The sequence below is a fragment of the Pelagibacterium limicola genome, assembly GCF_015694405.1.
Lineage (GTDB): Bacteria > Pseudomonadota > Alphaproteobacteria > Rhizobiales > Devosiaceae > Pelagibacterium > Pelagibacterium limicola.
Genome location: NZ_JADQDB010000007.1, coordinates 1 through 57,204 on the forward strand (window position 1 = coordinate 1; position 57,204 = coordinate 57,204).

Sequence of the window (57,204 nt, forward strand, 5' to 3'; positions counted from 1 at the left end):
CTCATCAGCATGCTGAAGAATGCGAAGCTTACGCGCGATCTCGCGTTGGTCCTTGTTCATGAACACCTCCTTCGTCCCAGAATTGGGAGCGTATGGGAGATGTCCCGCGAGTACCGACATATCTACACCGCCAATCCCCACACCTACCGGATATACGCTACAGGCTCCGATTCTTCTCCCGGCTTCTGGCGGCGTAGTGCAGTTAATGCCATAACAAAATCCGACTGTCGGTACTTGGTGAAACTGCGTCCTTTGGCCTCCATGAATACGATGGCGCAGGCTTGTGCGCTGGAGCCGAAGGGTTACCCTTCTCTTTAGCCGATTAAACGTTTCCTTCAATTGGGGGCTCTCGGAGGTCTTCGGTATGAAAGACGGCGCCGTCGGCATCGGACAACGACATCGCATCAGCAGACTGAGGCATGTTAAGGGTCCGAGCGAGGAGTTGAGCCTCCCGAATTGCGACCGCTCGACTCTCAGCTTCGATAATTTCGCTACCCACGACGGCGCGAGCGTCGTCACGTTCTCTGACGCGATAAAACAAAACGGTGATCTTCATCGCGACACCTCTTGCACAGCGAACGCGGCCAATTTGGAATTCAATGGGGTTAACCAAAGAAGTCGTAACCACATAACCATTTCATTCCGGATGGATTGTCTGCCAAACAAACGCATCTGTGATTTCGCGATCAATCGGAACCATCTGGTGTGTCGATGCCCCGACTCCGATTGCGGGAAGATGAATATAGGTTGCCGTCCTCAACCAGCCGACCTCAACATTGCCGCCTATCATGACTTCATCATGATCAACGCGATACTCACCGGCAGGCAGCGGAGAGGGAAAACCGGGAAGAGCAAAGGGTACTGAAAAACTGACGATGGTCTGCGTCGTACGGGTGGTCATGTGATCACTTTCGGTAGCGGTGGTACGAAGAGGCTATGCGCCCAACCGGGCGAACGGGCAACGTTTGAGATAGTACGCGAACGACACCATCCGACAGGGGACCGAATGACCGTACCAAGAATAGGGCATACGCGCTGCAGGGCTGTCCCTACGCTATTGCACAACTGCCTCACGGTGGACGATGGTCACGGCCACTCCGGGCTCGGCATCACGTATCTCGATTTCGCCGTTCAGGTTCTTGACCAGGGCCTCTACAATGCCCGACCCTAATCCCGCCTTGGGTGCATTGTGTCCCTTCGGTATTCCAATGCCATCGTCGATAACCGAAAGAGTCCAGTCACTTCCCGATGATTTATAGTCGATCAAGATTGTGCCGGCTCGCTCGTCGGGGAACGCGTGCTTGAGAGCATTGATGACAAGTTCGGTAACGATAAGCCCCAGACTAACCGAAACGCCCGCGTCTACGGCGCTATCATCGGCTGTCACCTGAATCGTGAGCCGGTCGGGATCGGCAATCATCGACGCGCCCAGGCTCTGGGAAAGCTGGGTAAAATAGGGAAGCAGTTCAACGTCGCCATCACCGGAAGTGGAGAGCTGGCGTTGCAGGGCTGCAATCGACATGACACGATGATGAGCGTTGTGGAGATGCCCGCGCGCTTCCTCAGACTGCACCCGGCGCGCGCTTTGCATCAGAACGCTCGCAATGATCTGGAGACTGTTTGCCACCCGGTGCTGGAGTTCTTGCATCAGTACGGCATTATCGTGAACGAGATTGTTTCTCAATCGGGTTTCGGTGCGCGTATCGGTAACATCTGTTATCGCCAGGAGCAGCCGAACGCGAGTCCTGTCGCCATCGTCAAGTATACGGGCGTGGGCGACCAGATTCCGTGTTTCCTGATTTTGTCGTTTGAGGTCGAATTCGTAGGCCTCGATTTCCGAGCTTCCCCCTGCCGTTACCTTTAGAAGCGATGTAAGCCGGGGCATCGACCACTCGCCGTCCCCCAGTTCGCTGAGTTGCTTTCTGGAAACGGTTCTTGGGTCGATCCCGAAAGCCCTGCAGAACGACGCGCTGGCTGCGATAACCTTCTGGTCGCTGGACAAGAGAAGCAACGGCTCAATTGAAGACACCACCACGGCAAGCGTGCTCGCTGCTTCGAAATGGTCGTCTGGTGATTGCGGCATAATGTTGGGCCCTTCTTACGGGCCGGAGACTCGCCACGCGAGTCATAGCTCGGCAACCAAGTAAAACGGTGAGTCCGGTTTGCCTTGATAATAGCTATCGTATCACAGTTGGCACTGCCAAGCGTAACATTTTCTTGCAGGTTGCAAGGCGACGAAATATCAGGTTCGGCACTTGGCTTTAGCTTCTCTGTGGATCAGAGCCCAGGGCATCGGAAAATAATTTTTACAACCTGATCGTTATTGCATCGGTAAATTGTTCGCTCCGATTGTGCTAGGAACAGCTCTGATTATCCTGTATAAGAGGGCGGAATAGAGGAACCGGAGAAAGGATCCTCGAAATGTTCTTTCAGCTTCAAATTGGTATCGTTGCCGGTTTTTTTGTCGGCATCGCCGTTGGTGTCAGTTTCGGCATCGACATGTTTGTCAGCATCGCCATGGGCACGGCAGCCGGGGCCCTGGCCGCCGGCATCGTTTGGCTCGCCCAGAACAAGATCTATAAGTCCTGATTTTTTCAAACGGTATAGTTTTCTTGGGGTTGCCAACCCCTCTCGGGCGCGCCTCAAGAACCGTGCGCTACCGATGATTGCTGCTTCAGAGACAATCGCAAAGGACCGACCAATGGCCAGCCAATACCGGAATATCTATAACTGGACGCCCTGGTTCGTGCTCCTGATCGTGGTGCTCGCGCTCGCCGGTACGGGACTGGCGAATAATTTGGGTTGGTTTCAAGGCACCATTGCGGCCACCGCCCAGTAACTCGCTGCGCGGTACTTTGCCGGCCCCGTTTAGGGCAGCGTCACTGCATTGTTTCTGGCAGGGACGCTCACCATTTGGAAAGAGCCCCGCGACCTTCTGGAACACCCGAAAACGTCGAGGGTCTGGAGAACGATCATGTTCAAATACGATATGGATGCCTCAATACCCAAGATTCTTGCCAGGTCAGAGTTACGCAACGCCTTGATGGATGAATGGCCCAGTCTTGCCTCGACAAACATCAACACCATCGTGACTGAGGCAGAATTGGTGGATGCGATCGCCTCATGCACTGGCCGCACGCCGACCGAGGCACGCGAGGCGGTTCGAAACTGGATGGAGCGCCAAGGCCTGCCTCCAATCGACTCTCGGGCCGATACGTCCCGCAAGCGTGCAACCGAAACCTGGGAGGACGAGGGCGGCGCGGGGCGTTCCGCAGGGACATAGCTGCCACCAACACCAACCGGCCTTTTACCATGAAACGCTTGCGTTCGGCTCGACGCTGAGCCGTGCGAGAACAAAAGAAAGCTGTACCCAAAATGTCCAAAAAAGATCGTCAAGCCTTGCGACTTGCCCACATGAACCCAGGCAACAATTTGCATAAGCAGCAAAAGAACACCAAAGTCGTTCAGACTCGGCGCAAATAGACCAAACTCGGCACCTCAGTCTTATACGACAGTGGCGCTGCCTTGTTGCCGCCTCCAATGAGGACCATCTCTATAGGCGAGAGCGCAGACTTGGAACGCAATATTTACGTTCCTTCAGGGCGCCATGCTCATCCGCTCTCGCGGGAGTTTCTTCCATGTTTGCTTATCAATCCGGCGAGCCTCTGGATGGGTCCAGAGCAAAAACGCTGTTGCGCACAAATGCACGCAAGCAATGGCCTTTCCTGACACCGCTCGACCTCACAATGATCAATTCCGAACAGCAACTCGTCACCATGGTGCGGGACCGAAGCGGAATAACCCATTCCCGGTCACAGTCCGAGGTCCATGCGTGGATGCAAAACCAAGGCGGACAAGTGTCAGATAAAGAATCTGACGCGCTTTCCCCACCTTTCAAGGCATAGGGGTTTTCACATCTGTTCGCGTCGTGACGCGAACGAAAGGACCCAAAAAATGCGTTCTGTCGCCGATCTGGTGTCGAGTATCCTTCATCGGCGATCACTTTGGGACGATCCGTCACCTGTCCGCGAAGAGCTGTTTGGGCTCGAGCGTCTGGAAGAGCATGCCGAGAGCCTGGCTCACGCGCAGACCGTTGCTTCCCGCACAGTCGGCGTACCCTCCCTCCATCGCCGGCTCGACGATAACGCCGCAACCTTACTCACCGCCTATCGCGCGAGCGCACTAGAAGTGGAGGGGGACCGAGGAGTCGTGCCAGCGGCTGAATGGTTGCTGGACAATTACCATCTCGTTGAGGCCCAGATACGCGAAATCCGCGAGGATCTGCCGCCTGGCTATTATCGGCAGCTACCCAAGCTCGCTGTGGGCCCTTTTGCCGGTTATCCGCGCGTCTTGGGCATCGCTTGGGCCTTCATCGCGCATACCGACAGCCATTTCGACCCCGAAACGCTGATACGGTTCGTTGCTGCCTACCAGCGTGTTCAGCCACTGACCATTGGCGAACTCTGGGCGATCGCCATCACGCTGCGGATAGTCCTTGTCGAGAATTTACGTCGGCTTGCCGACCAGATCACCACGGGACGAGCGGCCAGATCCGAAGCCAACGCCCTGGCAGACAGGTTGCTGGAAGCCGGCCCGGAGTCAGAGAAGTCCCTTCCACCCGCGTCCGAGCCTCTCTCGGAACGCTTTGCCGCCCAACTCGCCAAACGGCTGCGCGACTACGATCCCGACATCACACCCGCGCAAAGCTGGCTCGAGCAGCGCCTTGCGGCCCAAGGCACGTCAATCGAACTTGTTGTCCAGCATGCCCAGCAGCGACAGGGCGCATCCAACGTTACCATGCGGAATATAATCACAAGCATGCGGCTGATTTCCGATGTGGACTGGGCGGCCCTATTCGAAACAGTCAGCCATGTCGATGCGCGCCTGTCCTCGACCAGCGGGTTTGCCGAAATGGATTTTGCGACTCGAGACCTGTATCGCGCAGCCATCGAACAACTGGCGCGCGGTGCGCCGGGATCAGAACTCGATATTGCCTGCGAGGCATTGACGGCGGCCTGTGAGGCACGGGCACGAGCGAAGACGCCGACTGAAGCAGAACGCATGGGGGATCCAGGCTTTCATCTGATCGGCGAGGGCCGGAATGAGTTTGAAGCGCGCATCGGCTTTCGCGCTCCGCTGCAACTGCGGATAAGCCGTATCCCGGTCCGTTTGGGGCTCAAGGGCTATATGGCCGCGCTTGTGCTGATAACGACGCTCGTCATGGCGGCGGGTGTGTGGACACTTTTGACCTTGGGAGCGCCAACGCCTGCGCTGACTTTTTTTGCCATCGCCGCTCTTCTCCCTGCGACACAGATCGCCTTTGCTCTGGTCAATCGGGTCATTGCCGGTCACGTCGGCGCATCGGCACTACCCGGACTTGAACTGACCCAAGGCATACCGGCTTCCCATCGCACGCTGGTTGCCGTTCCCACACTTTTGACTACAGAGGCAGAGCTTTTCGAGCAGATTGAACGGCTTGAAGTTCACTACCTCTCTGGCGCGGAGGGTGATGTGTATTTCGCCTTGCTGGCCGATAGCGTGGATGCCCCCAGGGAGGTTATGGAGGGCGATACCACGCTGGCGGAAATCGCAATGGGTGCAATCTCCGCGCTCAATGTGCAGCATGGCCCAGGACCTGCGGGCGACCGCTTCACCTTTTTGCACCGACGACGCAAGTTCAATCCGGGCGAAAAGGTCTGGATGGGCTGGGAGCGCAAGAGGGGCAAGCTGCAAGAACTCAACCGACTGCTGCGCGGTGCTCTCGATACAAGCTTTATTTCAATGGATGGTGTGGGGCCGGGTGTTCCACCTGATGTGCGCTACGTCATAACGCTTGATGCCGATACGATGCTGCCGCGCGAAACCGTCCTGCGGCTCGTAGGCAAAATGTCCCATCCGCTCAACCGCCCCCGGTTCGATGCTGAGCGCGGGCTGGTTGTTGATGGCTACGCAATTCTCCAGCCCCGAATTACAGCGGCGCTGCCAGGTGCTGGAGTCGGATCGCTGTTCCAGCGCATCTTTTCGTCACCAGGCGGCATCGACCCTTACGCGGGCGCCATATCGGATGTCTATCAGGACCTTTTCGGGCAGGGCACGTACGCAGGCAAGGGCATTTATGATGTCGATGCCTTTGAGGCGGCGTTGGCCGGACGCATCCCCGAGAACACCCTTCTCAGCCATGACCTTCTGGAAGGTACTTTCGCCAGGGCGGGCCTGGCGTCCGATGTCGAAGTCGTTGAGGACTTTCCAGCACGTTACGATGTCGCGGCGCGACGCTCCCACCGCTGGACACGCGGCGACTGGCAATTGCTGCCCTGGATATTGAGCAGATCAGGGATCGGGGCGCTGGGACGCTGGAAGCTGATCGACAATCTTCGCCGAGCGCTCATTGCACCCTTTTCCGTTCTGGCGCTCGCTCTGGCATGCCTGCTGCCGCAACCTGCGGCATTCGGAGGGTTTGTGCTGATTGCCTTGGCCATCGCCATCCCTGCCTTTGTGCCCATTGCATCCTCGGTACTTCCCCGGCGCAATGGTCTGCATCTGCCGCATCATTTCATCAGCCTTGCCCAGGAAGCAAAACTTGCTGCCCTCCAATTTGCACTCAAGCTCGCTTTTCTCCCCGATGAAGCCTGGCGGAATCTCGATGCAATTGCGCGTACGCTATATCGGCTCTTGGTTTCACACAGCTTGCTTCTCGAATGGACAACCGCCGCGCAAGCCAGCCAAAGACCCCGCCTCACGGTCTCGGGATTCTACATCGACATGGCAGGCGGTACCTTAAGCGCAACGGCCCTGTTGATGGCTGCGCTCGTCTTCGCTCCAGACAACTGGCCGCTGATCACGCCGCTCGCCATGCTCTGGCTCGCGGCTCCGGCCATCGCACTTCTTGTCAGCCGCCCCGACCTCACCAGTCGGAGCACCCTGACTGCTTCCGAGGAAACAGAACTTCGATTGATTGCCCGTCGCACCTGGCGGTTTTTCGAGACGTTTGTGACAACCCGCGACAACATGCTGCCCCCAGACAACTTTCAGGAAACGCCCCGCCCGGCCATCGCGCACCGGACGTCGCCGACAAATATTGGTCTCTATCTGCTTTCGACCGTCGCCGCCCGCGATTTTGGGTGGTTAGGAACGCTTTCCACGATTGAACGACTCGAGGCCAGCTTTGCCTCTCTGGACAGACTGGCAAAGTTCAATGGGCATTTGTTCAATTGGTACGATACAGAGGACTTGCGCACGCTTGAGCCGGCCTATGTGTCTTCGGTCGATAGCGGGAATCTGGCGGGACATCTCATCGCTCTTGCCAATGCCTGCGAGGAATGGGTCGGCGCACCACTGCCAGATGACCGGACGGGTCTGATCGATACGCTCGCGCTGGCGCGACTGGCGCTGGCCGGTCAACAGGGAGAGGCGGGCGAGGCTCTGGTCCCGACTTTCGATGAAATCGAACTCCTGCTGGTTGGCAACCAGTCGATGCAAAGCGCAGCGCCGCCGCTTGGCCGCCTCGTCGACAAGGCCCTCAAGGTCGCTGGCGACTATGCGAGCGCGGACTCCGAACTGGTCTTCTGGATTAACGCCCTGGGGGAAACACTCGGACAGTTCACGCGGGATGCCGCGATCATCCGGACTGATACCACCCAAATCGATACCCGCCTTCGGGCACTCGCCAAGGCGGCGCGTGACATGGCACAGGGCATGGATTTCGCGTTCCTGCTCGATCCCGATCGCAAGCTGCTCTCGATCGGTTATTCCCTCCTCGACAACGGGCTGGATGCCAGTTGCTATGATCTGCTGGCATCTGAAGCGCGGCTGGCCAGCCTGTTCGCCATTGCCAAGGGCGATGCGCCGACCCGGCACTGGTTTCGGCTCGGGCGCACCGCAACCCCAATAGGTACTGCATCAGCGCTCGTCTCCTGGTCGGGATCCATGTTTGAGTATCTCATGCCCTCGCTGGTGATGCGGGCGCCTGATGGAAGCCTGCTGGAACGCACCAACCGCACTATCGTTGCGCGACAGATGGGGTATGCCGCAGAGCAAGGTGTGCCATGGGGGATTTCAGAGTCCGCATATAACGCCCGTGATCTGGAGTTCACCTATCAGTACTCCAATTTCGGCGTGCCCGGCCTCGGGCTCAAACGCGGGCTATCGGCCAATCTCGTCATCGCCCCCTATGCCACAGGGCTGGCAGCAATGGTCGATCCGCAGGGCGCCAGTGAGAACTACGCGCGCCTCACCGACATGGGCGCACTCGGACCTTACGGATTCTACGAAGCAATTGATTTCACCCCCGCGCGCGTTCCGCCCAAGGAAAAGTTTGCGATCGTTCGCAACGTGATGGCACACCATCAGGGCATGACCATCGTCTCGATTGTCAATTCGTTGCTCGACGGCCGTATGCGCGCCCGCTTCCATCGCGAACCGATGATCCGGGCAACCGAATTGCTTCTGGCCGAGAAACTGCCGCGTGACGTCGCCGTCGCCCATGAGCGCGCCAAAGAACTTGGCGTCCGCAACGAGGCGAACACCCAGGGATTTCCGACAGTACGTCGCCTTTCAAGCGTTGATTTCGACGCACCCGTCACGACCCATATGTTGTCGAACAGCCGCTACGCTGTAATGGTCACCGCGGCGGGCGCAGGGTTCAGCCGCTGGCGCGATATCGCGATCACACGCTGGCGCGAAGATGCCACGAAAGACGATTGGGGTAGTTTCGTCTATCTCAAGGACACGCAGACAGGCACGTCATGGTCGCCTGGCGTCCAGCCATTGGCCGGAAAACCCGATGCCCATAGCGTGGTCTTTGGTGAAGACCACGCTGAGTTTCTCCGCCGCGACGGTACGCTCACCACTGCGATGGAGTTGCTGGTCTCGGGTGAGGATGACGGGGAGGTGCGCCGCGTTTCCCTGACCAATTCCGGCCGCCAGACGCGAGAGATCGAATTGACCTCCTATGCCGAACTGGTACTGGCCAGTGCCGCGTCGGACAGTGCCCATCCGGCCTTTTCCAAGATGTTCGTCATCACCCAATATCTGCCCGAATTCGGCGCACTGGTTGCAACGCGACGCCAGCGCAATCCCCAAGACCCCGAAGTCTGGGCCGGTCACTTCGCCGTGGTCGAGGGCGAGATCATTGGCGAACCCCAATATGAATCCGACAGGGCGCGCTTTGTCGGCCGCGACCGTACAATATCCGATCCCGCCGCGATTGCAGAAGGCGGCACGCTCTCCAATACAGTGGGCACCGTGCTCGATCCCGTATTCTCGTTACGCCACCATGTTCGCATCAAGCCAGGGAAGTCCGTCCGCATCGCATTCTGGACCCTTGTCGCATCGTCGCGCGAAAAGCTTATCGAGTTGATCGACAGTCACAATGATCGCAATGCGTTCGAGCGCGCCAAGACTCTGGCCTGGACCCAGGCTCAGGTGCAGCTCTATCACTTGGGTATAAGTTCCCAGCAGGCAGCCGACTTTCAGCGCCTAGCAGCCCCCATTCTCTATGCCGATTCCTCCTTCCGCATCCCTGCCAAGACCATTGCACAAGCTTTAGGTGCACAATCAAAGCTCTGGGCCTATGGGATTTCGGGCGATCTGCCGCTCGTGGTGCTGCGCATCGAAGATGTCGAGGATATGGGACAGGTGCGCGAACTGCTCCGGGCGCACGAATATTGGCGTATGAAGGGGCTGGCGGTGGATCTGGTCATCGTCAACGAGCGCGCAGCGTCCTATGTCCAGGATCTCCAGAGCGCCATCGAAGTTGCGGTACGCACCAGTCAATCGCGTCCCCGCTTCAGCGAAACGCCAGCGCAAGGGGTCGTGCATGTCCTACGGGCGGACATGATGGCGACTGAGACCCGTGACCTTGTCTATGCTGCCGCGCGAGTCATGTTGCTGGCACGCCATGGCCCGATCGCCGACCAGCTTGCCCGCAATGTCCTGCCCCACGAAAGCCGTACTGCGGCCAGATGGCCACCGCTTGCTTCAGCCGAACCGGAACATGTCGACATGCCGACCGGCCTTGAATTTTTCAACGGATTGGGTGGGTTCGACAAGAACGGGACCGAATATGTAACTGTGCTTGACGCTGGACGATCGACCCCGGCACCCTGGATCAATGTCATCGCCAATTCCGGCTTCGGATTTCAGGTATCAGCAAGCGGCGGCGGCTATAGCTGGGCTGACAACAGCCGCGAAAACCAGCTTACCCCCTGGTCCAACGATCCTGTAGGCGATCCCAACGGCGAGGCCATCTATATCCGTGACGAAGAAAGCGGAGCACTGTGGTGCCCTACCGCCCAGCCCGTCCGCAACAAAGGGCGCTACATTGCCCGTCATGGCTTTGGGTACAGTTCCTTTGCACACCGCGCGCATGGAATTGAAAGCCTGCTCACCCAGTTTGTCCCGCTCGACGATCCGATCAAGGTTTCGCGCCTCAAGCTGACCAACCACTCAAACAAGATCCGCCAGCTTACCGTCACTGCATATACCGAGTGGGTGCTCGGCACCCAGCGCGGGCCCAATGCTCCCTTCATCACCACCGACATCGATGCGGCAACCAGCGCGATCCTGGCACGCGACAGATGGAGTACCCAGTTCCCTGATCGCGTGGCCTTCGCTGATCTGGGTGCGGAGACAACGGATTGGACTACTGACCGCGCCGAATTTCTGGGCCGGCATGGCACCAGAGCGGCGCCGCTTGCGCTGAAAAATACCGCCCGGCTTTCCCGAACGGTGGGTGCGGGCCTTGATCCTTGCGCTGTCCAACAGATGCAGGTCTCGCTCCAACCCGGGCAGTCGTGTGAAATCGTATCGCTCCTGGGCCAGAGCGGAACCGCCGAGGAGGCCAGTTCGCTGGTGGCGCGCTACCGTGATGCCGACACCGAGGCACTGCTGGCGGAAATTTCTGCCTACTGGCGCGAGCTACTGGGCACGATCGAGGTCAAAACCCCCGACCGGGCAATGGATATCATGCTCAATGGCTGGCTGCTCTATCAGACGCTTGCTTGTCGCATCACGGCCCGTTCGGCCTTTTATCAAGCCAGTGGCGCCTACGGCTTTCGTGACCAGCTCCAGGATGGCATGGCGCTGACTTTTGCCCGACCCGAACAGACCCGCCACCACATCCTGCGCGCCGCAGGGCGACAGTTTGTCGAGGGCGACGTCCAGCACTGGTGGTTGCCCCATTCGGGCCAGGGCGTGCGGACGAGAATTTCGGACGATCGCGTATGGCTGGCCTTGGCCACCGCCACCTACATCTCGGTTGCGGACGATCCCGGCATCCTTGATGAAACCGTGCCTTTTCTCGAGGGTCAGCACCTGGCCGAAGGCGAGCACGATGCTTTTTTCATCCCCCAACAGGCCGGAGAAACCGGGTCTCTTTTCGACCATTGCACCCGCGGACTCGATCAGGCCATCGCGCTGATCGGCAAACACGGCCTGCCGCTCATGGGCACCGGCGACTGGAACGACGGCATGAACCGGGTGGGTGAAGGCGGCAAAGGCGAGAGCGTTTGGCTCGGCTGGCTCCTCGTCAGCGCAATCAACAAATTCGTGCCCCTGACTCAAGCCCGCGATCCGCAGAGGGCCGCACGGTGGCAGAACCACGCCAATAAATTACGCAAGGCTCTCGAAACCCACGCCTGGGACGGCCAATGGTATCGTCGGGCCACCTTCGATGACGGCACCTGGCTTGGCTCGGCACAGAACGAGGAATGCCGGATCGATTCCATCGCGCAGACCTGGGCGGTGCTCTCGGGCGCTGCCGATCCCGAGCGGGCCGCCGTCGCAATGGCATCGCTTGAGAAGCACCTGATCCGCAAGGAAGACGGGTTGGCGCTGCTCTTTACACCTCCCTTCGACAAGACCGCCCACGATCCCGGTTACATAAAGGGCTATCCTCCGGGCCTTCGGGAGAACGGCGGGCAGTACAGCCATGCTGCCATGTGGGCAATTCTCGCCTTCGCCAGGCAGGGCGATGGAAAAACCGCCCTTGATCTGTTTGCCATGCTAAATCCGATCAATCACGCTGACACCGCAGAAGCGACAGACCGCTACAAGGTCGAACCCTATGTTGTTGCGGCCGACGTCTATTCGGTGGCCCCTCACATAGGACGGGGCGGTTGGACATGGTATACCGGTTCGGCTGGCTGGATGTATCGCGCAGGAATCGAGGGTATCCTCGGGATAACGCGACGGGGCAATATGCTGATCATCGATCCCGTGCTGCCCCCCGATTGGCCGGGTTTTGAGGCCAGCATAAGACTGGGCGCCAGCGAGTACGACATTTCCGTCACCCAGGTGGACCCGGGCGCAACAAGGCGCGTGAGTCTTGATGGTAAGGATGTGACCGTCGACAGCAAGGACATTCGGGTACCGCTCGATGGCAGCGCACATACGCTTGCAATTGCTTTGCAACCAACAACTGTCTGATCGGTCCCGGACCTTGTTTATTGGGCTGGGAGCGCCCATATAATAGTTACGTTCTCAGCCGATCACCGGCTGTTTCCTGACCGGCCTGCCGGGACGGGACCAACTCTTGATTTTTTGAAGACGTTGCCAATCCGGCCCGCGTGTTGCGGACCGGAAACACGCCCGCACGTCCACCGGACCGGGCAATACAAATGGACACACTCATGATCAATGGTACCGTCAAGTTCTTCAATAGCGCCAAAGGCTTTGGCTTCATCACGCCTTCTGATGGAAACAAAGACGCCTTCGTTCACATTTCGGCGCTGGAAAGCGCTGGCATTTCCACACTCACTGAAGGTCAGGCTGTAACCTACGAGTTGGAAAATGGTCGAGACGGCAAGGTAGCAGCGGTCAGTATTCGCCTTGCTTAACTGTTCAACCGGGATCGCCCACGTGATCTCGGACCCTCCAAAGCCAAAGAAGCCGGTTTGATGACAAATACACCACTTGTCCCGGTTGAAAGCCGGTCAGCGGTCCCGCGCACGCAGGGTATTGATCGACTTGCGGCCATCCGCAAAGGTTTGGGCGATCGCAAACGCCTTTTGAGGGCCACCCAAAGCATCGAGCGGCTTGCCAAGCGGCAGGCCTCCGCCCGCGAATTGGAGCAGCGATCATGATAAATAGCCCCCCAGCATTCGACTATTCCGCCCCGGCCGAACTCTACACAGGCAAACGCTCCAGGCGTTTGGGCAAAGTTCGTTATCAGCGGTTCGAAAGCGCTGCACGGGCGCTTCAATACGCCATCGAAGCGATGCCGCGCGAAACCTTGGCTGATGCAGTTCTCGAAATCGACGAGCAACGTTTCGGGCCTGTCGAAATCGCTGCCCTCTACGAGCACCCGGCCAATCCGCTCGGCTCATCCACAGTCAACCAAAGGATCTAGTCATGCGTCCATACAGCAAGATCATTCCGTTCCCCGTCCGTGTCGTGCCTATAGCCAAATTCAGCTCTGCTGAGTATCCCAAACTGGCTCATGCGCTCGGAACTCACAACGGCGACCATCTATCTCCCGCGCTCGAAACATCATTGGCATGGTCAGACGCCCTGGGGGATACGCCATGGCATTGACCTTTCCAAACCCGAGCCGCGCTTTCCAGGAGGCGCGCAAAGCCGTTGGTTTTACCGGTTATGACGGCATGTTTGAGATACAGTTCTTCGTCGAGGTCGACGCGTTGGCCAGTCTTGGAGCCGTGCAGCACACCCCTACAACACCTGAATCCCGTTGGCTTGCCGCATTTGACGCGATGCGTGCTTCAATTCTCGACGTTGCGCGCGAAGCTCACGCCAATTCTCGTCGGACCTACTACACCTTGACCGCCTCCGACTTTCGTTGACAACCGCGGATGCAGAAGTAACTTTTTGCTTGCCCTCTCTGCCCCACCCCATAGCCTACGGTGCCTAGAGACTAGCGAGACATCCTCTTGGGAAGCTCTCGGGAATATAATATCCCGGCCTAGAAGGAGCCGGTAAGCAATCGGAAAGACCTCTTGGTCAAGCGACGAACAGGGGTTTCGTCGGTTCAAAGCGCGGGCCTATATTGCCTTGTTTCATATTGGTCGCTGCCCGGGCACTCTTGTCGCATATAGGTTGTGTTGGCCTCCCTGATTAAGCTGGGAGAAGTCGAAACTGGCAAAGGCGGACTATCTAAATGTCAGCACCTACCGCTCAGGGGATCAGCTTCGTTGCCATGCTTGTCATCGTAACGGCAACCTTCGTCTGGCTGATGGTACCGTTCCATGGCGCCGTATTGTGGGCTGTCATTCTGGCGATCCTCTTCAATCCGCTTCACCGCAAGCTTGTCCAGCGTCTGGGAGCGCGGAGGAATTTGGCGGCGGCAATCACTACCTTTGCTTGCATCTGCATCGTCCTCATACCGGGATCAATGGTCTTGGCAGCCCTCACCCGGGAAGCGAACAATCTGTACACTCGCGTCAGCGATCCGGATTTTGATGCCGTCTCCATCTTCGAGCGGTTTCATGCCGGAATGCCTTCTTTCCTCGTTGAGGCCTTGTCGGCTTTCAATCTAAGCGAATTCCACGAAATCCAATCGCGCCTGACGGCGTTTCTGGGAGAGGCGGCGCAGACCATCGCGACCAGCGCTTTGACCATCGGGCAGAGCATGGCTCATTTGCTCGTCAGCCTGGGCGTGATGCTCTACGTGCTCTTCTTCATGTTCAGGGATGGCTCCCGACTGGCGATCGTAATCCGCAAAGCCAGCCCGCTCAGCGACTATCAGACAGAGCACGTATTGCGTAAGTTCACTACCGTGGTGAAATACACTGTCCGGGGCAACGTCATCATCGCTGTGATACAGGGGGGTATCGGAGGGGTGACTTTTTGGCTGCTCGGTATCGAAGCGGCAATCCTGTGGGGCGTCCTGATGGCCGCTCTCTCGCTCCTTCCCGCGGTTGGAGCCTTGCTGGTCTGGGCGCCGACTTCGGCCTACCTGCTCCTTTCGGGGCAAGTTAGTCAAGGTATCATCCTGCTGGCGGTCGGTGTTTTGATCCTGAGCACGATCGACAATCTCCTGCGGCCGCCGCTGGTGGGCCAGGGAACGAAACTGCCCGACTACATGGTGCTCGTGTCCACGCTGGGCGGTCTGTCGTTGTTCGGCATCAACGGGTTCGTCATCGGGCCTCTGATTGCGGCCCTGTTTGTGGCTTTTTGGTCGCTGTACACGGATGAGCACTCAGGCTCGGTCGACGGACAGCTCATGGTGGATTCCAGTGTCGATCAGGTTGCGAATACGCGCGCCTCCACGAGGAGATCTTCCCGATCCAGCAAAACTCGGCGTGTTCGGAAATGACCGAGATTCCATCTCATTAGACTGACTCCATACAATCTCCGTAAGAGAGCCGAACGCGCAATGCAGAGGCAGCATTGCCGCCGCAAAGGCACCATGCGGTTTCGCTGCGCCTTTCGCCACCGGCAAGCTGCGTTTACCCTGGTGTCGGACCCCTGATATATGGCGCAGGAGCATGAGGGCGGCGAATTCCGAGCTGCCCCCCTTCGCCGGACTGCCCATCCATTTGTGCGACGCAGCAACGATCGCGCTGCAGGTGCGTTATTCCATATCGTCGGCCATTTCGGCCCCGTCCCAGAGGACTTCGCATGAACGGTCTATACCGCAGGTTTGCGTTGGCGGCTGCCTTCCGGCGGCACGGATGAGGCTGGCGATCCACCATGGGACGACCTACCGCTACGTGCGTCCTGTTGTGCTCCGGCCGCACCGCATGATGCTGCGCCCGCGCGGCAGCCATGACATCGCCCTGTTGTCGAGTGCGCTGTTCTGTTCGCCCTTTGCAGAACTTGAGTGGACGCAGGACATCTTCGGAAACCTGATCGCCACCGGCATTTTCTCCGAGCCGACCGCTGAACTTGTCATCACGAGCGAATTCACGGTGGAGCAGTCGGCGGCGACGTGGCCGGTGTTCCGGATTGCGCCCGACGCGCACTCCTTCCCGTTCGCCTATTCTTCCGACGAGTTGGCCGATCTGGGCGCCTTGCGCATTCCAGAGCAAGGCGACCCCAAGGGACGGATGAAGGCATGGGCGCGCGCCTTCGTTCGCGGTGCGTCGACGGACACGCTTTCGCTGCTGAAAGACCTAAATGCCGGCATCCTCGACTCGGTGGCATATCGGGTGCGCGACGAAGAAGGGACGCAGACGTCGCTGGAAACGCTGGCGCTGGCGAGCGGCTCATGCAGGGACATCGCCGCGCTGTTCATTGACGCGCTCCGTCATCTCGGCTTCGGTGCCCGCGCCGTCTCGGGTTATCTGTTCGACGCGCAGCAAAGCGCCGACGATCCGGGCTCGACCCATGCCTGGGCGGAGGTCTATCTTCCTGGCGCGGGATGGATCGCATTCGACCCGACGCATCGGCGTCTCGGCGGAGCCAACCTCATCCCGGTAGCCGTCGCCCGCAGCAATCGCCAGATCATGCCGATCGTCGGCGGCTATGTCGGGGCGTCAGCGGATTTCCTCAGCATGGATGTCGCCGTCAGGGTAAGGCCAGCATCATAGCGATTGCACTGCGGCTCGTAACGGAGGCAGGCTTGTGGAACCCCGGCGTCCGCGTCTGCCAGCACCTCCGGCGCGCTCATCAGAGGTTCCAGAGCAGGCAGCCGTGAGACCCGGATCTATGCTTCGGCCTGGTCAGGAAGGACCGCTGAGCGCGTATCGCTTCGTCCGTCGCGTAGGGAAAGCTCGAAAGTGTTGCGCTCGGCGTGATCACGCCGATGCCTTGTCGAGTGCATGCTCGATCGGTCATCATCCCGAAGCCCGAGCCGCAGATCGCCTCGAGGTCATTGTAAAGGTCGCTGGCCGCTTTCTGGCGATGGCGCGCAGGGTCGGCTGGCTGGCCAGAGCGTGATGGCCGCACTCACAGTCGCTCTTGCTGTCCTTATGGTCGACTCGGCACGTGAAACAAATGAACGATTTTTAATGGTCGTGACCGAAATTCGACATGGCCGCATGAGTCGGACAGCAATATGGTAGCGCTTCGTATTGAACTCCCGCACAAGAATTCCGCTTCAAATTCAGTTAGTTGACGCTAAAGAGTCTCTTTGAAAAGCCAACAGCAATGAACAAAATAGAAATTTTCCTAAAGAAATCAAATCTGTAGAAGAAATAATTGGTAGCGGAGGAGGGACTTGAACCCCCGACACGCGGATTATGATTCCGCTGCTCTAACCAGCTGAGCTACTCCGCCCCAGGAAGTCATCCGCCCCGAGATAGGGGCGGCAGAGGCATGGCGCTTATTATGGAGCGCGGCGGGGTCTGTCAAGCGCATCGCGCACTGCATCGCGTGCCTTCACGGGGCACATCCGGACCGGTCCCGTTCACCCAAACCGAATGATCAATTCGATTTGCCGCAGTGTTGAAGCGCGCAAGGACTATCTATGTTATGCGGGAAATGAACATCAAGGATGGGAGGCCGCAATGGCACTCGATCTCACCGGATTGCATCACCTCACGGCCGTCACGGCAGATGCCCGGGAAAACCTCCGCTTTTATACGCAGGTTCTCGGCCTGCGGCTGGTCAAGCGCACCGTCAACCAGGACGATACTACCGCCTACCACCTCTTTTATGGTGATGGTAAAGCATCCCCAGGCTCCGATATCACCTTTTTCGATTGGCCCACCGCCCCCGAGCAGCGCGGCACCCATTCGATCGTTCGCACCGCCTTCCGCGTCGAGGGCGAGGCTGCACTCGCATGGTGGAAGTCCCACCTCGAGGCCAACGGCGTTACAACTTCAGAAATCGCCGAGCGTGCCGGGCATATGTCCCTCGATTTCGAGGACTCCGAAGGTCAGCGCCTGCGGCTGGTCAACGATACGCGCGCCGGCGGCGCCCACCCATGGACCAAAAGCCCCGTGCCGAAAGAGCGCCAGATCAAGGGCCTCGGCCCCATCACCATGAGCGTACCCGATCTGCGCCGCACCGAACCGGTGCTGACCACGGTGATGAACATGCGCAAGGTGCGCACGCACGCCGCGAGTGCAGAGCAAGGGGAGGTGCACGTCTTTGCGATGGGCGACGGCGGCGCCTCGGCCGAGTTGCACGTCGCGGTCGAGCCCGACCTGCCGTTCGCCCGCCCCGGCGCGGGGGGCGTCCATCACGTCGCCTTCCGTACCCCGGACAAAAAGCAGTTCGACCAGTGGGTCGCGCGCGCGCAGCAGGCGGGGCTCAGGTCGTCAGGCGAAGTCGAGCGCTATTATTTCACCTCCCTCTATTTCAGGGAGCCGAACGGCATCCTTTTCGAGATTGCCACTGATGGCCCAGGCTTCGATGTCGACGAACCGCTCGAAACTCTGGGCGAAAACCTCGCGCTCCCGCCCTTCCTCGAACCCAAGAGGGGGCAGATCGAAGCGGGGCTAAAGCCCATCGATTAAAAAAAGGCCCGGGATCGCTCCCGGGCCACGTTCTTTCCAGGCGATGAAAGTCAATCGAGGCTTGCCGCAATATCGACCAGCCGGAGGAACTCGCTGCGCCGCCCCGAAGCGTCCTCGCCACGGGCAAATAAGGCCAGCGCCCGGATGTCGTCCCAGCTCATTGCCGCCAGATGGCCGGATCCGCGTAGCTTCTGGCCAAATGCCGCCACCGCGGTTGCAAACCGCATGTCTTGTGGAGCGTCAGCAATAGCCCGATATTGCCCGGCAACCGGGATCGGCGCTTCGATCAACTGGCTCACCTCGGAATCGGGCGCCTTGTAACGGATTTTCAGGAACCCGAATTCATCGTCCTCACCCAATGCCGGCGCAGCCGCGTTCTCGCCGTACCGCAGCGGATCGACCGACCCGCGAGCACCCGCAGGCACGATCTCGTAGATCGCGGTCACCGAGTGCCCCGCACCCACATCGCCCGCGTCCACCGCATCGTTGTTGAAATCCTCGCGGTTGAGCGCGCGGGTCTCGTACCCGATCAGCCGGTATTCCGAGACCGCTGCGGGATTGAACTCGACCTGCACCTTGACGTCTTTCGCGACCATCAGCAGCGTCCCGCCCAGCTCCTCGACCAAAACCTTGCGGGCTTCCGAAAAGCTGTCGATATAGGCCGCTGTCCCGTTCCCTGCCTGGGCCAGCGACTGCATGGTAGCGTCGTTGTAATTGCCCATCCCGAACCCCAGCACGGAAAGAAAGATCCCCTTGCGGCGCTCGCCCTCGATCAACCGCTCGAGACCATCGGGATCGGATATCCCCACATTGAAATCCCCGTCGGTCGCCAGCAGCACGCGGTTGGTCCCGCCCTCGATCATTGCGTCCTGCGCCAGCCGGTAGGCCGCCTCGATGCCCTGCGCACCCGCAGTCGAGCCCCCCGGCTGTAGATTTTCGAGTGCGGCAAGTATTTTGCGCTTTTCAGCCCCGCTGGTCGGTTCGAGCACCACCCCGGCCGCCCCGGCGTAGGTGACAATCGAAACCGTGTCGTCTGCGCTCAACTCGTTGACGAGCAGCGCAAAGGCCCGCTTCAAGAGCGGCAGCCGGTCCGGCTCATCCATAGAACCCGAAGTATCGATGAGGAAGACGAGATTGGCCGGCGGCACCTCGCTGATATCGACGTCCTGGGCCCTAATCCCGATATGGACCAGCCGGCTCTCGGCGTTCCACGGTGAGGGGTGCACTGCAATCGTCGGCAGGAAGGGCGCGCCCCCCGCTTCAGGTGCCGGATAGTCATAGGAGAAATAGTTGATGAGCTCCTCGACCCGGATCGCATCGGCGGGCGGGATCTGCCCCATCTCCAGCACGCGCCGCATATAAGCATAGGAGGTGGTATCGACATCGATCGAGAAGGTTGAAACCGGCTCATTGGCGGTGAGTTTCACCCCGCCCTCGTCGAACGCGGTGAACCGGTCACCATCGCCTGCCTTGGTTTCATACAACCCCGTCCGCGCAAAACCGCCCGCCGGCATGGGCGCGCTCGAAAAAGTCGGGCTCGCCGCCGTCTGCTCCATAGCCACATTGCCAAGGCTCTCAGCCACCGGCGCGGGAATAGCCGCGGGTGCGGTTGGGAATTCCTGGGCCTGCCGTGTTTGCACATTCGCTACTTCCATTTCCCCTGCCCCATCCGCACTCGTGATCGGCGGCAGAGAGGGCATCGAAAGCTCGACGGGCGTCAGCGCCGTCTGGTTGAGGAAATACCAGCCCATCGGAACGACAAGCAGGGCAGCGACGGTGGCGCCAAGGGGAACGCGAATATCCATGGTCCAATTCCTTTTCCATCTGGACGTAATGGACCTGAGACGCGCGGCCGTCCCGCCGCCTTGGGCGGATTCCGAATTTTTTTTCTGATTCTTTTCGCTTTCCTCGGCCTGTGCGGCATCGAAAGCCGCCATCGCCGCATCGAGTGCCCGCGTACGCGCTGCTCCTGAAGGCTCCGGAGCCTCGATATTTTTCAGCGATTTCAGGAACTCGTCGTTCATCGGGCTACACCATATCCCTGAGGGCCTTCCTGGCCTCGTGCACATACCAGGAGACCGTTGCCTCCTTGACCCCCATGATCCCTGCCGCTTCCGCATGCGAGCGGTCTTCGGCATAAACGAGAAGCATCGCGTCGCGCTGCTTTTCCGGTAGCCGTCGCACCGCCGCCCACATCTGGTTTTCGGTCACCGCGCTTTCCTGATCCGGCGCCGCCTCACCGGCCGTGACCTTGCTCAGCGCATCGGCCTGTCTTGCCCGCCGCGCGCCCTGCCGCTGGCGGTCGCGGACCGTGTTAAGCACGATCCGGTAGAGCCAGCTCGTAAAGGCCGACCGCCCGTCGAACCCCTTGAGCGCACCCGCCAGCTTGACACACACATCTTGGGCCACGTCCTCGGCATCGGCCCGGTTTCCGCACCATTTGTAGGCGGTGCGGTAGAGGAAGTCGTAGTGATCGTTAACGAGCGCGGCAAATGCCGCCCGGTCACCCCCCGCGGCGCGGCTCACCAGATCTGGAGTAGACAAGGGAAGGTTCACGCTTGCTCGCTTCGCCAGGGCCTTTAGCGCTTGGACGCGCCGCGTGGCAATTTCCTTGGAAATTGCTCTATAAAAATTCTATCACGATTTGAACGTCGCACATCCACGCGAGGAGATCACCTTATGGCAGAGCAGCAAAAGCCCGATATGGGCAACCGCATCGTCCTCATTGTCCTCGGCGTCGTCGCGCTCCTCACCATCGGTGGTGCAATCATCGCCACCACTACCGAATGGAACACCGGCGCCCACCAGCAGGCAGCCGAAACCGGCGAAGCGACTGAGGAAGAAATCCTGCCCTCGGCTGGTTACTGAACTAGGCCACCATCGCTGCCGGCACCGCTTCCGCGATGAAACCGCCACCGAGCACCTGCGCGCCCTCGCCGTCATCGGAATAAAGGACACAAGCCTGTCCGGGCGCGATGCCCGCCTCCCCGGCGACCAGCGTCACGTAAACCTCCCCGTCCCGTATCTGGATCACCGCCTCTTGTGGCGCGCGGGTCGAGCGCACCTTGGCCTCAAGAGCATAGCCGTTTCCCGCCGCCATCTCGATGAGCGGGCGCGGGCCGAGCCAGTTGACGTCGCGCAGCCTCACAGTATGCGTCGCGAGCGCCGACTTCGGTCCCACGACCACCCGCTGCGTTTTCGCATCGAGCCTGATCACATAGAGCGGCTCGCCCGAAGCGATCCCCAGCCCTCGCCGCTGGCCGACGGTATAGTGGATGATCCCCTTGTGCTGGCCCAGCACCCTCCCATTGAGATCAACGATCTCACCGGGCACTTCGGCTTCGGGCATCAGCTTCTTGATGACGTCCGAATAAGAGCCTCTTGGCACGAAACAGATGTCCTGGCTGTCCGACTTGTCGGCAATCGTCAGCCCCATGTCGCGGGCCAGCGCGCGCGTCTCGTCCTTGGTCATGTTGCCGAGCGGAAAGCGTAGATAGTCGAGCTGTCCGCCGGTCGTGGCGAACAAGAAATATGTCTGGTCCTTATCCTTGTCGAGCGGGCGTAACAGCACCCGCTTCCCGTCGACGACCTTGGACCGCACATAGTGGCCAGTTGCGAGACAATCGGCGCCAAGATCCTTGGCGACGGCCATTAGATCCACGAACTTTATCGACTGGTTGCACGCAACGCATGGGATTGGCGTTTCACCGCGCGCATAGCTTTCGGCGAACGGGTCGATCACCGCCTTCTTGAAGCGCTCTTCATAGTCCAGCACGTAGTGCGGAATCCCCAGCGCCGCTGACACGCGGCGCGCATCGTGTATATCCTGCCCCGCGCAACATGACCCCTTGCGGAACGTCGCCTCGCCATGATCGTAAAGCTGGAGGGTAATGCCGATCACTTCATAGCCCTCGCGGGCGAGCAATCCGGCAACCACCGAAGAATCGACACCGCCAGACATCGCGACCACGACGCGGGTGTCGGCCGGCGCACGGTCGAAACCTAAGGAGTTCATCATCTCTTTCTCATCCGGTTGGGGTCAAGGGCCAGCGGACGCGCTTATGTATGCCTTTTCTGGAGAACCCGCAACAGCGCGGCAGTTTTTGCCGCCGGCGGGAGATTATTGCCGCTGCATGAGGCGCCCGAGCTCGGCACGTTCCGATCTAAATCACGGAAGATAAAGAGTTTTCTTCAGGGCTTCGACTTGGCAAGCCACTTGCATCTGCAAAGCTGAAGACGTCCGTTCAGTATCGAGTGGCTACTAAAGTGACAAACCCCATCGCCGTCGGCGCCAATTTCGTCAATCCGGGTCAGGCCTTCAAGCCTGGGAACACCGGTGCCCCCGGCGCCTCGGGCTTTGCGCTCCTGCTCAATGGGGCCATCGAGCAAGGCAAGGAAACGCCGATCAATGTTCTTGGCACGCGCTTTCCCGGCGTGGTCCCCGAAACCCCGGAAGCAGGCAATGAAGGGCTCGGCGATGCATTCGGCGAGACGCTCGGCCAGGTGCTTTCCCTCCTCGGCGGGCTCGAACAAGGTCTGAAAGACGACCTCCCCTTCGATACCGAAGCACTTGAGACACTCGCCGCCTTGCTCGAAATGGTCTCGGACCTGTTTGAGACCGGCGCAATCATCGATCCCGATTCCCCGCTTCTTGTCCAACTCCGTGAAGTCGCTCAGGCCCTTGGCCTCGACACCGGTGACAGCAATAGCGGCCCCCAGAGCATTCTCGAAACCCTTTCCGCGCTGGCAACGCGGATTGGTGCGGAACTGCGCGAGACCGATGCCCAACTCGCGGCTGCACTGACGGGCCTCGCCCGCGACCTCGATATCCAGATCGCCGCCATCCAGACCGCGCTCGCCAATGCCGATCCCGACGCCGCCCAGCGACTCAAGTTGATCGAGAGCGAGACGCGCCCCAATGTCGCCGCCGTCATCGCGCAGGCCGATCCGGAAAAACCCGCCGCCAACTCCCCGCCGGTGACCGGGAAACCCGGGAGCGAATCCGATCAGCCCCAACCCGGCAAGTCAGCAAAAACGGAAGAGTCTGGCCGCAGCCTCACGGCGCCCGATGCGGACACGGGAGAAAAACCGGCCGCAGCAAGCCGGCCCAGCCAGCAGTCCAACGCCGCTACGGCGTCAGCCGCCGCCACCGCGAGTGCCGCCGCTTCGTCCGATAGCCAACCTGACAAGCCGGACGGCCTCACTCTCCCAGCTGGACAATCCCAGGCAACCAACGCAGCGCCCGGCGCCATCCGCCCCGAGGCCGCCGCATACTCAAGGCCCGAGCCGCGCATCAACATGCCCTTTATCGCAGTCGAAATCGCCCGTTCGATCCAGAACGGTATTTCGCGCTTCGAAATCAGGCTCAATCCGCCCGAACTGGGCCGTGTCGATGTGCGCCTCGAAATGGACAAGTCCGGCAATGTCATCGCCCGGTTGGCAGTGGAACGGAGCGAAACCCTCGATCTGCTCCAGCGCGATCAGCGCGCACTCGAACGCGCGCTCGCCGATGCCGGGCTCGACGGCAACAAGACCGAGCTCGAATTCTCTCTCCGGCAGGACAGCGATGGCAACGAGCAGCCCGGCGACCGGCCCACATGGAAAGCCTCCATTGCCGCCGATCCTGAAGCCGTCGAGCTTTCCGCCCCACCGCCCGGCGTCGCGCGGGGTTATGCCCGGCTCGATGCCGTCAATCTCTGGGTTTAGGAGGACACGATGTCCAACATATCGGGAATTTCCGGAACGGGCTCGAACCTCGACACCCAGCGCCGCACGATTGCGGACAATTTCGATACGTTCCTGCAGCTGCTCATTACGCAGCTCAAGAACCAGAACCCGCTTGAACCAATGGACACCAACCAGTTCACCCAGCAGCTGGTACAGTTCACCTCGGTCGAACAGCAACTGAAAACCAACGAGTACCTGCAGGCCATGCTGGCCTCCACGCAGAACACCACCAACACCCAGGCTGTCGCCTATGTCGGAAAGACCGTGACCGCCTCCGGTACAACGACGGAACTGCGCAACGGTCAAGCGGCCTGGGTCTTCAAACTCGATAAGCCCGCCGAAAACACGATGGTCACTATCAAGGACCAGAAGGGCAACGTCGTCTATACTCAGGAGATGTCGCTCAAGGCAGGCACCGATGACATCATCTGGGACGGCACGACGAGTACCGGTGCCAAGCTCACCGAAGGACGGTTTACGATCACGATCGACGCCCGCGATTCCAACGGCGCCTACGTGCCTGTCACGACGCAGTTGATGGGCGTTGTCGAAGCGGTCGATTTCTCGGGCAACGAGCCGATGGCGATCATCGGCGGTTTGCGCGTGCCTCTGTCCTCGATCACCTCCGTCGCCGCCACCATGCCTCCTGCAGGAGACAAGGACGCCTAATCAGCCTGAGCGCTGAACGAAGTCGTCTATATGGCCAGTTCGGTCACGCGTGTGGCCGCCCTTCCCACTCCCCGAAAAGAGAAATCCGCGGACGTTAGCCCGACGCGTAAGCGAAGGGCCAAAGCAGCTCAGGGACGGGTAAAGCAACGCGCCCGGATGCGCATGCAATGGGCCTCCCGCACCGAGTCCCGTTTTGTCATTTTGCAACGAGTACTTAACCACCTGTAAGTTTCCCCTTAGCCAAATTTTAAGCCCAATACGCTAGTCTTGGTTCTGGTTATGGTCAGGTTGAGTAGAGAGTAAAATGACCGTCCAAATGCGTCCGCGCGTGAAATACGTGATCGGTCCCGATGGCAGTCCGCTGACCATCGCGGACCTGCCACCCAAGAATACCAAGCGCTGGGTCATCCGACGCAAGGCTGAAGTCGTCGCTGCTGTGCGAGGGGGTCTGCTGAGCCTTGAGGAAGCTTGTGAACGCTATACGTTGAGCGTCGATGAGTTTCTCAATTGGCAGGCCGCCATCGACAAGCACGGCTTGGCCGGGCTGCGTACGACCTGGATCCAGCACTATCGAGAAGGCTGATCTTGATCGGATTGTAGGAAACGCGCATTCCATTCAAAGCCCGCTGTGGACCCCACAGCGGGCTTTGTGATTCAGGGATAGTCCAGAAGCCCGTGCCGGGAAATCTCAGTCTCGCGCTTGAGCCTTTCGAAGTACCCCGCAACATTGCCGAAGTCCCTCTTGTGAAACGGGGCAGCGTACCATCGCTGCACCGACAGCCCCATGGCAATATCGGCGGCCGAGAATGCGGTTCCGGCAACATAGGCACCGGTGCGTTCGAGTTGAGCATCGAGGATCGCCATCTTCTCGGTCCAGCCGGCAATTGAATTCTCGATATCCGCCGGACTGTCATAGCCGGTTTTCTTGCGAATCAACGCCTGCACGGCATAGCTCCACGATGAATTGAGCTCGGTGGCCTGCCAGCCCAACCATTGGTCGATCAGCGCTTGGTCTTCGAGTGCGCCGCCGAGCAGCCTCCCGCCTCCATGTTTCCGTGCCAGATAGCGCACGATTGCGCTGGACTCCCACAGCACGAACCCTTGGTCTTCTATGACCGGTACGAGCGCGTTCGGGTTCAGCGCCAGGAAGTCCGGCGATTGGGGATCGCGGAACCCAACCCCCCAATCCTCGCGTTCGTGATCGAGGCGGAGTTCGGCACACATCCACACCACCTTGCGCACATTGATTGAACTCAGCCGGCCCAAAACCCTTAGCATTTCATCCATTCCTTAAAGCCAACGGCAACGCAGATCGGCAGAAAGTGCCTGAAATTGCAAACTGACAGAGATAGTTAACATCTTGTTTACCATCCGCTAGGCATATTTTGCCCACTGACGTCGGGTGCTTCGTCATCCGCGTCGGAATCGGGTTTATCGGGGTGCCGCGTGAACGATTTGGGGGAACTGCTGCAGAAACTGGGCATCGCACGCATTGCTGCGATGGCGGTGGTTGCGGTCATGCTGGTCGGCTTTTTCGCTTTCATCATCATCCGGGCGACGACTCCCCAGTTCGCCCCGCTCTATACCAACCTCGAGTTCGAGGATTCCGCCGCCATCATCGCCGAACTGAACGCCACCGGTACGCCGCATGATATCCGCGCCGAAGGCGGGACAATCCTGGTGCCTCGGGACCAGATCACCTCGATCCGCATGAACCTCGCCCAGAACGGCCTGCCTCGGCGCGGACAGGTGGGATACGAGATCTTCGACCAGCAAAATACCCTGGGCGCCACGAGCTTCGTTCAGAACATCAACCATATCCGTGCCCTCGAAGGCGAATTGGCCCGTACGATTTCCTCAATCTCGCGCGTCCAGAGCGCCAGGGTCCACTTGGTCTTGCCCGAGCGCGAATTGTTCCGCCGCGACGTCAAGGAGCCCTCCGCCTCGATCGTTCTGACTGTGCGCGGTCAGCTTTCCACCGGCGAGATCCGGGCTATCCAGCATCTCGTCGCTTCGGCCATCGAAGGGCTCAATCCCAACGCCGTGTCTATCGTCGACAGTGCAGGCACGCTTCTCGCCTCGGGCACGGGATCGGACGAAACCAGTATCGCCGCCCAGGCAATCGAGGAGCGCACCCTCGGCATCGAAAACCGGCTGCGCACCCGCATCGAGGAACTTCTGGCGAGCGTGGTCGGCGCAGGCCGGGCCCGCGTGCAGGTTTCCGCGGAACTCGACCTCAACCGGGCCACCCGCACCGCGGAAGTCTTTGATCCCGAAAGCCAGGTCGTACGCTCCGCCCAGACTCGGGAAACCGGAGATCAATCGCAAGGGCCGGGCAATCTCGGTGAGGTCACGGTTGCCAACGAACTTCCCGGTGCATCCGAGAACGGCACTGCCGGTGCCGGCGGCACCTCGCACACCTCGACCACGCTAGAGGAAACCTTCAACTACGAGATCTCCCGCACGACAGAAACGACGGTCACCGAAGCGGGGGCGATCAAGCGGCTTTCGGTGGCAGTCGTTGTCGACGGCATCTACACCTACGATGCGGCCGGCAATTCCGATTATGCGCCGCGCAGCCAGGCCGAAATCGACCAGATCAATGCCCTGGTCCGCTCCGCGATGGGCTACAATGCCGATCGCGGCGACCAGGTAGAAGTGGTCAACATGCAATTCGCCGACCGCCCCGATATCACCGCCGGCAGCGAGGCTCCGGGCCTGTTCGATTTCACCCGCGAAGACCTGATGCGGTTTGTCGAAATGGCCGTCACCCTGCTCATCGGTCTTGCGCTGATCCTCTTTGTGATGCGGCCGCTGGTCAAGAAAGTCCTGGCCCCCGAGAAGCAGCCTCTGGCCCTCCCGCCTGCCGCTGCCGTCCCCGCCGCCGAGGTTCAGGCGGAACTGCCCGATCCGCATGCTGCCGCCCGCGCACGGGAGGCCATTACGGAAGCTTGGCTCGAGCAGGCCAAGTCGCTCGGCGAATCGCAGGTCAAGACGCTCAAGATGGTTGGCGAGCTGGTCGAGGATAACCCCAAGCAGGCGTCCCTGATCGTACGTGACTGGCTGAGTGAGGCCGCATAACGACTATGTCACTTCCCGCACCCACTGAAGGCGATACGCTCTCGAAAGGTCTCCAGATCGGAGACGAAACCAATCAGCGCATCATGACCGGCGACGAGAAGGCCGCCGCACTCCTGCTCGCGCTCGGCCCCGATTTCGGCCGCCCCATCCTTGAAGAACTCGACGAGATCGAAATCCGCCAACTCTCGCGGGCGATGGTCCGGCTGGGTCCCATCACCCAGGACATGCTCGACCAGCTTCTGGCCGATTTCGTCTTGCACGTATCCTCCACGGGCGCGATGGCGGGCAACACCGACACCACGGAACGACTGCTGCTTTCCTTCCTCCCCCCGGACAGGGTGGATCTGATCATGGAGGAAATCCGCGGTCCAGCCGGACGCAATATCTGGGAAAAGCTCTCCAACGTTTCCGAAGATATCCTCGCAAGCTACCTCAAGAACGAATACCCCCAGACCATCGCGGTCGTTCTGACCAAGATTTCCCCCGATCATGCCTCGCGCGTGCTGATGGTTCTGCCTGAGGAACTGGCGATGGACGTGGTCCAGCGGATGCTGTCGATCGATCCGGTGCAAAAGGAAATTCTCGAAAAGATCGAATCGACTCTGCGCACCGAATTCATGTCGACGCTCTCCCACACCCAGCGGCGCGACAGCCACGAACAAATGGCGGATATCTTCAACGCCTTCGATCGCCAGACCGAGGCGCGCTTCATGACCGCGCTCGAGGAAATCAACCGTGAAAGCGCCGAGCGCATCAAGAATCTGATGTTCACGTTCGACGATCTGACACGCCTCGAATCCGCGGCCATCCAGACGCTCCTTCAAAACTTCGACAAGAAGGAGCTTGCTCTGGCCATGAAGGGCGCGTCGGACAGCGCCAAGGAATTCTTCTTTGCCAACATGTCCGCCCGCGCGGCCAACATGATGCGCGACGACATGGATTCGATGGGCGCCGTCCGGCTCAAGGATGTCGACGAGGCGCAGGGCCGTCTTGTCAACACCGCCAAGGATCTTGCGGCCCGCGGCGAAATCGTCATCAACAAGGGCAAGGCCGACGAGGAGATGGTTCAGTGACACCCGCTCCCGCCCGCTTCAAATTCGATCTCGATCTGGCCGCCCCCCTGCACAAGACGCGCATGGTGCCCGAGGACCACCTGGACGTTGCGCGCGCCCAGGCACGTCAGGAAGGCTATGAGGAAGGCTATGCGCAGGCCCAGGCCAGCGTCGAGGCCCGGAGCGCGGAAGCTCTGGTCAAGGCGGCCGACAAGCTGGCCGCCCAGGCCGCAACCGCGATCAAGATGGTCGAGGAGATGCAGAAGGAGCATTTGCGCGAAGCGGTTTCCCTCGCCGCGACCATCGCCCGCAAGCTCGCCGTTCACCTCATCGCCCGGCACCCGCAGGCCGAACTCGCCGCACTCATAGAGGAAAGTCTTGCCTCGCTCGAACACGCACCGCACCTCGTCGTTCGCTGCCATCCGGATCTCTGCGACGCCATGCAGGCCGCTGCCACGGAGCGCATGAAAGCCTCCGGATTTTCCGGTCGTCTCGTCGTCATGGGGGACCCGGACATCCGGTTGGGCGACGGGCGCATCGAATGGGCCGACGGTGGGCTGGTGCGAGACATCAACGCAATTTCGGGTGAGATCGACAAACGAATCTCGACCTATCTCACGGCGCGTGGCGCCGACACGAACAATGGAGGCTGACTGTGGCCGATCCTGAAAACGACATTGAAGCAGGCGGCGGAAACATCTCATTCGAGGAGATGCTCGCAGGCGAAAAACAGGAAGAATTTGTCGGGGGCGAACGCACGGCTGGCGACCTCGAGGCCGTGTTCGACGTGCCAGTGCGCCTCTCGGTTGTGCTCGGCCGCACGAAGATGCCGGTCTCCCAGCTTCTGAAGATGGACGTCGGCACCGTCGTCGAACTCGACAGACAGGTGGGCGAGGCCATCGACATCTATGTCAACGACCGCCTCGTGGCGCGCGGGGAAATCGTGCTGGTGGAAGGACGCCTCGGCGTCACCATGACCGAAATAGTGAAGGCGGCCTGACAAGGCCCCGGGAGAAGAGACGATGCGCTTGCTGATTATCGGGTCCCTTGAAGGCCAGTTGAGCCAGGCGACCAAGATGGCGATGGACGGCGGGGCCAAAGTCGCCCACGCCGCCAGCATCGACATTGCGCTGGCAGAGCTTCGTTCGGGCAAGGGCGCCGACCTGCTGCTGGTCGACGTGATGGTGGACATCCCCGCGCTGATCGCGGCGCTCGAAGCCGAGCGCATTCACATTCCTGTTGTCGCCTGTGGCACCGAGACCAACGCCGCCGCCGCTGTCAACGCCATCCGGGCCGGCGCCAAGGAATATATCCCGCTTCCCCCTGACGCCGAACTGATTGCCGCCGTCATAGCTGCCGTCGCCCGCGAGTCCTCGGACTTCCTCTACCGCGATCCGGCGATGGCAAAAGTCGTCAAGCTCGCCGACCAGATCGCCTCGTCCGACGCCTCGGTGCTCATCACCGGTGAGAGCGGTACGGGCAAGGAAGTCATGGCCAAATATCTTCACGCCCGCTCGCGTCGAGCCAATCGTCCCTTCATCTCGATCAACTGCGCGGCGATCCCCGAACACCTGCTCGAATCCGAGCTTTTCGGCCACGAGAAGGGCGCGTTCACCGGCGCCATTGCCCGCCGCATCGGCAAGTTCGAGGAAGCCAATGGCGGCACGCTGCTGCTCGATGAAATCTCGGAGATGGATTTCCGCCTGCAGGCCAAGCTCCTGCGCGCTATTCAGGAGCGCGTAATTGACCGTGTGGGCGGCACCAAGCCGGTCCCCGTCGATATCCGCATCCTCGCCACCTCCAACCGCGACCTTTCCTCGGAAGTCCGCGAGGGACGTTTCCGCGAGGATCTTCTTTTCCGCCTGAACGTCGTCAACTTGAAGCTCCCGCCCCTGCGCGAGCGCCCTGGCGATATCATCGCCCTGGCCGAGCATTTCGTCGCCCGCTATTCCGCCGCCAACGGCCTGAGCCAGCGGGTTTTGTCCCAATCGGCGCGCGACGAACTGGTCAGGGCTCCCTGGCAGGGCAATGTTCGCGAGCTCGAAAATACACTTCACCGCGCCGTGCTGCTCTCGTCGGGCAACGTCATCGAGCCCGACGCCATAAGGATGCCCGACGGCACCGAATTGACCGAGGCTGCCCGCAACGGCTCGCTCGCTGCCCAAGCCGCCCGTGCTGCTGATGCTGTATCCCGCGCGATGGTCGGGCGCACCGTCGCCGATGTCGAGCGAGAGCTGATCCTCGACACGCTCGATCATTGCCTGGGCAACCGCACCCACGCGGCCAATATCCTCGGCATCTCGATCCGGACGCTGCGGAACAAGCTCAATCAATATGCCGATGAGGGAGTACCCGTCCCTCCCCCCGGCGAGCAACGCTCTAGCGCCGCATGACCATCGCGGCGCCCCTCACGCCCCCACCGCCCGCGACGCCGGGTTCGCGGGGTGTGAGCGCGAGCGCCACAATTAGACCGCCTACGCCTCTTGGAACGACACCCAATACAATGAGCGACACGACGACTAGCGCTACCGGGACAGGCGGCCTCAACCGGGTTTCCGAGTTCATCGAAATCATCCGCCAGTCCAACGCCGGGCTTGCGGTCGGCGTGGTCATCATCCTCTCGGTGCTGATCCTGCCCATGCCGCCGGTGTTGCTCGACATCCTGCTGGCATTCTCGATCGTCTTTTCGGTCATGATCCTCATGACCGCGCTCTTTATCCAGACCCCGCTCGAGTTTTCCGCCTTCCCGACGGTACTGCTCGTCTCTGCCATGTTCCGGCTGGCGCTGAACCTTGCCTCGACGCGCCTGATCCTCGCCGATGGTCACACGGGGACCGCCGCGGCCGGCAACGTCATCGAAGCTTTCGGCAATTTCGTCACCCGCGGCAATTTCGTCATCGGGATCATCGTCTTTGCGATCCTCCTGATCGTCAACTTCATCGTCATCACCAAGGGTTCGGGCCGTATCGCGGAGGTCGCCGCGCGTTTCACACTTGATGCCATGCCCGGCAAGCAGATGGCCATCGACGCCGACCTGTCGGCAGGCCTTATCGATGAAAACGAAGCGCGCAGCCGCCGGCAAAAACTCGAGGACGAAAGCTCGTTCTTCGGCGCCATGGACGGCGCATCCAAATTCGTGCGCGGCGACGCCATCGCCGGCCTGCTGATCACCTTCATCAACGTCATCGCGGGCATTATCATCGGCACCGCCCAGATGGGGCTGGCGCTCGATCAGGCCGCCGGCAATTACACCCTTCTGACGATTGGCGACGGACTGGTCAGCCAGATTCCAGCGTTGATCGTTTCAACTGCCGCCGGCATTCTCGTTTCCAAAGCCGGTGTCGCGGGATCGGCCAACAAGGCTCTGACCACCCAGTTCACGGGCTACCCCGTAGCGCTCGGCATGAGTTCGGGCGTCATGTTCCTGATGGCGCTCGTGCCGGGCATGCCGCTCATGCCTTTCGTCCTTCTCGGCTCGGCGGTCGGATATGTAGCCTGGTCCGTCTCGCGCAAAAAACGCGCCGCGCAACAGCAGGTCCATGAAGCTGAGGCCATCGAGCAGGCGACGGTTGCCGCCGCTCCCGCCGAACCGCCGATCACGGACAGCCTCAAGATGGACGAACTCAAGCTCGAACTTGGTTACGGCCTCCTGAGCCTCGTCAAGGAGGACGATACCGGAACCGATCGGCTGACCGAACAGATCAAGGCACTGCGCCGCCAGCTGGCTGGCGAGCTTGGCTTCGTCATGCCCGCCGTCCGCATTCTCGACAACATGCAGCTTGAGCCCAACGTCTACAAGATCAAGATCAAGGAAGTCGAAGCCGGCATCGGCGAGGTATACGCCAACCAGTTGATGGTCATGGACCCGATGGGCAACCGGATCACGCTGCCCGGTCACAACACGGTTGAACCCACCTTCGGCCTGCCCGCCACGTGGATCGATTCCGCGCTGCGCGACGAGGCGGAAGTTCAGGGCCTGACCATCGTCGATCCCTCAACCGTTATTTCGACCCATCTGACCGAAGTTCTCAAGGCCAACACCGCAGAACTTTTGAGCTATGCCAACGTCCAGTCTCTTCTGGCCGGCCTTTCCAAGGAGCAGCAGAAACTCGTCGAGGATATCGTTCCCTCGCTTATCACCGTGTCGGGCGTCCAGCGTGTTCTGCAGGGCCTGTTGGCCGAGCGCGTCTCGATCCGGGACCTCCCCACTATCCTCGAGGGCATCGCAGAGGTGGCTGGGGCCGTGCGCCACACCGGCCAGATCATCGAGCATGTCCGTGCGCGGCTCGCCCGCCAGATCTGCGCCGCCAATCTGGCTGCCGACGGCACGCTGCCCTTGCTGACGCTGTCACCGAACTGGGAGCGCGAATTCGCAGAAGCCATGCTGGGTGAAGGCGAGGAACGGCATCTGGCGATGGCGCCATCCAAACTCCAGCAGTTCATCGTCGGCATTCAGGGTGCCTACGAAAGCGCCGCACAGATGGGCGAAATCCCGGTGCTCATCACCTCTCCCCAGATCCGCCCGAACGTCCGCTCGATCATCGAACGCTTCCGCCCCCAGACAGTGGTCATGAGCCAGAACGAGGTTCACCCCCGCATACGTCTGCGTACCGTTGGGAGTGTTTAGGGAGCGAGTTACCGCGGGACGAGACTGATGTGCCGGTCGATCACCGCCCCCGCAAGTCCCGCAGGGCCGCCATGCGTTCGCTCACCGGCCCAGGTCCGGCGGAAGCCATTTCCGGCTCGGGGGCGTCGAAGCTTTCCCCGGCAAATTTGCGGACCCTGTCGAAAAGGCTCTCGCCAACATCCTCGCCCGCGTCCGAATCCTCCGCATAGACGACTTCGGAAACGTCCGATGCGATGGCTTCGAGCCGCGCCCGCAGGCTTTCCTTGCTCCGGCCCCCGTTTTTCCAGTCGCGGATCGCGGCATCCTCGAGCGCCAGGACATTGGTCTTGAGCGCTGCAAGCTGGTCTTGATCGGAAAGGGTATCCGCAAGCAGCCGCTGAGCCTCCGGCGCCTCGTCCTCGCGTGCACCCTGATCGGTATCGGCGAGAAGCGCGCTTAGCCGGCTTTCGGCGCCGGCGATGCGCGCTTCGGCCTTTCTCAGCGCAACCCGCGCTTCGCTGTCGGGATCTTCATTGGCGGAAAGCGTATCGCGCAGCATGGCGATCGCGTCATCCCTGAGCCCGCGCTTTTTCTTTTCTATTCGACCGAGGAGCAGCCGCGTTTGCTCTTCGAGATAGGAATTGCGCTGCCGCTCGATATTGAGGGCGGTCAGAAGGTCCTCGACATCGGCGCGATAATCGCCCGAAAGCGTATCGGCCCCGACGGGATCGGGGCGTTCGGGAATGAGCGTGTCATCGATACCGGACAGATCGACATCGGCCTGCCGCAGACGCGCCGCCAGTGCCGCCCCGTCGCGTTCGAGATCGCGGATGCGAACAATCAGTTCCTGCTCGCGGACCTTATAGGATTCGATTGCTGCAAATTGTTCGTCACGTTCGGTCCGAAGCGCCCGCAATTCGGTCGCCGCGGTATCGAGCGCTACAATCTGCTGGGCCATGCGCTCGCGCAGCGCGGCCACCCTCATTTCGAGGCGTCGGACCGCGATAGCGTGCTCGGCGCGCAGCTTGTCCTTATCGGCGCGGAATTCGCTGAGGGATACAGGAGTCGCGGCCTCTATCCGCCGGCGGGTGAGCCGGACCGCACGGTTCCATATGGCGGGGCCGATCGCGAGCGCAATGAGCCCAGCAACCAGAAACCCCAATGCGAAAAACATGACGTATTCGATAACCATAAGACCCGTATCCGCGCGTCAACGCGGGGCTTTCGACAACAGTTCCCGGGCCGGCCGCAACCGGGCCGGTCCATATTACTCTAAAGGAAAGGGCACACGTCGTCACGTGTGCCTTGCGCCGAGGGTGCCGCTGGCCCGAATTAACCTTAAAACGGGTTCCAGGTCGGTTCACGGGTGAAGTTGAGATACCCCACCGAAACGCCCGCCCGGATGCCCACGCCCGAGCTGATGGGGACGATGTAGACGTCTCCACGCCGAAGCGCCGTCATGCCGAGCCCACCAACCACATAGAGCGATCCGTCAACGCCCGGATAGCGATCGAACACCGCTTCGATGCTCGAGAGATTGTAGACCAGCATCATCACCCTGCTGCCGTCGGCGCCCACGTCGAGCCCAAGGCTTGGACCCTGCCAGAAGACGTTATGGGTGCCGGCGTTGCGGGTATACATTGTTCCGTCGCCGTAGCGCGCGCCGATGAACAGCGCCCCGCCGCCCTCCTGTCCCAGAATATAGGCATTGGGTTGGCCGTACTGGTTGAAGGCGCGCTCGATCAGCGAAGCGAGCCCTTGAGCGACCGAGCCGAAAAACTGATGCCCGGCCGAAAGAATTTCGTCGGACGTGTAGGTGTCCGACAGCGAGCCCTGCTGGGCCTGCGAGGGGGATGATAGCCCGAGACTTAAAAGGGCGATCATTATTGCCATCAAGAGGCGATTGAACATGTTTACCTGCTGCTCCCAAGACGCACGCTTTGCATTGCCCCCGCAAAAGTGTTCCCGGTTAACCAAGATCACACGGCCTTGCGCTAACCTGGAGCGTGTCCGGAAAAGTGAAGCCACTTCTCGGCCCGGACACGCGACCACTCAACGATTAACCGTCCGCCCGAAAACGCATATCGGTTCATCACGGCTATCATGCGGCAAATAGGTAAACAAATCTTAACCCTTACAAACCGTTACGCGGTTTTGTTGTGCTTGGTTCTAAGTTTCTGCTGCATGTACCCCGCAGCGGCGCAAACCCAGAAGACCGTGACCAATTTCCTGACCGGCGTTGCTCTATCGGGCTACGATCCCGTGTCCTATTTCACTGAACCCGAGCCCACCTTGGGATCGCCCCTCTACGAATATGAGTGGAACGGGGTGCCCTGGTATTTCGCCTCGGAAGCCAATCGCGACATCTTCATCAACGCTCCGGCGGTCTACGCGCCGCTGTTCGGTGGCCATTGCGCCATGTCGATGGCCCGCGGCTTCCTTTCGGATGGAAATCCCCAGATCTACCGCATTGTCGAGGACCGGCTCGTCCTTTTTTATTCAGTGGGAAATCGGGAGGCGTTCGAACTCTCGCGCTCCACCTCGTTCCCGCGCGCCGTCGAAAACTGGCTCGCCCTACCCGGTGATCCCGCCTTGCGCTCGGAATAAAATTGTCCGTCAAACCCTGTGGCTTGCATGCGCGGGCCGTTGTGCACGTCCCGACGGGATGTAAAGTGCCATAATTGATTCGGTAAAAGGCCGGGCTGGAGAATTGGGATCATGAGCACCATAATTGAATTGCAAGCCGCCGACCTTGCCGCCCTGCTGTGTTCGCGCGTCTGTCACGATCTCATCAATCCCGTGGGCGCCATCGGCAACGGGCTTGAGGTTCTCGCCGACCCGACGCAGACCGACATGCAGACCTTCGCCAAAGAATTGATCGAGAATTCGACGAGGCAGGCCCGCGCCAAGCTCGAATTCGCGCGTCTCGCCTTCGGCGCGTCCTCGACTGCTGGCACCGATATCGACACCCGTGAGGCCGAGCGGGTTGCAAGGCTCTATATGGATGCCGTCGAAAAAGCGGATCTCGACTGGAAGATCCCTCCCATGTTTCTACCCAAGAACAAGGCCAAGCTCCTGCTCAACATGCTGCTGATCGTGACCGGCGGCGTGCCGCGTGGCGGCACCGTGACCGTCGAGGCGGAAGGCGAACCCGGCAGCGAACGCCTGACCATTTCCGCGACGGGGCCCAAGGTCTTGATTCCCTCAGGCGTCCCGGCGCTGGTTGCGGGCACACCCGAGGATGGCAATGTCGATGCGCGGGCCATTCAGCCTTTTTATACCGGCCTTCTGGCCCGCCTGTCCCACATGGGCGTCAATGTTGCTATCGACGGCGACTACCTGCGTTTCACCGCCGATCCCCTGCCGACCGATATCGACTAAGGCGGTCGCCGCTAAACGTTCGCTAACCAATCCCCGCTAGGCTTTCCCGAGCACCGTATCACCCCGGGGAGCAAATCGATGAAGTCGTGCCTGATCGTTGATGACTCGAGCGTCATCCGCAAGGTCGCGCGCCGCATCCTCGAGGACATGGATTTTATTGTCGATGAGGCCGAGGACGGTCAGGAAGCCTACGACAAATGCACGCGCGAAATGCCCGACGTGATCCTGCTCGATTGGCAGATGCCGATCATGAGCGGCCTGGAGTTCCTCAAGGCCCTGCGCGGTTATAATGGTGGAGACCGTCCCAAAGTGGTCTACTGTATGACCGAACGCGACATCGGCCAGATAGCAATGGCCCGCAAGGCCGGCGCCAACGACCACATGTTCAAGCCGTTCGACCAGGCCATGCTCGAGGAAAAATTCCAGCCCTATGTCTGAGCCGGGCGCGGAACCTCGATATCCTTGAGGTTGGCCAGCATCCGCCACACGATGAGCTTGTGGAACGGATAGACCGCGAAAAGATAGAACCGACCCCAGACATTGTGCGGATGGACCCAGGTGCTCATCGCAGCATGCCCGGAGGGCGAGCGCGTCTTCATCACCGACACCCTGAAATCGACATGACTGTCATCGGTGCCGAAGGTGATTTCCTCTTCGGAAAGGAAATCGATCGCAAAAACGCCTCTGTATTTCCCCGAGACGAGATCCTCGCGTGTCGGCGGCGCATAGTCTGTCTCACTATCTGTCTTGAGCCCGAAGGGGCGCACCAGAGCGTTGCGTAGCCAGAGCAGCACCAGCACCCACCTGGGCATCGTGAAAAACGTCAGAATCGCAATATCGGCGGCCTGCAAGGAAGGGTCGGCAACCGGCGCGATCTGGCTGTCGAGAAAGTCACCTTCCCGGTAATGGCGCATCAGGGCGCCGGTTTGCGGATACACAAAACGCTGTGCCAAATTCGTGGCCTCATCGCTGCTGAACATGGCCGATCCTACCGGCCATGCGCGCAGCGGACATCTGTCCCGATGTCGCAGGCACCGAGAGCAAGCCCTGTAAACCATTGAGAAGACGCCGCATTCCCGTGCATTGTGCGAAATCGTCGCAACCGGACCGCCTGAGCCACACTCCGCAATTGTGCGTGAAAAACGCGCATTGGCGCATTGAACGTGCTATAATCCGAGTGCGAACACGAGATCGCGGGAAGCGCGGTCGCCCTTGCGCCTTTTTGACTGCAGCCGCTTGGGCCTCTGCGCCGCAGACAATGCGGGGAGGCGAGCATGGCAATCAGCGACAATATCGATATGACCAACCCTATCGACAGGGTGCGACCAATCACCTTTGCGGATCTGTGGGACGCGCTACGCAAGGGCGCGGCCGACTTTTGGGAGCGACCGTCCCACTACGTCTTCCTCGTCGTCATCTATCCGGTCGCCGGTATCCTCCTTGCCGTCTGGACGGCAGGGGGAAATCTTTTTTCCCTCCTCTATCCGATAGCCGCCGGCTTTGCCCTGATTGGCCCGGTGGCTGCGCTCGGCCTTTACGAAATCAGCCGAAGGCGCGAGCAGGGACTGGACGACCATCCCGCTTATGCGTTCATGGTACTTAAGTCTCCCGCGCTGGGCTCAATTGCCGTGCTGGGCCTCATGCTTGCGGTCTGCTTTGCGGTCTGGCTGATGGCTGCCGACGCGCTTTATCTCTACTTTTTCCGCCATAATCCCCCTGAAACGCTCTCCGCCCTGATCTGGGCGACCCTCACCACACCCTACGGCTGGGGCTTGCTGATGTGGGGCAATCTGATCGGGTTCTGTTTCGCCCTGTTTGTCCTCACGACCACAGTCATTGCCTTCCCACTGCTGCTTGATCGCGGCGGCGATGCGCTGCGGGCTATCAACACCTCCGTGCGCGCGGTGATGGCCAGCCCCTTCCAGTTCCTTACCTGGGGGGCAATCGTCGCCGTGCTGCTGTTTATCGGCTCGCTGCCGCTCTTTGTCGGCCTCGCCATCGTCCTGCCCATCCTCGGGCACGCAACCTGGCACCTTTACCGCAAGGCCGTCGTCTAAACTCGAGACACAAAAAACCCCGCGCGGGAGGAACGCGCGGGGTTCTTCCGGAACAGGCTGAAAGCGTCAGGCGCTTTCGGCCATTTCGGTCTCGTCGGGCTCGCGCAGCACATAGCCGCGGCCCCAGACGGTTTCGATGTAATTCTTGCCAGCGGTCGCCACGGAAAGCTTCTTGCGGAGCTTGCAGATGAAGACGTCGATGATCTTGAGTTCGGGCTCGTCCATACCGCCATAAAGGTGGTTGAGGAACATCTCCTTGGTGAGCGTAGTGCCCTTGCGCAGCGAAAGCAGCTCGAGCATCTGGTATTCCTTGCCCGTCAGGTGCACGCGCTGACCGCCCACTTCCACCGTCTTGGTGTCGAGGTTGACGGTAAGATCGCCGGTTGTGATGACCGATTGGGCATGGCCCTTGGAGCGCCGCACTATGGCGTGGATACGGGCGACCAACTCATCCTTGTGGAAAGGCTTGGTCATATAGTCGTCGGCACCGAACCCGAGGCCGCGAACCTTGTCTTCGATCCCTGCTAGACCTGAAAGAATGAGGATCGGGGTCTGAACCTTCGCAACGCGGAGCGTGCGCAGGACTTCATAGCCGCTCATGTCCGGCAGATTGAGATCAAGCAGAATGATATCGTAATCATAGAGCTTGCCGAGATCGACACCTTCCTCACCGAGGTCTGTGGTGTATACATTGAAACTCTCGGATTTGAGCATCAGCTCGATGCTCTGCGCTGTCGCGCTGTCGTCCTCAATCAAGAGCACACGCATGCCAATCCCCTTAACCTTAGGTTCCTACTGGAACTGGGTGCCGCCACCGGGCTCACCCTTAACCAAACCCTACTGGGCACGATTCGAACCTACCGCCAATTAGTTAACAGAATCTGATTCAGGCGGGCAATATGCAACATGCATTAACATTAAAATGTCATAAGCTACTGAAATCTAAAGAAAAATGCTGCAAATTTTTCTTAATGCATAACCTTAAGAAATCCCTCCAACCGACTCGTGGGACTCATGGATACATGGGTAATGGAGGGAAAAGCGGCAGCGCCGGGCCAACCGGAAATAATTTGCTCAACGAATCCCAATATCGCGCCACGCTTAAGAATGAGTTACCAAGGTGACGCTCGTGGGGCGCGAATCGTCCCATTCTTGGAGAATCAGCGGTGCGGTCGCTCATCACCGACATCGATGCCATAGATGAAGTCGAGGTCTTCGGCCGCGTCAAAACGGTCCAGGGGCTTTTGATCGAAGTTGTGGGTCCGGTGCGGGAATTGCGCGTGGGCGGGCGGGTGTTCATCGAAAGCCAGAGTGGGGCGACGCTCACCTGCGAGATCATCGGCTTTCGCGAAGGCTTGGCGCTTTGTCTGCCCTTCGGCCCCGTCGAGGGCATTCGGCTTGGCTGCAAGGCCGTGTTTGCGGGCCATGACGGCGCCGTCTATCCCGATGAGAGCTGGCTCGGGCGCGTCATCAATGCCGAGGCAAAGCCGATAGACGGCGGGGGCCCGCTTAGGCGCGGGGCCGATGCCTATGGGCTACGCAATAGTCCACTGCCAGCACACGAACGGGCCAGGGTCGGCGACCCGGTGGATCTGGGCGTGCGGTGCCTCAATACCTTCACCACCTGCTGCGAAGGCCAGCGCATGGGGATTTTCGCGGGATCGGGCGTCGGCAAGTCGGTTCTGATGAGCATGCTCACTCGCAATACAGACGTTGACATCGCCATTGTCGGGCTGATCGGGGAGCGCGGTCGCGAGGTGCAGGAATTCGTTACCGAATATCTTGGCGAGGCGGGTATCAAGCGTGCCATCGTCATCGTCGCCACCTCCGATGAATCCGCGCTCATGCGCCGACAGGCGGCCTATCTGACGCTGACGCTGTCCGAATATTTTAGGGACCGCGGCAAGCGCGTCCTGTGTATGATGGACAGCCTCACCCGCTTCGCCCAGGCCCAGCGCGAGATCGGACTGGCCATCGGGGAACCGCCAACGGCCAAAGGCTACCCCCCAACCGTCTTCACCGAACTGCCGCGTTTGCTTGAACGTGCCGGGCCTGGCCTCGTCAATTCAGGCTCCGTTACCGGTCTGTTTACCGTTTTGGTGGAAGGTGACGATCACAATGAGCCGATTGCGGATGCCGTACGGGGTATTCTTGATGGACACATTGTCATGGAACGGGCCATTGCCGAACGGGGGCGCTATCCCGCGGTGAACGTGCTGCGCTCTGTCTCGCGGACCATGCCGGGCTGCGTGCCGGAAGATTTTCGGCCGACGCTCACCAAGGCCCGCGAACTGATGTCGGTTTATGCCGACATGGAGGAGCTGATCCGGCTGGGGGCATACCGGAAAGGATCGGATCCCAAGGTTGACCGCGCCATCGCGCTCAACCCGGTCCTGGAGGCGTTTTTGAGCCAGGATGGGGGCGAGCGCACCTCTATAGCCGACGGCTACAATCTGCTGGCGGCGATATTGGAGACCGGTGGAGCGGGAGACTCGGCTTGATGGGTAAGGAGTACAAGTCATGAAGTCGAAAAGCGCGAGCCTGATCCGCCTCAAGAAATTCCAGGTGGACGAGAAGCGTCGCCAGGTCATGCAGATCGAAATGATGATTGCCGATTTCGAGCGGATGGCTGCCGAACTCGACCAGCAGATCGAAATCGAACAACAGAAGACCGGGATTTCCGACGTCGCGCACTTCGCCTATTCCACTTTCGCCAAGGCCGCGATTACGCGCCGCGACAACCTCATTAATTCTGCAAACGACATGCGAGGCAAGCTCGAGGCCGCCCAGGACGAGCTCGCCGAAGCGATCGAAGACCTCAAGAAGGTAGAACTTCTCGACGCCCGCGAACATGCGCGTGAGGAAGCCGAACAGCTCAAGAAAGAGCAGGCCGAATACGACGAGATCGGCCGCCTGAGATATCGGCGCTGATCCCGGACTTCATCCTATCTGGCGGAACATCGCATGACGTTCGATGAAATCCGTGAGATCGCTCTGGCATATCCCGGCGTATCCGATCACGTCACCTACGGGACCCCCTCGCTCAAGGTCGGTGGTAAATTTCTGCTGCGCGAGCGCGAACCCGGTCTCCTCGTTCTCCAGCGCCCCTCCCGCGACGAGCGCGATCTTCTGCTCGAGGCCGAGCCTGAGCTCTTTTTCATAACCGATCACTATCGGGACTATCCCTATGTCCTCGTTCGCATGGAGCGGCTTGAGCCGGAGCGTTTCCGCACCCTGTTCGAGACGATCTGGCGGGACAAGGCACTCAAAAAACACCTCGCCGCGTTTGGCCTCCACGAAACCTGATTGACTGCACTCCAATCGCGGATGTGTATGCAGGCGGTCGAAATGTTGTACCTTGGCAGTCGGCGAAACGCTGGCGGGGGGAGTTGGACGAGAGCATGTTCGTATCGGTTTTCGACGTCTTCAAGATAAGCGTAGGCCCATCCTCGTCCCACACCATGGGTCCAATGCTCGCCGCCGCGTACTTTCTCGATCGCCTACGCGATACCGACGCCCGCCCCGGTACGCGCCTCAAGATCACGCTCTATGGTTCGCTCGCCTATACCGGCGCCGGGCACGGAACTCTCGATGCCATTCTGGCCGGCTGCCTGGGCTTTGCCCCGCGAGACTACGACAAGCAAGCTGCCGAAACCGCGATTTCGGACCTCCGTACCCGCAAGGCGATCGCTCCCGGCAATGGCTGGCGCATCGCGCTCGATCCCGAAACCGATCTCGAACTCGACAGGAAGACCCGGCTTGAAGCCCATCCTAACGGCATGCGCTTTGCGCTCCTTGGCCCGGATGGTGAGACACTAGTCGAAGAAACCTACTTCTCGGTCGGCGGCGGCTTCGTGAGCACTGCCGCCGAGATGGCCCAGCGCGAGGGCCCGGCCACCGCAACCGATGATGTCCCCTACCCTTTCGCCAACGCCGCCGAAATGCTGCGCATGGGCGCCGAGTCGAGCCTTACCATTGCGGAGATGAAGCACGCCAATGAGTGCGCGAGGCTCGACGGGCAGGAATTCAGCGGCCGACTTCTCAACATCTGGGAGGTGATGAACCGCTGCATCGATCGCGGCCTCGAGGCTCAGGGCGAGCTACCCGGCGGTTTGCATGTCAAACGCCGCGCCCGGGCCCTCTTCACCAATCTCACCAGTCCCACAGGCCGCAACGACGTACCGCTCCATTCCGCCATTGATTGGCTCTCGGCCTATGCGATGGCCGTCAATGAGGAAAATGCCGCCGGCGGGCAGGTGGTCACCGCGCCCACCAACGGCGCGGCGGGCGTCATCCCGGCGGTGATCCGCTACTATATCGACCATGTCCCCGGCGCATCGCCCGGCAAGATCCCCGACATGCTGCTGACCGCCGCGGCTATTGGCGGGCTCATCAAGTACAATGCCTCGATCTCGGGTGCTGAAGTCGGGTGCCAGGGCGAAGTCGGCTCTGCCTCTGCCATGGCCGCCGCCGCGCTCTGCGCTGCGCTCGGCGGCACCAATGCCCAGATCGAAAACGCCGCTGAAATCGCCCTCGAACATCACCTGGGGATGACGTGCGACCCGATCCGGGGCCTCGTTCAGGTCCCCTGCATCGAGCGCAACGGCATGGGTGCGGTCAAGGCTGTTGCCGCCGCCTCGCTCGCCATGCAGGGCGACGGCACCCACATCGTTCCCCTCGACGCCTGCATCGAAACCATGCGCCAGACCGGCAAGGATATGGACGAACGCTACAAGGAAACCTCGCTCGGCGGCCTGAGCGTCGCCGTGCCCGACTGCTAGTCGGCGACCACGGCGATTTCCCGCACAACCTCCCCGCTGCTCCCGTCATAAAGGCGTACCAACGTCGCGCCATCGAGCCGGTAGGTCACAACCACAAACCCTTCCTGCACCGCAGCCGAAACAACCTCTGCGCCCGCCGGGATGCTGACGCTTTCGAGCCCGTAGGCTGCGCCCGGTTCCGGGCTCATGGTCCAGAGCCGATAGACAACCACCCCGGCAACCGCCATAAAGCCCAGCAAAAGAACGAGCATCGAAATTGCCGCGCGGCGGCGGGCCTTGTTGATGATGGCGAGCGCTTCGCCCTCAAGCGGGGTTTCGGTCTCGTCGGAAGTTCGGGTATCGGTCATGACCAGCGGTCCAGTCGAAAATGATGAGCACGTCGCAACGGTTTCCGAGGGGGAGGCCGGCACGAGGCTCGATGCGTTTCTGGCCGCCCGCTTCCCCGTCTTCTCGCGCAACCGGATCAAGGATCTGATCCTCGAAGGTGCCGTCAGCGTCAACGGGACGCCCAATGTAACGCCGAAATATCGGGTCAAGCCCGCGGAGTCCATCGCCTTTGCCACGCCCGAGCCGGTCGATGCCGATCCAGAGGGTCAGGACATCCCGCTCGATATCCTTTTCGAGGACGAATATCTGATCGTTCTCAACAAGCCTGCCGGCCTCGTAGCCCACCCCGCCCCGGGGAATGAGGACGGCACGCTGGTCAACGCTCTGATCCACCATTGCGGCGACTCCCTGCGCGGTATCGGTGGTGTCAAACGTCCTGGCATCGTCCACCGGCTCGACAAGGACACCACGGGTGTAATGGTCGCCGCCAAGACCGAAGCCGCCCATAATGGCCTTGCTGCCCAGTTCGCCGATCACGGTCGCACAGGACCGCTGGAACGCGAATATACCGCCCTTGTCTGGGGCGTTCCCAATCCGCTCAAAGGCGTCGTTGACACCAGGCTCGGCCGCGATCCCTCCAACCGTCTCAAGCAGGCGGTCCTTAAGTCCGGCGGACGCCAGGCGATCACCCACTATCGCGTGGTCCGGCATTGGGGCGCCGACAGCGCCGCTGTCGCCGAGGTCGCTTGCACGCTCGAAACCGGCCGCACGCACCAGATCCGCGTGCACATGGCCCATCTCGGCCACCCCCTGCTCGGCGACGCGCTCTACGGCGCCGGCTTTGCCACAAAGATCAACACGCTCCTGCCCGCCGCGCAGGCCGCACTCCGGGCGCTCAGCCGCCAGGCCCTCCACGCCGCCGTTCTCGGATTTGAGCACCCGGTGACGGGCGAAGTGCTCCGCTTCGAGGCGCCGTTGCCCGATGATCTGACGCTACTGCGTCAAAAGCTCGAGGCCGGAGTCTGAGGCTGTTTCGCCGGCATACGCCTCGAAAAGTTCAATCTACTCCACGCGATCGCACGCAACCTATCGCGGCGCCCCTCATTTACCTTCGGATGGAATGAAACGTGTCCCTCGCAACAAAATTTGAAGCGGGGGATGAAAAGGTCAGATTCCAGCCTATATATTTCCTCGAAATTATGCTCGCCGCATGCCGGGCAACAGGATGTGGCGGGCTTGGGGTGTGCCGGGATCAACCGGGCACCAAGTCATTGAGGGGGTGCTGAATGGCCCAGTCCAATCTACCGGTTCTATCGTCCGAAAGTGGCCTCAACCGCTATCTTCAGGAAATTCGTAAGTTTCCGATGTTGCACGCGGATGAGGAATTCATGCTCGCCAAGCGTTATCGCGAGCATGAGGACCCGGCGGCGGCGCAAAAGCTCATCACCTCCCACCTGCGGCTCGTCGCCAAGATCGCCATGGGCTATCGCGGCTATGGCCTGCCCATCTCGGAAGTCATTTCCGAGGGTAATGTGGGGTTGATGCAGGCCGTCAAGCGCTTCGAGCCCGACAAGGGGTTCCGGCTGGCCACCTACGCCATGTGGTGGATCAGGGCTTCGATCCAGGAATATGTCCTGCGCTCGTGGTCGCTGGTCAAGATCGGCACGACGGCCGCGCAAAAGCGCCTGTTCTTCAATCTGCGCCGCATCAAGGGCCAGATTGCCGCGCTCGACGACGGCAATCTCCACCCCGACCAGATCAAGCAGATCGCAACTACCCTCAACGTCACCGAAGACGACGTGGTCTCGATGAATCAGCGCCTAACGGGTGACGCCTCGCTCAACGCGCCCATGCGCGCCGACGAAGGCGCGAGCCAGTGGCAGGACTGGTTGATCGACGATACGCCCGACCAGGAAGAAGTGCTGGGGGAGAGCCAGGAGTTTGATGAGCGCATGTCCTTGCTCGAAGGCGCAATGGACGTTCTCAACGACCGCGAGCGCGCCATCTTCAAGGCCCGTCGCCTTCAGGAGAACCCCACGACGCTCGAAGAGCTGGCACAGGAATACGATGTCAGCCGCGAACGCATCCGCCAGATCGAGGTTCGCGCCTTCGAAAAGGTGCAGGACGCCGTCAAGGAAGCCGCCCGCGCGCAGGCGGCGCATTGAGCGGTCATTCTTGCGCGGCCTGTTGCATGTCGCCTCGATAAGTTGGCCGACAGCCGCTCGCTAAGTCCCTGAACTTGCCGCGGTGGATACACAAAGGCCGGAAGCATGAGCTTCCGGCCTTCGAGTTTGGGGCAGTTACTTCTGTCTGCCGGGAGCACAAATGGCTTCCTAGAGAAGTTCACCCTCGTCTGGCGCATCCTCGGATGCCGTGCTCTGGCTCGACTGACCACCTTGGCCGCCGCCCTGGCCGCCACCTTGGCCGCCGCCCTGGCCACCACCTTGGCCACCACCCTGGCCGCCACCTTGGCCACCACCCTGGCCGCCACCTTGGCCGCCACCCTGGCCACCACCCTGGCCGCCACCTTGGCCGCCGCCCTGGCCGCCACCTTGGCCACCCTGGCCGGCCGGCGTGTTGTTGCTGTTGCCTGGGCCGTCACCCGTAGCAGGGGGCGTGCCCGGAGCCGCATTGTCAGAGCCGGCCGTGTTTTGTGTATTGCCGGGGCCACCAGTCTGAGGATTCGGATCCGTGGGATCAGTCGGATCCGTGGGATCAGTCGGATCCGTGGGATCAGTCGGATCAGTCGGATCAGTCGGATCGGTCGGATCAGTCGGATCAGTGGGATCGGTCGGATCGGTCGGATCAGTGGGATCGGTCGGATCGGTCGGATCAGTGGGATCGGTCGGATCGGTCGGATCCCCACCGCCACCACCGCCGCCACCGCCGCCGCCGCCACCACCGCCGCCGCCGCCGCCACCACCGCCGCCATTGTCGTCGCCGCCATCGCCGTCTCCGTCATCAGCGGCGGCAGGACCGATTGCCGCCACCGCGAGCTGATTCACGCACATCGATGCAGCAAGATCGAGCAGTGGCTGACGGGAACTGACGTCGCTCATGGCAAGGGCGAGCGTTTCCACCGCATCGGCCGCATCGAGACAGATCGGCATAGGCACGAGGGCGGAGTTGCCAGCCTCGGCAATCTGTAGCGCCAGTTCGAGAATTTCGGCATCCCGCGCCGCCCCAGGCGCACGCGTTGCAAGGAACGCGGTCACGACCGGGCCGCACTGACCGAGGTCCGCTCCCGCAGGGGCCGGGCAGAGATTGGCGGCCTGGGCAACGGTGAGTGTTTGTTGTGCCCAAGCCGGTGTCCCGGCGAACACGGCACCAGCGACCAGCGCGGTGCTGGCCAGATACGTAAATTTGCGTTTCATGTTAAGAACTCCTCAAGGTTAACCGATAGTTAACCGGAAGCGCCAATATGCTGGTAAACAGTTGAAAAATCAAGTAAAATGTTCTGTGAAATGTTACTTCGCGAGTTTACGGTAAACGCGGAATACTCAGAGGGATGGCGGCAATGTCTTACCACCGCCATATCAATAATTCAGAGTAGATTATGAAATAACGGCAGAACGACTTGGCCGATTTCAACCCGAAATGGCCCGATGCATCCGCCATGCAGCGAGGTCTATTAGCCGTTTGCTTGCCAGCGAAATTGAGAATCTACAGGAGGGCGCCGAGCTTATTGCGGTCGAGAATCAGCAGCCAAGGGCTCTGTTCGCCGATGTCAACCCTGATATCGACCTCGTCGGCCACCGCAACGTTCGACGTCCCGATTTTCCGCCCCTGCTCCATGACAAGTCCATCGAGCGGATAAAGCAGCCCGGTTGAGCGCGCGAATGCCGTCCGGCCGAGCGGGTAGATGGAAACCCGCGTACCTGCTCCAACATCGAGCCGGATCGAACCGTGGACCCCAAGCGCCAGATCGTGCTCCTCCACGAGGATAATCCGGCGTTCCGCTGCCCTGCGCGCAACCGCGTGAAGCGCAGCAAGCGTGTGGTCGAACCGCCCGCCAGTCATCCCCAACGCGATGGTTGTCGGCGCTTGGGTCGAATAGAGCGCCTTTTCAAAGTCGGTCGTGTCCTGTTCGGCGATCCGCACCACCTGCGTGCCGGCGGGAATAGAGGAAAACCCTTTGAACGAGTCCATATCGCCAATCACCGCATCGGGGACGAGCCCGATTTGCAGGATCCGGTCTGCGCCGCCATCCGCTCCCACGAGCCCTGAACTGATCGCCGCGATCTCGCGCAACACGCCGGGCTCCACCGTGCCACCGCCGACAATTGTCAGCGGTCCGGCGAAGACTAACGGCAAATCGGGAGGTGCTGAGGCTACTTGCGCCTTGGGATGGGGAACTATAGTGTCGCCTCGTCTCGCTGGGGTGTTCCGGAAATCGGAGCTGAGAAAAACCCATTGAACCTGAACCAGGTCATGCTGGCGGAGGAAGTTCGAGATGGCAAGGGCGCGCTTGTGCCCCTATCGCCATTTGACGCTTTTCCCTTGATCCAGACTGGCCGCAATGACTGGCTGGCCCGGCCCGCGCTTGCGGATCGGGGCCGATCTATGAAAAGGGACGACCGATATGGTCCGCTTTATCACGACGAGCCTTGTTGCGGTTGCGCTGGGGGCGTTTGCCCTCCCTGCGCACGCGCAGCAATCGCCCACGCTTACCGTTTATACCTATGATGCCTTTGCCGCGTCCTGGGGCCCCGGCCCAGCACTTAAGGAGGGCTTTGAAGCCCAATGCGGTTGCACCATCGATTTCGTTGCCGCCGACTCCTCGATCGGAGCCCTGCGCCGCGCGCAGCTTGAGGGCGAAACGACGTCGGCCGACATCATCCTCGGCCTTGACACCGCCACCATCGGCGAAGGCATGGCCACTGGCCTGTTCACCGAACATGGATTGAAATTCGACGGTCTTGACATCCCCCTCGATTGGGCGGACCCCGTCTTCGCTCCGGTCGATTACGGCTATTTTGCTTTCGTCTACAATACCGAGGACTTGCGCGATCCCCCCTCGAGCTTCGAGGAACTCGCAGGAATGCCCGCCGATTTCAAGATCGTCATCCAGGATCCACGCGCTTCAACGCCGGGGCTCGGTCTCGTCCTCTGGATCAAGGCCGCTTATGGCGACCGAGCCATCGAAATTTGGCAAGGCCTCGCTCCCAACGTTCTGACCGTCACCAACAGCTGGTCCGAATCCTACGATCTGTTCCTGTCCGGCGAAGCCGACATGGTGCTCTCCTACACCACCTCCCCGGCCTACCACATCATCGCCGAAGACGATCACCGCTTCGCTGCGGCAAAGTTCGAGGAAGGCCACTACACCCAGATCGAGGTTGCAGGCGTTCTCGCCTCCAGCCCCAATCAGGACCTGGCACGCGATTTCCTCGCCTGGCTGGCGTCCCCCGAGGCGCAGGCCGTCATCCCTACCACGAACTGGATGTATCCGGTGGTCGAGCCTGAAGGCGGGATCGAACCCGGCTTCGAGGAGATGATCGACCCATCCCCGGCCCTTCTGCTCGACGCAGAGCTCGTGACGGCCAATACGCGCGCCTGGATCGACGAAGCCTTTTCCGCATTGCGCTGAAACACCCGTAAGGACTTATTGCACCCTCCCCTGTTATGGGGGAGGGTGATGGCTTCAGGACGCGGGAGCACCGATGGCCGCAGGCGAACCATATGCGCGCGCACGTCCCTGGCGGCCAGGAAGGCGCATTGCGGGACGAACCATTGCGCTCGCGGTCGCCCTCCTTATTGCCGCGCTTCTGGCTGCACTGGCCGTCGCTGGTCAGCGTTTCCCCACCACCGGTTCGGCAGCCCTCGATATCGCCCATCTGCTGCGCATGTCCGCCCTTCAGGCCGGACTCTCGACCATTCTGTCATTGATCGCCGGAATGCTCCTCGCCTGGTCGCTCGACCGCCTGCGCTTTTCGGGTCGAGGCTTCGTGGTCGGCCTGCTCTCCACCGCGCTCGTCCTGCCCTCTCTGGTTGTCATTTCCGGCCTCATCGCCATATGGGGGCGCAATGGCTGGGTCAATTTCATCTTCACACCGCTGGGCCTGTCATCCGGGTCGATGATCTTCGGGCTCGGCGGCATTCTGGCTGCACACGTCCTGCTCAACGGCGCCCTCGCCGCCCGCGTCTTCCTAGATAGGCTCGAAGCCATTCCTCCAGAAAAACTCAAGCTCGGGCGCAGCCTCGGGCTTTCCCCCTTGCGTCGCCTGGCGATCATCGACCTGCCGGCGCTGGCCAGTTCCGTTCCCGGCGTCGGCGCGACGATTTTCCTGTTGTGCTTTACGAGCTTTCCCATCGTTCTGGTTCTTGGCGGCGGCCCGGCCAACCAGACGCTCGAAGTTGCGATCTACGAATCCGTTCGACTCGATTTCGATCTTGGCAGGGCGGTGGTCCTTGCCCTAGTCCAGCTTCTCGCCTGCGCCGCCATCATCATCCCGGCAACGCGCTTTGCCCCCATATCCACCCTCTTTGGTCGACGCAGTCTCCTCCACTGGCCCGATCGCGGGTTCACCGCCACCCTGCAGTGGATCGTGCTTGTCATCCTGCTTGCCCTCTTCATCTTCCCGCTCCTCGCCGTTCTGGCACGCGGTCTCGGGCCTGCAATGGTCTCGGTTCTCCAGCGCGACGCCTTCTGGCAGGCGACCGCGACCAGCCTGACCCTAGGATCGTTGAGCGCCTTTCTGGCCGTCGCACTGGCGGTTGGGCTCGGCATGTCCCGCGCGCTCGAACCGGCCAATGCGCCCGCAAGGGCGCTTCTCGGCTTGCCGGTCTTTGCCTATCTCGCCGTGCCCGCCGTCGTCCTGGCGCTTGGATTTTTCCTCCTGGCGCGCCTGCTTTTCATTCCCACCGGCATTGCCGCGCCGATTGTCTTGGTCATTGCCAACGCCCTCCTCGCCCTGCCCTTCGCGTTTGCGATTTTGAGCCCGCCTCTCGAAGCACTTGCCAAGCGCAACGAAAAGCTCATCCGCTCGCTCGGCCTTTCGGGACGCGATCAGTGGACGAGGATCGAGTGGCCCTTGCTCGGACGCCCGGCTGGTTATGCGTTGGCGGTATCGTTCGTCTTCTCGCTCGGCGATCTGGGCGTCATTTCGCTCTTCGGTACGGCCGATTTTTCCACCCTGCCATGGCTGATGTACCGCGCCTTCGGCGCCTATCGCACGCAGGACGCCGAGGCGATCGCTGCGCTCCTGCTGATCCTCAGCCTTGCCGCCTTCCTTGCCATTCCCAAGCTTCTCGAAGTCCTCACCAATGCTCGAAATCGATAGCATCAACTTCCGCTACCCCGGCGGCGACACCAGTTTCCATTTCGACATGAGCATCCGCCCCGGCGAGATCGTGGGGCTGACCGGCGCCTCGGGATCGGGTAAATCCACCCTGCTCGATCTCGTGGCCGGCTTTCTCGCGCCCTCGACAGGAGATATCCAACTCGCGGGACGCTCGATCCTTGATCTACCGCCCGAATCCCGGCCCGTCTCGATCCTTTTCCAGAACGACAATCTCTTCGATCACATCTCGGCCGGTGCCAATGTGGCATTGGGGTTGGGAAAGGGCGTACGCGCCGATGCGCCCCAAATCGTTGACGGACTGGAACAAATGGGATTGGAGGGCTTTGCGCACCGTCGCGCCTCGACCCTTTCGGGCGGCCAGAAGCAGCGCGTCGCGCTCGCCCGCACGCTGTTGCGAAACCGCCCGGTTCTGCTGCTGGACGAGCCTTTTACAGGGCTAGACGAGGAAACCGCCGGCCCGATCCGCACCATGCTCGCCGAGCTGGTACGAGCCCAGCAGTGGCACACCATCCTCGTCTCGCACCAGCGCGAGGAAATGGAAGCCCTCGCCGACCGCACCTACACTATCACCGATGGAAGAACTCGGCCGCTTTAGCCAGGTCGACGCCTATCCGGCATCTGCCGGTGCGGTCGCCGCGTCGAGTTCGGCCCAGGCCTCCATGACAGCCTGGAAGATTTCCGCGCCGTCCTCGCCCTTTTCCAGCGTCAGGATAGCACGGCGGCCCGTGCCGTAGACCATCGCCAGATCGAGCCATCCCCGATCGCGCAGCAGCACCTCGTTGGCGGCAACATCGCGCTCTGACGCGCTCGAAAGCGCAAAGAGGAACGAGTTGCCTACAATCCGCGCCGAAGCACCGGTCAAAGGCTGACCCTGCACGAGCTCTTCGTCCTTGAGGAGCACGCCGGGGAGGTTGGCGATGGAGCCACCCACAAAGCTTTCGGCGAGAACGAAATTGATCTCTATAAGATGGCTCGCCGGGAGATTGCGATCGGCGTTGCGGCGGATGAGCATCCGCATCTCGAGATTGCGCGCCGGAATAGTGGCCTGCGCCACGATGGTCGGGTGTCCCAACTCATCGCTCCCGCGCGACCACTCGACCGATCCCGAATAGGGGATCGCACCGGCCGTACCGCTCGCCTGTTCTTCAAGCAGAAGCGATTGCGGACCGCTGGCCGCCGCTGCGATTGCCTCCTGGGTGATCGGCTCGTCAGTACCTTCTAGGCTTTCTCCGGCTTCCGCAGGCAAGCGATCCTCAAAGGACGCTTCGGGCTCGACTGAAGCGGGAGACGGCGTTTCGGTCTCGACGAACGGCAGTTCCTCACCTGGCATCGCTTCGCCGTTTACGCCCGGCGTGGTGGGTACGTCCGGTGTCGTGTTCCCGGAGACTTCAGGCGCGAGTTCGAGAGCGGGATCCTGGGTCTCGGCGACTTCGGTCGCCGGAGGGGTCGGATCCGCCTGCGCGAAGATCGTGTTGAGATTGATATAGCCTTCACGCCAAGCCCAGAAGCCCGCCGCGCCGCCTCCGCCCAGAAGCAGAACCGCCAGCAGCAGGAAAACGGTCAATGCACCGATGCCGCCGGACCGTCCGCCGTCGCTTCCCGCCGATGGCTGCAGCGTATCGTCCGCCGGTGGCTCGTTTTCCGGGGTATCACCCCCCTCGTTTTCGGCGGTCTCTCCGCGCGCCTCTCGGTCGAGTGCGGCGATCGCCCGGTCAATGGCAACCTGCGCGTCCGAAATCCCGGTATCGAGCTGCGTCCGCGGCTCGAGATCGACTTCCCGCACGCTCGACATCGCCGCTTCGGGCCGTGCAAAGGAACCAGGTTCGGACTTCGTGAGCGGTTGGCCGTGCAGATCGACCAACGGCACGCCCGTGCGAGGTTCGGCGTCGTGTGGAGACGCAATGAAATGGCGCTCGGGCTCCGGAACAGGCTCGGAAATCTCTTCGATCAGGGGTTCGATGGCGAGGCTGCCGCGTACTGGCGGCGCGTCGTCGAGCGCGGCTGCTGGCTCGTCCGCGATGCCAATGGCTGTCGACCCGGGCTTGTCGTTTGCTGCAGCTTCCGCAGCCGCAATGATGTCCTCGATGGACGATGAGGCGGCAGCACCGGCAACCGCAAAAGCCTGCGCGGGCTCGGTCGCTGGACGAAGGACCGGCTCCTCGAACCGGTCGCTGGGATCGTCGAAGGACGCGCCCGCTTCTTGCTCGGCCACGTCATCGGAATCGGCGACTTCTGGCTCTGGGGGCCCATCCTGATCGGGCTCTTCAGCCGTTTGGGGCTCTGCGTAGGCGGGTGTAGCGAAGACCGGTTCGACGAAGTCGTCCTCGACCGGGACGGCAACAGGTTCGGGATCCGGGTCGGGTTCGGGTTCTTCCACCTGTGGTTCGGACGGAATTTCTTCGACTACGGGCTCCGGTGCAGCCTCCTGAAAGGGAGGCACGGCGGTCGCATTCTCGACCTCCCGGAACCGACCAAGCAGCTTGTCGGTCGCTTCCTGTTCGACCTGACGAATACAGTCTTCGAGGTTGAGACGGTGCGTCGTGATCTCGCGCGCCGGCAAAGGCGGCTCGATTGCCCGCAATTGCGCGACCAACGCGCTGCGCGCCTTTTCGTATACAGCACGGCGATTGGCGCCGGTATTTTCCGGCAGGGCGTCGATCGCCCTGCGCAGGAGCTCGCGATAATCGGCCATTATCTACTCAACATTGGCATTTTGCCGAAGGTTCTAACAAAAATATTTCACGCAAGGAAACTCAATCTTGGAAGGGGTCCTGAACAAGAATTGTATCTTCGCGTTCAGGACTTGTGGAAAGAAGCGCCACCGGAGCCCCAATAAGTTCTTCCACGTGACGTACATATTTCACGGCTTGCGCAGGCAACTGGGCCCAGCTTCGTGCGCCTGCGGTCGTTTCCTTCCATCCCTCGAGCGTCTCGTAGATCGGCTTGACTCGACTTTGTGCTCCCATTGAGGCAGGCAGATAGTCGATGCGCTCGCCGTCGAGTTCATATGCGACGCAAATCTTGATTTCATCGAGCCCGTCGAGCACGTCGAGTTTGGTGAGTGCGATCCCGTGGATGCCCGAGGTCCTGACCGTCTGGCGCACGATCACCGCATCGAACCAGCCACACCGCCGCTTGCGCCCGGTAACGACGCCGAACTCACGGCCCTTCTCGCCCAGGAACTGCCCGATTTCGTTTTCCTGTTCGGTGGGGAACGGACCTTCCCCGACGCGCGTCGTATAGGCTTTGGTGATCCCCAGCACATAGTCGATGGCTGCGGGCCCCAGCCCCGAGCCCGGCGCGGCCTGCCCGGCCACCGTGTTCGAGGAGGTGACGAATGGATAGGTGCCGTGGTCGTTGTCGAGCAGTGCCCCTTGAGCGCCTTCAAAGAGAATGCGTTCCCCCCGGCGGCGGCGCTCGTCGAGAAGCTCCCACACGCGGTCCATGAACGGCAGGATCTTGCCGGCCACCGCCGTGAGTTCGTCATGGATCGCCTGCGCATCGACTTCGGCAGCCCCCATGCCACGCCGCAGCGCATTGTGGTGCGCGAGAAGACGCTCGATCTTGGCCATCAGCGTATCGGGTTCAGCAAGGTCGCACAGCCGGATGGCGCGCCGCCCTACCTTGTCCTCATAGGCCGGTCCGATGCCGCGCCGCGTCGTGCCGATCTTGAGCCCGGAATTGGAATCCTCGCGCAGCGCATCGAGCTCGCGATGCAGCGAAAGGATAAGCGGCGCATTTTCGGCAATGCGCAGGATTTCGGGTGTCACCGAAACCCCCTGTCCGGCAATCTTGTCCACCTCGGCGACGAAATGGTGCGGATCGACGACCACGCCGTTCCCGATGACCGAAAATTTGCCCCGCACGAGTCCCGAGGGCAGCAGCGACAGCTTGTAGCTCACCCCATCGATGACAAGAGTATGGCCCGCATTGTGTCCCCCCTGGTAGCGCACCACGACATCCGCGCGTTCGGAAAGCCAGTCGACGATCTTGCCCTTGCCTTCGTCGCCCCACTGCGAGCCGACCACCACCACATTCGCCATTTGCGAGCTCTATCCCTTAGGTTCGTGCTGAACACCCCAATTAATCAATTTTGTTCGGGGCCAAACGCTGATAAGTCCGGGTTCTATAAATCACAAGACCCACCATGACAAAACCCAGTCCCACCCCGGCATCCCCCGCCAATCCGTTGGCCGCGATCATGTCGCAGCCCTATCTGCTCCTGGCCCTCTCTTCCCTCTTCTGGGGCGGCAATGTTATTGCGGGCAAGTTCGCCATCGGTGAAATCGATCCCTTCGGGCTTTCGACAATGCGCTGGGTGGTCGCGTTCATCCTCATCCTGCCCTTCGCATGGAAATCAGTGGTCGCGGAATGGGCGGAAATCAGACGCGGGGTCCTCTGGCTGGCTTTTTACGGCGCCATCGGCTTCACGACGTTCAATGCGCTTCTCTATTCCTCGGTGCTCTACACCTCGGCTGTCAGCGTCGCGATGATCCAATCTGCCATCCCGGTCCTCGTCATGGTCGGTAATTTTGTGATCTTCAGGGTGCGCGCCTCGCTCGTGCACATCGTTGGCGTTGCGCTCACGATTTACGGCGTTACCCATGTCGCAACCCAGGGCCTGCCGTTGCGGCTCCTGGGGCTGGACGTCAATATCGGGGACGGTCTGATCTTTGCGGCATGTGTGCTTTACGCACTTCATTCGCTTCTGCTGCGTTACAAGCCAAGGATCGGCTGGATGAGCTTTATCGCTGTGACGAGCTTTTTTGCCGCGCTCGCCGCTATCGTCTACCAGATGGTCTTCGCTTCCGGGATACCGGGTCTCGTTGCCGAGGTTGCGACCATGGGCACCACAGGCTGGCTCATCGTCGTCTACGTTGCACTGCTGCCCTCGATCGTCGCCCAGGCGACCTATGCGCGCGGTGTCGAACTGATCGGTCCCAACCGTGCCAGCCTCTTCATCAATCTGATCCCCGTGGTCGGCGCCCTGCTCGCCGTAGCGCTCTTGGGGGAACGGCTCGAACTGTTCCACGCCGTTGCGGCGGTATTCATCGTAGCCGGAATCGCCCTGGTCGAATTCGCCGCCCGCCGCGGCCGGCCGGCGGTATTGCCGCCCGGATAACGCCTTTCAGGCTCCGTCTCCATCATCGAAGACCGCTTCGATCGGTACACCGAATATCCGGGCGATCCGGAATGCCAACGGCAGCGACGGGTCGTAGCGCCCGGTCTCAATGGCATTGACCGACTGGCGTGAGACGTCAAGCTTTTCGGCCAGAACTGCCTGGGACCAGCCGCGTTCACCGCGCAATTGCTTGATCTTGTTTTTCAAGTTGCGGCACGATCACGAGGGGTGAACCATAAGACGGCGACACTATACGCGATCCAGTAGATCGGATTGAGCCAGAAGATCGAAAGCCGCGGTGCGTCGGCGTAAAACTCCAGCCACCCCCATCCGGAGGCGATTGTCATCACGATGATCAAACCCGTGAACGCCCCCTTGACCTGGATGAAGCGCAGGAACTCATCGATTTCGGTCATATAGCGCCAATGCGCCCAGAACATGCTGAGCATTATCCCGACCGGGACGATGGACACTGCATAGAGTGCCGGCGGCGGCAACATGGCGGCATTGTCAGCGGTCTTGAGGGCGAAGCTCGCCCCAACAAACAGGATGGTCGCTGGAATTATGAAGCCTAGATAGCGCCGGGTTGCTTTCTCGTTGGTCATTTCGACCTCCATTTCTGTAAAGCAACCTTTACATATATCCTTGCAGCGTAATGTCAAGCGTCCTTGACAACATCGAACAAAAAGAAGCCGAGGCAACCATGCCTCGGCCCTGTCACGCAAAAATTTTCGATCA

Annotated in this window: 53 protein-coding genes, 1 tRNA gene and 1 riboswitch (1 of these 55 only partly in view); of the genes, 35 read left to right on the forward strand and 19 right to left on the reverse strand. The window is 60.7% G+C overall.

The window, feature by feature from the left end:
- Positions 1-637: 637 nt before the first annotated feature.
- Both I2G20_RS14420 and I2G20_RS14425 read right to left on the reverse strand, forming a co-directional pair.
- A complete protein-coding gene (locus I2G20_RS14420) occupies positions 638-901 on the reverse strand; it encodes a hypothetical protein (protein WP_196260447.1) in 264 nt (87 codons plus the stop codon).
- A 153-nt stretch (positions 902-1,054) separates the two neighbouring features.
- Positions 1,055-2,083 (reverse strand): sensor histidine kinase, encoded by a 1,029-nt coding sequence (locus I2G20_RS14425; protein WP_196260448.1) that lies wholly within the window; start codon positions 2,081-2,083, stop codon positions 1,055-1,057.
- A 338-nt stretch (positions 2,084-2,421) separates the two neighbouring features.
- On the opposite strand from I2G20_RS14425, the gene I2G20_RS14430 reads away from it, so the two are divergent.
- The 10 genes from I2G20_RS14430 (at position 2,422) to I2G20_RS14475 (ending at position 16,487) form a co-directional block, all read left to right on the forward strand.
- Positions 2,422-2,589, forward strand: a complete 168-nt coding sequence (locus I2G20_RS14430) for a hypothetical protein (protein WP_196260449.1) — start codon at positions 2,422-2,424, stop codon at positions 2,587-2,589.
- A 112-nt stretch (positions 2,590-2,701) separates the two neighbouring features.
- Positions 2,702-2,839, forward strand: a complete 138-nt coding sequence (locus I2G20_RS14435) for a Sec-independent protein translocase family protein (protein ID WP_196260450.1) — start codon at positions 2,702-2,704, stop codon at positions 2,837-2,839.
- 135 nt (positions 2,840-2,974) lie between these two features.
- Entirely contained in the window at positions 2,975-3,283 is a 309-nt protein-coding gene (locus I2G20_RS14440) for a hypothetical protein (RefSeq protein ID WP_196260451.1), read from the forward strand.
- 355 nt (positions 3,284-3,638) lie between these two features.
- Positions 3,639-3,905: a CsbD family protein gene (locus tag I2G20_RS14445; protein WP_196260452.1), complete on the forward strand. Its 267-nt coding sequence runs from the start codon at positions 3,639-3,641 to the stop codon at positions 3,903-3,905.
- Positions 3,906-3,954: 49 nt separating this feature from the next.
- Positions 3,955-12,426: a glycoside hydrolase family 94 protein gene (locus I2G20_RS14450; protein ID WP_196260453.1), complete on the forward strand. Its 8,472-nt coding sequence runs from the start codon at positions 3,955-3,957 to the stop codon at positions 12,424-12,426.
- A 203-nt stretch (positions 12,427-12,629) separates the two neighbouring features.
- Positions 12,630-12,836 carry a cold-shock protein gene (locus tag I2G20_RS14455; RefSeq protein ID WP_196260454.1) on the forward strand — a complete coding sequence of 69 codons (207 nt, stop codon included), beginning with the start codon at positions 12,630-12,632 and terminating at the stop codon, positions 12,834-12,836.
- A 242-nt stretch (positions 12,837-13,078) separates the two neighbouring features.
- The gene (locus I2G20_RS14460; protein WP_196260455.1) at positions 13,079-13,348 is read left to right on the forward strand and encodes a hypothetical protein; all 270 of its coding nucleotides are present in this window, start codon (positions 13,079-13,081) and stop codon (positions 13,346-13,348) included.
- A 175-nt stretch (positions 13,349-13,523) separates the two neighbouring features.
- Entirely contained in the window at positions 13,524-13,799 is a 276-nt protein-coding gene (locus I2G20_RS14465) for a DUF1488 family protein (RefSeq protein ID WP_196260456.1), read from the forward strand.
- 314 nt (positions 13,800-14,113) lie between these two features.
- The gene (locus I2G20_RS14470; protein WP_196260457.1) at positions 14,114-15,271 is read left to right on the forward strand and encodes an AI-2E family transporter; all 1,158 of its coding nucleotides are present in this window, start codon (positions 14,114-14,116) and stop codon (positions 15,269-15,271) included.
- Positions 15,272-15,629: 358 nt separating this feature from the next.
- Positions 15,630-16,487, forward strand: a complete 858-nt coding sequence (locus tag I2G20_RS14475; protein ID WP_196260458.1) for a transglutaminase family protein — start codon at positions 15,630-15,632, stop codon at positions 16,485-16,487.
- Between the two features lie 611 nt (positions 16,488-17,098).
- Here I2G20_RS14475 and I2G20_RS14480 read toward each other — a convergent pair.
- Positions 17,099-17,175 (reverse strand) — tRNA-Met (locus I2G20_RS14480).
- A gap of 230 nt (positions 17,176-17,405) precedes the next feature.
- Between I2G20_RS14480 and I2G20_RS14485 the strand changes: the two genes are divergently transcribed.
- Entirely contained in the window at positions 17,406-18,359 is a 954-nt protein-coding gene (locus I2G20_RS14485) for a ring-cleaving dioxygenase (RefSeq protein ID WP_196260459.1), read from the forward strand.
- A 50-nt stretch (positions 18,360-18,409) separates the two neighbouring features.
- On the opposite strand, the gene I2G20_RS14490 is transcribed toward I2G20_RS14485, so the two are convergent.
- Together I2G20_RS14490 and I2G20_RS14495 are read right to left on the reverse strand one after the other, a co-directional pair.
- Positions 18,410-20,383 carry a vWA domain-containing protein gene (locus I2G20_RS14490; protein ID WP_196260460.1) on the reverse strand — a complete coding sequence of 658 codons (1,974 nt, stop codon included), beginning with the start codon at positions 20,381-20,383 and terminating at the stop codon, positions 18,410-18,412.
- Positions 20,384-20,387: 4 nt separating this feature from the next.
- A complete protein-coding gene (locus I2G20_RS14495) occupies positions 20,388-20,915 on the reverse strand; it encodes a sigma-70 family RNA polymerase sigma factor (RefSeq protein WP_196260461.1) in 528 nt (175 codons plus the stop codon).
- Between the two features lie 123 nt (positions 20,916-21,038).
- Between I2G20_RS14495 and I2G20_RS14500 the strand changes: the two genes are divergently transcribed.
- Positions 21,039-21,227: a hypothetical protein gene (locus tag I2G20_RS14500; protein WP_196260462.1), complete on the forward strand. Its 189-nt coding sequence runs from the start codon at positions 21,039-21,041 to the stop codon at positions 21,225-21,227.
- Between the two features lies 1 nt (position 21,228).
- Here I2G20_RS14500 and mnmA read toward each other — a convergent pair whose 3' ends face one another.
- A complete protein-coding gene (gene mnmA / locus I2G20_RS14505) occupies positions 21,229-22,374 on the reverse strand; it encodes a tRNA 2-thiouridine(34) synthase MnmA (protein WP_196260596.1) in 1,146 nt (381 codons plus the stop codon).
- Between the two features lie 251 nt (positions 22,375-22,625).
- On the opposite strand from mnmA, the gene I2G20_RS17495 reads away from it, so the two are divergent.
- The 3 genes from I2G20_RS17495 to sciP all read left to right on the forward strand — a co-directional run bounded on the left by I2G20_RS17495 (position 22,626) and on the right by sciP (position 25,338).
- A complete protein-coding gene (locus I2G20_RS17495) occupies positions 22,626-24,065 on the forward strand; it encodes a flagellar hook-length control protein FliK (protein ID WP_196260463.1) in 1,440 nt (479 codons plus the stop codon).
- Positions 24,066-24,074: 9 nt separating this feature from the next.
- A complete protein-coding gene (locus tag I2G20_RS14515) occupies positions 24,075-24,755 on the forward strand; it encodes a flagellar hook assembly protein FlgD (protein WP_196260464.1) in 681 nt (226 codons plus the stop codon).
- A 304-nt stretch (positions 24,756-25,059) separates the two neighbouring features.
- On the forward strand, positions 25,060-25,338 hold the full coding sequence (gene sciP / locus I2G20_RS14520; RefSeq protein WP_196260465.1) for a CtrA inhibitor SciP: 279 nt from the start codon (positions 25,060-25,062) through the stop codon (positions 25,336-25,338).
- A 71-nt stretch (positions 25,339-25,409) separates the two neighbouring features.
- Here the strand turns inward: sciP and I2G20_RS14525 are convergent, their stop codons facing one another.
- Positions 25,410-26,033: a glutathione S-transferase family protein gene (locus I2G20_RS14525; protein ID WP_196260466.1), complete on the reverse strand. Its 624-nt coding sequence runs from the start codon at positions 26,031-26,033 to the stop codon at positions 25,410-25,412.
- 168 nt (positions 26,034-26,201) lie between these two features.
- Here I2G20_RS14525 and fliF point away from each other — a divergent pair, with 168 nt between their 5' ends.
- From fliF to flhA, 6 genes are all read left to right on the forward strand, one after another.
- On the forward strand, positions 26,202-27,836 hold the full coding sequence (gene fliF / locus I2G20_RS14530) for a flagellar basal-body MS-ring/collar protein FliF (RefSeq protein ID WP_196260467.1): 1,635 nt from the start codon (positions 26,202-26,204) through the stop codon (positions 27,834-27,836).
- Positions 27,837-27,841: 5 nt separating this feature from the next.
- Positions 27,842-28,909: a flagellar motor switch protein FliG gene (gene fliG / locus I2G20_RS14535; protein WP_196260468.1), complete on the forward strand. Its 1,068-nt coding sequence runs from the start codon at positions 27,842-27,844 to the stop codon at positions 28,907-28,909.
- Positions 28,906-29,541: a FliH/SctL family protein gene (locus I2G20_RS17310; RefSeq protein WP_196260469.1), complete on the forward strand. Its 636-nt coding sequence runs from the start codon at positions 28,906-28,908 to the stop codon at positions 29,539-29,541. The genes fliG and I2G20_RS17310 overlap by 4 nt, the downstream gene beginning before the upstream one ends.
- Before the next feature lie 59 nt (positions 29,542-29,600).
- A complete protein-coding gene (fliN, locus tag I2G20_RS14545) occupies positions 29,601-29,888 on the forward strand; it encodes a flagellar motor switch protein FliN (protein WP_196260597.1) in 288 nt (95 codons plus the stop codon).
- A gap of 22 nt (positions 29,889-29,910) precedes the next feature.
- Positions 29,911-31,281, forward strand: a complete 1,371-nt coding sequence (flbD, locus tag I2G20_RS14550) for a sigma-54-dependent transcriptional regulator FlbD (protein ID WP_196260470.1) — start codon at positions 29,911-29,913, stop codon at positions 31,279-31,281.
- Positions 31,282-31,391: 110 nt separating this feature from the next.
- Positions 31,392-33,515: a flagellar biosynthesis protein FlhA gene (gene flhA / locus I2G20_RS14555; RefSeq protein WP_196260471.1), complete on the forward strand. Its 2,124-nt coding sequence runs from the start codon at positions 31,392-31,394 to the stop codon at positions 33,513-33,515.
- A gap of 40 nt (positions 33,516-33,555) precedes the next feature.
- Here the strand turns inward: flhA and I2G20_RS14560 are convergent, their stop codons facing one another.
- A complete protein-coding gene (locus I2G20_RS14560; protein WP_196260472.1) occupies positions 33,556-34,686 on the reverse strand; it encodes a coiled-coil domain-containing protein in 1,131 nt (376 codons plus the stop codon).
- 146 nt (positions 34,687-34,832) lie between these two features.
- Positions 34,833-35,405, reverse strand: coding sequence for a DUF1134 domain-containing protein (locus I2G20_RS14565; protein WP_196260473.1), 573 nt, complete (start codon positions 35,403-35,405; stop codon positions 34,833-34,835).
- 273 nt (positions 35,406-35,678) lie between these two features.
- Between I2G20_RS14565 and I2G20_RS14570 the strand changes: the two genes are divergently transcribed.
- From I2G20_RS14570 to I2G20_RS14580, 3 genes are all read left to right on the forward strand, one after another.
- Positions 35,679-36,101: a YHS domain-containing (seleno)protein gene (locus I2G20_RS14570; RefSeq protein ID WP_196260474.1), complete on the forward strand. Its 423-nt coding sequence runs from the start codon at positions 35,679-35,681 to the stop codon at positions 36,099-36,101.
- A gap of 111 nt (positions 36,102-36,212) precedes the next feature.
- The gene (chpT, locus tag I2G20_RS14575) at positions 36,213-36,875 is read left to right on the forward strand and encodes a histidine phosphotransferase ChpT (protein WP_196260475.1); all 663 of its coding nucleotides are present in this window, start codon (positions 36,213-36,215) and stop codon (positions 36,873-36,875) included.
- A gap of 78 nt (positions 36,876-36,953) precedes the next feature.
- Positions 36,954-37,313, forward strand: a complete 360-nt coding sequence (locus tag I2G20_RS14580) for a response regulator (protein ID WP_196260476.1) — start codon at positions 36,954-36,956, stop codon at positions 37,311-37,313.
- On the opposite strand, the gene I2G20_RS14585 is transcribed toward I2G20_RS14580, so the two are convergent.
- Positions 37,304-37,855, reverse strand: coding sequence for a DUF2867 domain-containing protein (locus tag I2G20_RS14585; protein WP_196260477.1), 552 nt, complete (start codon positions 37,853-37,855; stop codon positions 37,304-37,306). The two genes, I2G20_RS14580 and I2G20_RS14585, sit on opposite strands and share 10 nt — an antisense overlap.
- A gap of 294 nt (positions 37,856-38,149) precedes the next feature.
- On the opposite strand from I2G20_RS14585, the gene I2G20_RS14590 reads away from it, so the two are divergent.
- Complete coding sequence (locus tag I2G20_RS14590) at positions 38,150-38,932, forward strand: DUF2189 domain-containing protein (RefSeq protein WP_196260478.1); 783 nt, start codon at positions 38,150-38,152, stop codon at positions 38,930-38,932.
- A 66-nt stretch (positions 38,933-38,998) separates the two neighbouring features.
- Here I2G20_RS14590 and ctrA read toward each other — a convergent pair whose 3' ends face one another.
- The gene (gene ctrA / locus I2G20_RS14595; RefSeq protein WP_196260479.1) at positions 38,999-39,700 is read right to left on the reverse strand and encodes a response regulator transcription factor CtrA; all 702 of its coding nucleotides are present in this window, start codon (positions 39,698-39,700) and stop codon (positions 38,999-39,001) included.
- A gap of 398 nt (positions 39,701-40,098) precedes the next feature.
- Here ctrA and fliI point away from each other — a divergent pair, with 398 nt between their 5' ends.
- From fliI to I2G20_RS14615, 4 genes are all read left to right on the forward strand, one after another.
- Positions 40,099-41,433, forward strand: a complete 1,335-nt coding sequence (gene fliI / locus I2G20_RS14600; RefSeq protein ID WP_196260480.1) for a flagellar protein export ATPase FliI — start codon at positions 40,099-40,101, stop codon at positions 41,431-41,433.
- A gap of 19 nt (positions 41,434-41,452) precedes the next feature.
- Positions 41,453-41,863, forward strand: coding sequence for a flagellar export protein FliJ (gene fliJ / locus I2G20_RS14605; RefSeq protein ID WP_196260481.1), 411 nt, complete (start codon positions 41,453-41,455; stop codon positions 41,861-41,863).
- 33 nt (positions 41,864-41,896) lie between these two features.
- A complete protein-coding gene (locus tag I2G20_RS14610; RefSeq protein ID WP_196260482.1) occupies positions 41,897-42,238 on the forward strand; it encodes an MmcQ/YjbR family DNA-binding protein in 342 nt (113 codons plus the stop codon).
- Positions 42,239-42,333: 95 nt separating this feature from the next.
- Entirely contained in the window at positions 42,334-43,713 is a 1,380-nt protein-coding gene (locus I2G20_RS14615) for an L-serine ammonia-lyase (RefSeq protein ID WP_196260483.1), read from the forward strand.
- Here I2G20_RS14615 and I2G20_RS14620 read toward each other — a convergent pair.
- Positions 43,710-44,060, reverse strand: a complete 351-nt coding sequence (locus I2G20_RS14620; protein WP_196260484.1) for a DUF6476 family protein — start codon at positions 44,058-44,060, stop codon at positions 43,710-43,712. The genes I2G20_RS14615 and I2G20_RS14620 overlap by 4 nt on opposite strands.
- Between I2G20_RS14620 and I2G20_RS14625 the strand changes: the two genes are divergently transcribed.
- On the forward strand, positions 44,059-45,066 hold the full coding sequence (locus I2G20_RS14625; protein WP_196260485.1) for an RluA family pseudouridine synthase: 1,008 nt from the start codon (positions 44,059-44,061) through the stop codon (positions 45,064-45,066). The two genes, I2G20_RS14620 and I2G20_RS14625, sit on opposite strands and share 2 nt — an antisense overlap.
- A 260-nt stretch (positions 45,067-45,326) precedes the next feature.
- Complete coding sequence (gene rpoH / locus I2G20_RS14630) at positions 45,327-46,205, forward strand: RNA polymerase sigma factor RpoH (protein WP_196260486.1); 879 nt, start codon at positions 45,327-45,329, stop codon at positions 46,203-46,205.
- Between the two features lie 168 nt (positions 46,206-46,373).
- Here the strand turns inward: rpoH and I2G20_RS17315 are convergent, their stop codons facing one another.
- Positions 46,374-47,414: a hypothetical protein gene (locus I2G20_RS17315; RefSeq protein ID WP_246473100.1), complete on the reverse strand. Its 1,041-nt coding sequence runs from the start codon at positions 47,412-47,414 to the stop codon at positions 46,374-46,376.
- Positions 47,415-47,703: 289 nt separating this feature from the next.
- Positions 47,704-48,306, reverse strand: coding sequence for a thiamine diphosphokinase (locus I2G20_RS14640; RefSeq protein ID WP_343070352.1), 603 nt, complete (start codon positions 48,304-48,306; stop codon positions 47,704-47,706).
- Between the two features lie 101 nt (positions 48,307-48,407).
- A riboswitch (TPP riboswitch) is annotated at positions 48,408-48,503 on the forward strand.
- Between the two features lie 119 nt (positions 48,504-48,622).
- Between I2G20_RS14640 and thiB the strand changes: the two genes are divergently transcribed.
- The 3 genes from thiB to I2G20_RS14655 all read left to right on the forward strand — a co-directional run bounded on the left by thiB (position 48,623) and on the right by I2G20_RS14655 (position 51,939).
- Positions 48,623-49,630, forward strand: coding sequence for a thiamine ABC transporter substrate binding subunit (gene thiB, locus I2G20_RS14645; RefSeq protein ID WP_196260489.1), 1,008 nt, complete (start codon positions 48,623-48,625; stop codon positions 49,628-49,630).
- Between the two features lie 73 nt (positions 49,631-49,703).
- Positions 49,704-51,323, forward strand: a complete 1,620-nt coding sequence (locus I2G20_RS14650) for an ABC transporter permease family protein (RefSeq protein WP_196260490.1) — start codon at positions 49,704-49,706, stop codon at positions 51,321-51,323.
- Entirely contained in the window at positions 51,307-51,939 is a 633-nt protein-coding gene (locus tag I2G20_RS14655) for an ATP-binding cassette domain-containing protein (RefSeq protein ID WP_196260491.1), read from the forward strand. The genes I2G20_RS14650 and I2G20_RS14655 overlap by 17 nt, the downstream gene beginning before the upstream one ends.
- A 12-nt stretch (positions 51,940-51,951) precedes the next feature.
- Here I2G20_RS14655 and I2G20_RS14660 read toward each other — a convergent pair whose 3' ends face one another.
- Both I2G20_RS14660 and I2G20_RS14665 read right to left on the reverse strand, forming a co-directional pair.
- The gene (locus I2G20_RS14660) at positions 51,952-54,036 is read right to left on the reverse strand and encodes a hypothetical protein (protein ID WP_196260492.1); all 2,085 of its coding nucleotides are present in this window, start codon (positions 54,034-54,036) and stop codon (positions 51,952-51,954) included.
- A gap of 61 nt (positions 54,037-54,097) precedes the next feature.
- Positions 54,098-55,387 carry an adenylosuccinate synthase gene (locus I2G20_RS14665; RefSeq protein ID WP_196260493.1) on the reverse strand — a complete coding sequence of 430 codons (1,290 nt, stop codon included), beginning with the start codon at positions 55,385-55,387 and terminating at the stop codon, positions 54,098-54,100.
- A gap of 104 nt (positions 55,388-55,491) precedes the next feature.
- On the opposite strand from I2G20_RS14665, the gene I2G20_RS14670 reads away from it, so the two are divergent.
- The gene (locus I2G20_RS14670; RefSeq protein ID WP_196260494.1) at positions 55,492-56,466 is read left to right on the forward strand and encodes a DMT family transporter; all 975 of its coding nucleotides are present in this window, start codon (positions 55,492-55,494) and stop codon (positions 56,464-56,466) included.
- A 6-nt stretch (positions 56,467-56,472) separates the two neighbouring features.
- On the opposite strand, the gene I2G20_RS14675 is transcribed toward I2G20_RS14670, so the two are convergent.
- From I2G20_RS14675 to serA, 3 genes are all read right to left on the reverse strand, one after another.
- Positions 56,473-56,673, reverse strand: coding sequence for a helix-turn-helix transcriptional regulator (locus I2G20_RS14675; protein WP_196260495.1), 201 nt, complete (start codon positions 56,671-56,673; stop codon positions 56,473-56,475).
- Positions 56,670-57,071 carry a hypothetical protein gene (locus I2G20_RS14680; RefSeq protein WP_196260496.1) on the reverse strand — a complete coding sequence of 134 codons (402 nt, stop codon included), beginning with the start codon at positions 57,069-57,071 and terminating at the stop codon, positions 56,670-56,672. Before I2G20_RS14680 ends, I2G20_RS14675 begins: the two co-directional genes overlap by 4 nt.
- Before the next feature lie 130 nt (positions 57,072-57,201).
- A protein-coding gene (gene serA, locus I2G20_RS14685; protein ID WP_196260497.1) for a phosphoglycerate dehydrogenase crosses the window boundary here: on the reverse strand, positions 57,202-57,204 show its 3' portion. It continues 1,587 nt past the right edge of the window; only the last 3 of its 1,590 coding nucleotides appear in the window; the start codon falls outside the window, past its right edge; it ends in the stop codon at positions 57,202-57,204.

Bases quoted from the DNA above. Each gene is read 5' to 3' on its own strand.
- I2G20_RS14420 (WP_196260447.1), bottom strand. From the start codon at position 901: ATGACCACCCGTACGACGCAGACCATCGTCAGTTTTTCAGTACCCTTT.
- I2G20_RS14425 (WP_196260448.1), bottom strand. From the start codon at position 2,083: ATGCCGCAATCACCAGACGACCATTTCGAAGCAGCGAGCACGCTTGCC.
- I2G20_RS14430 (WP_196260449.1), top strand. From the start codon at position 2,422: ATGTTCTTTCAGCTTCAAATTGGTATCGTTGCCGGTTTTTTTGTCGGC.
- I2G20_RS14435 (WP_196260450.1), top strand. From the start codon at position 2,702: ATGGCCAGCCAATACCGGAATATCTATAACTGGACGCCCTGGTTCGTG.
- I2G20_RS14440 (WP_196260451.1), top strand. From the start codon at position 2,975: ATGTTCAAATACGATATGGATGCCTCAATACCCAAGATTCTTGCCAGG.
- I2G20_RS14445 (WP_196260452.1), top strand. From the start codon at position 3,639: ATGTTTGCTTATCAATCCGGCGAGCCTCTGGATGGGTCCAGAGCAAAA.
- I2G20_RS14450 (WP_196260453.1), top strand. From the start codon at position 3,955: ATGCGTTCTGTCGCCGATCTGGTGTCGAGTATCCTTCATCGGCGATCA.
- I2G20_RS14455 (WP_196260454.1), top strand. From the start codon at position 12,630: ATGATCAATGGTACCGTCAAGTTCTTCAATAGCGCCAAAGGCTTTGGC.
- I2G20_RS14460 (WP_196260455.1), top strand. From the start codon at position 13,079: ATGATAAATAGCCCCCCAGCATTCGACTATTCCGCCCCGGCCGAACTC.
- I2G20_RS14465 (WP_196260456.1), top strand. From the start codon at position 13,524: ATGGCATTGACCTTTCCAAACCCGAGCCGCGCTTTCCAGGAGGCGCGC.
- I2G20_RS14470 (WP_196260457.1), top strand. From the start codon at position 14,114: ATGTCAGCACCTACCGCTCAGGGGATCAGCTTCGTTGCCATGCTTGTC.
- I2G20_RS14475 (WP_196260458.1), top strand. From the start codon at position 15,630: ATGAGGCTGGCGATCCACCATGGGACGACCTACCGCTACGTGCGTCCT.
- I2G20_RS14485 (WP_196260459.1), top strand. From the start codon at position 17,406: ATGGCACTCGATCTCACCGGATTGCATCACCTCACGGCCGTCACGGCA.
- I2G20_RS14490 (WP_196260460.1), bottom strand. From the start codon at position 20,383: ATGAACGACGAGTTCCTGAAATCGCTGAAAAATATCGAGGCTCCGGAG.
- I2G20_RS14500 (WP_196260462.1), top strand. From the start codon at position 21,039: ATGGCAGAGCAGCAAAAGCCCGATATGGGCAACCGCATCGTCCTCATT.
- mnmA (WP_196260596.1), bottom strand. From the start codon at position 22,374: ATGAACTCCTTAGGTTTCGACCGTGCGCCGGCCGACACCCGCGTCGTG.
- I2G20_RS14515 (WP_196260464.1), top strand. From the start codon at position 24,075: ATGTCCAACATATCGGGAATTTCCGGAACGGGCTCGAACCTCGACACC.
- sciP (WP_196260465.1), top strand. From the start codon at position 25,060: ATGACCGTCCAAATGCGTCCGCGCGTGAAATACGTGATCGGTCCCGAT.
- I2G20_RS14525 (WP_196260466.1), bottom strand. From the start codon at position 26,033: ATGCTAAGGGTTTTGGGCCGGCTGAGTTCAATCAATGTGCGCAAGGTG.
- fliG (WP_196260468.1), top strand. From the start codon at position 27,842: ATGTCACTTCCCGCACCCACTGAAGGCGATACGCTCTCGAAAGGTCTC.
- fliN (WP_196260597.1), top strand. From the start codon at position 29,601: ATGCTCGCAGGCGAAAAACAGGAAGAATTTGTCGGGGGCGAACGCACG.
- flbD (WP_196260470.1), top strand. From the start codon at position 29,911: ATGCGCTTGCTGATTATCGGGTCCCTTGAAGGCCAGTTGAGCCAGGCG.
- flhA (WP_196260471.1), top strand. From the start codon at position 31,392: ATGAGCGACACGACGACTAGCGCTACCGGGACAGGCGGCCTCAACCGG.
- I2G20_RS14560 (WP_196260472.1), bottom strand. From the start codon at position 34,686: ATGGTTATCGAATACGTCATGTTTTTCGCATTGGGGTTTCTGGTTGCT.
- I2G20_RS14565 (WP_196260473.1), bottom strand. From the start codon at position 35,405: ATGTTCAATCGCCTCTTGATGGCAATAATGATCGCCCTTTTAAGTCTC.
- I2G20_RS14570 (WP_196260474.1), top strand. From the start codon at position 35,679: ATGTACCCCGCAGCGGCGCAAACCCAGAAGACCGTGACCAATTTCCTG.
- chpT (WP_196260475.1), top strand. From the start codon at position 36,213: ATGAGCACCATAATTGAATTGCAAGCCGCCGACCTTGCCGCCCTGCTG.
- I2G20_RS14580 (WP_196260476.1), top strand. From the start codon at position 36,954: ATGAAGTCGTGCCTGATCGTTGATGACTCGAGCGTCATCCGCAAGGTC.
- I2G20_RS14585 (WP_196260477.1), bottom strand. From the start codon at position 37,855: ATGTTCAGCAGCGATGAGGCCACGAATTTGGCACAGCGTTTTGTGTAT.
- I2G20_RS14590 (WP_196260478.1), top strand. From the start codon at position 38,150: ATGGCAATCAGCGACAATATCGATATGACCAACCCTATCGACAGGGTG.
- ctrA (WP_196260479.1), bottom strand. From the start codon at position 39,700: ATGCGTGTGCTCTTGATTGAGGACGACAGCGCGACAGCGCAGAGCATC.
- fliJ (WP_196260481.1), top strand. From the start codon at position 41,453: ATGAAGTCGAAAAGCGCGAGCCTGATCCGCCTCAAGAAATTCCAGGTG.
- I2G20_RS14610 (WP_196260482.1), top strand. From the start codon at position 41,897: ATGACGTTCGATGAAATCCGTGAGATCGCTCTGGCATATCCCGGCGTA.
- I2G20_RS14615 (WP_196260483.1), top strand. From the start codon at position 42,334: ATGTTCGTATCGGTTTTCGACGTCTTCAAGATAAGCGTAGGCCCATCC.
- I2G20_RS14625 (WP_196260485.1), top strand. From the start codon at position 44,059: ATGACCAGCGGTCCAGTCGAAAATGATGAGCACGTCGCAACGGTTTCC.
- I2G20_RS14620 (WP_196260484.1), bottom strand. From the start codon at position 44,060: ATGACCGATACCCGAACTTCCGACGAGACCGAAACCCCGCTTGAGGGC.
- rpoH (WP_196260486.1), top strand. From the start codon at position 45,327: ATGGCCCAGTCCAATCTACCGGTTCTATCGTCCGAAAGTGGCCTCAAC.
- I2G20_RS17315 (WP_246473100.1), bottom strand. From the start codon at position 47,414: ATGAAACGCAAATTTACGTATCTGGCCAGCACCGCGCTGGTCGCTGGT.
- thiB (WP_196260489.1), top strand. From the start codon at position 48,623: ATGGTCCGCTTTATCACGACGAGCCTTGTTGCGGTTGCGCTGGGGGCG.
- I2G20_RS14650 (WP_196260490.1), top strand. From the start codon at position 49,704: ATGGCCGCAGGCGAACCATATGCGCGCGCACGTCCCTGGCGGCCAGGA.
- I2G20_RS14655 (WP_196260491.1), top strand. From the start codon at position 51,307: ATGCTCGAAATCGATAGCATCAACTTCCGCTACCCCGGCGGCGACACC.
- I2G20_RS14660 (WP_196260492.1), bottom strand. From the start codon at position 54,036: ATGGCCGATTATCGCGAGCTCCTGCGCAGGGCGATCGACGCCCTGCCG.
- I2G20_RS14665 (WP_196260493.1), bottom strand. From the start codon at position 55,387: ATGGCGAATGTGGTGGTGGTCGGCTCGCAGTGGGGCGACGAAGGCAAG.
- I2G20_RS14670 (WP_196260494.1), top strand. From the start codon at position 55,492: ATGACAAAACCCAGTCCCACCCCGGCATCCCCCGCCAATCCGTTGGCC.
- I2G20_RS14680 (WP_196260496.1), bottom strand. From the start codon at position 57,071: ATGACCAACGAGAAAGCAACCCGGCGCTATCTAGGCTTCATAATTCCA.